This is a genomic window from Streptomyces reniochalinae, from assembly GCF_003323735.1.
Taxonomy (GTDB): Bacteria; Actinomycetota; Actinomycetes; order Streptomycetales; family Streptomycetaceae; genus Streptomyces; species Streptomyces reniochalinae.
This window is the reverse complement of the sequence record NZ_QOIM01000057.1, coordinates 57672-115342: the sequence shown is the minus strand read 5'-3', so window position 1 is coordinate 115342 and position 57671 is coordinate 57672. Positions and strand designations below refer to the sequence as shown.

Sequence of the window (57671 nt, the reverse complement as noted above, 5' to 3'; positions counted from 1 at the left end):
TCTGCGTCAGGGCCTTCCTGCCCCAGGGCCCCGGCTGTTCCACCAGCAGCCAGGTGCGGGCCGTGGCCGCCGTCCCCGCCAGGGGTTCGGGCAGGATCCGGGAAGCCGTCGCACAGGTGCTCACACAGGGGACCCTAACCTGCCCTCCACCGTCGCGCCCGGCACCGCCGCCCACCCGTGGGGCACGGTCGCGCTCGCTTCTACGAAGTCGGCGCACCGTGCCGCTCGGCTACGATCGGCACCCGTTTCCACTGCGACGACAGGAGGGGAGCAGGCGGCGTGGGCAGCACGGAGGACAGCCGGGAGCGGGGTGCGGGAGACGTTCTCACGCCCACGGATCGGGGCACGGCCGCTGTTCGGACGTCAGCGGGCCGGGACGCGGCCGGTGCCTGGACGTCAGCGGGCCGGGACGCGGGGGAGGCCCGGGCGTCAGCGGAGCAGGAGGCGGTCGGTGCCCGGGTGCCGGCGGGGCGGGGCGCGGTGGGCGGCCGGATTCCGGTCGTGGTGCTGGCCGGGTTCCTCGGCTCGGGGAAGACGACCCTGCTCAACCACGTGCTGCGCCGGGCACGGGGCACCCGCATCGGGGCGCTCGTCAACGACTTCGGCAGCATCGAGATCGACGCCATGGCGGTCTCGGGACAGGTCGACTCCATGGTCGCCCTCGGCGACGGCTGTCTGTGCTGCGCCGTGGACACGAGCGACATGGACGAGGCCCTGGAGAGGCTCGCGCGTCCCTCGGTCGGTATGGACGTCATCGTGATCGAGGCGAGCGGACTGGCCGAGCCCGAGACGCTCATCCGGATGCTGCTGGCCGGAGGGAGCCCGCACACCGTCTACGGCGGGCTCGTCGAGGTCGTGGACGCCGCCGAGTTCGAGACGGTACGTGCCCGCCACCCCGAGTTGGAGCGGCATGTCGGCGCCGCCGACCTGCTCGTCCTGAACAAGGCCGACCGCGTGCCCGAAGAGCGGCACGGGGCGCTGCGCACGGAACTCGAACGGCTCGCCCCGGGGACGCCCGTCGTCCCCGCCTCCTTCGGGCGCGTCGACCCGCAACTCCTGTTCGACCGCGTGCACCGCCCCCGGCCACCCGTCGAGCAGCTGTCGTTCGACTCCCTGCTGTACGGCGAGGACGAGGGTGCGGGCGAGGAGAGCTGCGGGGAGCACGGCGCACACGGCGCGAACGGCGCACACCGTGAGCACCTGCACGCGGCCTATGAAGCCGTGGAGTTCACAGCCGAGGAGCCCATGGACCCGCGCCGTTTTCTGGAGTTCCTGGACAGCAGGCCGGAGAAGCTCTACCGGATCAAGGGATATGTCGACTTCGGCTCCGCCGATCCCGACAACCTGTACGAGTTGCACGCCGTCGGCGGGTTCCTCCGCTTCGCGCCCCAGCGGCTGCCGCGCGACGCCGAACGGCGCACGGAACTGGTGATGATCGGAGCAGGCGTGGACGCCGAAGCGCTCCGGGCGGGGCTCCGCGACTGCGCCGCGGGAGCCGAACCCCACGACGAGCGCGCCCTGTGGGGCGTGCTCCGCTACGTGGATCACGGCCCCTCGGAGGACGACGACGCGGACGTGCACACCGACGAAGCGGACGTGCACGCCCCCGAAGCGGCCGAGCACGACGGACCGGCCGACGACGCGGCCGGCCGGGCCCACGGGATGGGCGAAGCCGGGTTCGACGCCGAGCCCGACGAGACCGCGGAAGAGCCCGGGGGTTACGGGGCCCGTACCCCGTAACCCGGTACGCCCCTTATGGGCCGCACAGGGCGTATGCCCGGACGTCCGGAACAGCAGCCGGACCGCTGCTCGGGACCGCACAACGGCCCGGCCCCGCGGCTCCACCCCACGCGTGCCGTCACAACAGCCCGCATCCTTCCCCCGGCCTCACCCCCCCCCGGGCACCGTCACACCGGCCCTGCCACGGCTGCGACCTGCTTCGCCAGGGGGAGCCCCGAGCCGTCCCGGCGCGGGTCGGGCTCGGGCAGCTCGACCGGGGCGCCGGCCTTCGTCGCGGCCCTCGCCGGGGTGGATCCCGCCCAGGCCAGCCGTAGCCGGTCCTCGCCCTTGAGGAAGCGCTGGCAGCGCACGCCACCCGTGGCCCGCCCCTTGCGCGGGTACTGGTCGAAGGGGGTGAGCTTGGCGGTGCTCAGCGAGTCGTCGAGGGTGCCCTCCGCTCCCGCGGCGGTGAAGACGGCTCCCTCGGACGCGGGGTCGACGGCGCCGAAGAAGAGCACCTGTGCGCCGTCGGTCAGCTTGACGCCCGCCATGCCGCCCGCGGGGCGGCCCTGGGGGCGGACCTGGCCCGCCTGGTAGCGCAGCAGGTGGGCGTTGTCGGTGATGAAGACCAGGTCCTCCTCGCCGGTGCGCAGTTCGGCGCCGCCGACGATGCGGTCACCGTCCTTGAGGGTGATGACCTCCAACTCGCTCCGGTTGGTGGGGTAGTCGGGCACCACGCGTTTGACGACGCCCTGCTGGGTGCCGATCGCCAGGCCGGGCGAGGACTCGTCCAGGGTGGTGAGGCAGACCAGCGTCTCGTCACCCTCCAGGGTGAGGAACTCCGAGATCTGCGCCCCGCCCGCCAGGTTCGGCGCTGTTGCCGAGTCGGGGAGCTGGGGCAGGTCGACGACGGAGATCCGCAGCAGCCGTCCGCCGGAGGTCACAGCGCCGATCTCTCCGCGGGTGGTGGCGGGCACGGCGGAGACGATCACGTCGTGCTTGGCGCGTCTTGCGGGCTCGGCGAAGTCCGTGCCGCCGCTGGCGGTGCGGGCGAGCAGTCCGGTGGAGGAGAGCATCACCCGGCAGGGGTCGTCGGCGACCTCCAGCGGTACGGCGGCCACGGGCGTCTCGTTCGCGTCGAGGATCTCGGTGCGGCGCGGGGTGCTGTACTTCTTGGCGATGCCGGACAGCTCGGAGGAGACGAGTTTGCGCAGCTCCGCGTCTGATTCCAGGATGCGGGTCAGCGCCTCGATGTCCGCCTTGAGCTTGTCGCGCTCGTCCTCGAGTTCGATGCGGTCGAACCTGGTGAGCCGGCGCAGCGGGGTGTCGAGGATGTACTGGGTCTGGATCTCGCTGAGCTCGAAGCGGGAGATCAGGGAGGTCTTCGCGTCGGCGGCGTTGTCACTCGACCGGATGATTCTGATGACCTCGTCGATGTCGACGAGCGCCACCAGCAGCCCCTCGACGAGGTGGAGCCGGTCGCGCCGCTTGCCCCGGCGGAACTCGCTGCGGCGGCGCACCACGTCGAACCGGTGGTCGACGTAGACCTCCAGCAGCTCCTTGAGGCCGAGCGTCAGCGGCTGCCCGTCCACCAGCGCGACGTTGTTGATGCCGAAGGACTCCTCCATCGGCGTCAGCTTGTAGAGCTGGCTGAGGACGGCCTCGGGGTTGAAACCGTTCTTGATCTCGATGACCAGCCGCAGTCCGTGCTCGCGGTCGGTCAGGTCCTTCACGTCCGCGATGCCCTGGAGCTTCTTCGCGTTGACCAGGTCCTTGATCTTGGAGATGACCTTCTCGGGGCCGACGGCGAACGGCAGCTCGGTGACCACGACGCCCTTGCGCCGCGCTGTGACCTGCTCGACCGTCGCCGTGGCGCGGATCTTGAAGGTCCCGCGGCCCGAGCGGTAGGCGTCCTGGATGCCCTCGCGGCCGACGATCTTGCCGCCCGTCGGCAGGTCGGGCCCGGGGATGAACCCCATCAGGGTCTCCAGGTCGGCGCCCGGGTGCTTGATCAGGTGGCGGGCCGCGGCGATGACCTCGGTCAGGTTGTGCGGCGGCATGTTGGTCGCCATGCCGACCGCGATCCCGGAGGAGCCGTTCACCAGCAGGTTCGGATAGGCGGCCGGGAGTGTGACGGGCTCCTGCTCGCTGCCGTCGTAGTTGGCGCCGAAGTCGACCGTGTCCTCGTCGATCGAGTCGACCATCAGACCGGCGGCCGGGGCGGCCCTGCACTCGGTGTACCGCATCGCGGCCGGCGGGTCGTCGTTGCCCAGCGAGCCGAAGTTGCCGTGCCCGTCCACCAGCGGCAGTCGCATGGAGAAGTCCTGCGCCATGCGGACCAGCGCGTCGTAGATCGCGCTGTCACCGTGGGGGTGGAGCTTTCCCATCACCTCGCCCACGACGCGGGCGCACTTGACGTGGGCCCGCTCGGGGCGCAGCCCCATCTCGTGCATCTGGTAGAGGATCCGGCGCTGTACGGGCTTCATTCCGTCGCGGGCGTCAGGGAGCGCGCGCGAGTAGATGACCGAATACGCGTACTCCAGGTAGGAGCTCTGCATCTCGTCGACGACGTCGATGTCGAGGATGCGCTCTTCGAAGTCCTCTCCGGGCTCCGGTGCCGGTGTACGGCTCTTACTGCGGCGGGCCATCGCGGCTGCGGCTCCTTCGCTGCTTCGTGCTGTCGCTCTTGTGTGCGGGCGCTGCTTCACGGCGCCTGCTCTCGGGTACGCGCTTGTGCTGCGCGCGCTCGTACTGGATGCGCTGCTGTGCTCGGGTCCGGGCTTGCGCTCGGCTTCGCGCGACCATTGTGGACCGCCCCACTGACAGCTGGCCGCTCGGTAGACCGTACGGGAACTTCGCACGTTGTCGGCGTGGTTGCATACAGTGACACCACCGCCGGTCGCGTGAGACGCACGGGCGGTCGGCAGTTCCCGGCGTCCGGCCGGGAAACCTCCGCGAGCGGAAGGGACTCCCCGCCCATGGGTCACACGGCCACGCCCCCGCCGGCCACCGGTGGGCTGACAGCGACGGAGCACCGGCTGGCCAACGGCCTGCGTGTGGTGCTCTCCGAGGATCATCTGACCCCCGTCGCCGCTGTCTGCCTCTGGTACGACGTCGGTTCCCGTCACGAGGTGAAGGGCCGCACGGGCCTGGCACACCTCTTCGAGCACCTGATGTTCCAGGGCTCGGCCCAGGTCGAGGGCAACGGGCACTTCGAGCTGGTGCAGGGCGCGGGCGGCTCCCTGAACGGCACCACGAGCTTCGAGCGCACCAACTACTTCGAGACGATGCCCGCGCACGAGCTCGAGCTCGCCCTGTGGCTGGAGGCCGACCGCATGGGGTCGCTGCTGGCCGCGCTGGACGAGGAGTCGCTGGAGAACCAGCGGGACGTGGTGAAGAACGAGCGCCGTCAGCGGTACGACAACGTGCCCTACGGCACCGCGTTCGAGCGCATGACGGCCATGGTCTTCCCCGAGGACCACCCCTACCACCACACCCCGATCGGTTCCATGGCCGATCTGGACGCCGCCTCGCTCCAGGACGCGCAGGAGTTCTTCCGCACGAACTACGCGCCGAACAACGCCGTGCTGGCGGTCGTCGGCGACATCGACCCGGAGCAGACGCTGGCCTGGATCGAGAAGTACTTCGGCTCCATCCCGGGGCACGAGGGCAAGCAGCCGCCGCGGGACGGTTCGCTGCCCGAGGTGCGGGGCGAGGAGACGCGTGAGGTCGTGGAGGAGGAGGTGCCCTCCCGCGCGCTGATGGCGGCCTACCGGCTGCCGCACGACGGCACGCGTGAGGCGGACGCCGCCGACCTGGCGCTCACCGTGCTCGGCGGTGGCGAGTCCTCCCGTCTCTACGCCCGGCTGGTGCGGCACGACCGCTCGGCGGTGGCCGCGGGATTCGGCATGCTGCGCCTGGCGGGCGCCCCCTCCCTGGGCTGGCTGGACGTGAAGGCGTCCAGCGGCGCCGAGGTGGCCGACATCGAGGCCGCGGTCGACGACGAGCTGCGGCGTTTCGCGCAGGAGGGTCCCAGCGCGGAGGAGATGGAGCGCGCCCAGGCCCAGCTGGAGCGCGAGTGGCTGGACCGGCTGGCCACGGTCGGCGACCGCGCGGACGAACTGTGCCGGTACGCGGTCCTCTTCGGCGACCCGCAGCTCGCGCTGACGGCGGTGGGCCGGGTTCTCGAGGTCACGCGCGAGGAGGTGCGCGAGATCGCCGCGCAGCGGCTGCGCCCCGACAACCGGGCCGTGCTGGTCTACGAGCCGCTGGCGAACGAGGCCGAGGAGAACGAGGAGAGCGGGCAGTGAGCGAGACCCCTAAGACGCCGGCGGCCGCGGCCCCGGCGGGCACCGCGCCGGGCGCGGGCACGAGCATGGACTTCCACCCCCAGCCGGCCGGCGGCACGCCGAAGCCGTGGGCCTTTCCCACGCCCCGGCGCGATGTGCTGCCCAACGGGCTGACGGTGCTGCGCTGCCACCGTCCGGGCCAGCAGGTCGTGGCCGTTGAGGTGAACCTGATGGCGCCGCTGGACGCGGAGCCCGAGGGGCTCGACGGTGTCGCCACCTTGATGGCCCGCGCGCTGAGCGAGGGCACCGACAAGCACACGGCCGAGGAGTTCGCCGCCGAGCTGGAGCGCTGCGGTGCCACGCTCGACGCGCACGCCGACCACCCGGGCGTGCGGGTCTCCCTCGAGGTTCCGGTCTCGCGGCTGCGTAAGGCGCTGGGGCTGCTGGCGGACGCACTGCGCGCCCCCGCCTTCCCCGACGGCGAGGTGGAGCGGCTGGTCGCCAACCGGCTGGACGAGATCCCGCACGAGCTGGCCAACCCGGCCCGCCGCGCCGCCAAGGAGCTGTCGAAGGAGCTCTTCCCCGCGACGTCGCGGATGTCGCGGCCCCGGCAGGGCACCGAGGAGACGGTGAGCCGTATCGACGCGGCGGCCGTCCGCGCCTTCTACGAGGCCCATGTGCGTCCCGTGACGGCGACGGTCGTGGTCGTCGGCGATCTGGAGGGCGTGGATCTGGACGAGGCGCTGGCCGAGACGCTCGGCGCGTGGACCGGTACGGCAGCCGAGGCCCGCGCGATGCCGCCGATCTCCGCGGACGACACCGGCCGCGTCGTCATCGTGGACCGGCCGGGTGCGGTGCAGACGCAGCTGCTGATCGGGCGCGTCGGTCCGGACCGGCACGACCGGGTGTGGCCGGCGCAGCTGCTGGGCGTCTACTGCCTGGGCGGCACCCTCACCTCCCGGCTCGACCGGGTGCTGCGTGAGGAGAAGGGCTACACCTACGGAGTGCGGGCCTTCGGGCAGGTGCTGCGGTCGGCCGAGGACGGCAGCGGGGCCGCCATGCTGGCCATCAGCGGTTCGGTGGCCACGGATGTCACGGGGCCTGCTCTGGCCGATCTGTGGCAGGTGTTGCGGGTGCTGGCGGCCGAGGGGCTGACGGACGAGGAGCGGGACGTGGCGGTGCGCAACCTGGTGGGTGTCGCCCCGCTGCGCTACGAGACGGCGGCCGCGGTGGCCGGAACCCTCGCCGACCAGGTGGAGCAGTACCTGCCGGACGACTACCAGGCGCGGGTGTACGCGCAGCTGGCCGAGACGGGCACGGTGGAGGCCACGGCCGCCGCGGTCAGCGCGCTGCCGGCGGACCGGCTGGTGACGGTGCTCGTCGGTGACGCGGCCCAGATCGCCGACCCGGTAAGGGAGTTGGGGATCGGGGAGGTCAAGGTGGTCTCCGGCTCCTGACGTCACCGTTTCGGGGGCGCGGCAGCAGGGGAAAGTGGGGCCCGGGAGGAGGAATCGCTCCTTCCGGGCCCTTCGTGATGTCCGTTTCTGTTGCGGTTGTGGCGAGTTGGAGTGTGGCGAAGATGACAAAGCCAGGGATTCGTTTGCTGCTCGGAGTTGGCGCCGTCTAGCGTCGTTGCCGCTGTCCGTCAGAAGTGACCGCACCCGCGGCCGACGGATGGTGATCGCCGAATCCCCGAGGGAACCGCCCGAGGGGGACCGGGGACCCACCTTGTCCCATGGGGTGAATCGGACGGCCTCGGAAAGAGGCGGCCCGTAGGAGACCTTCCTGCTCCGAACCCGTCAGCTAACCCGGTAGGCGAGAAGGAAGGAAAGGAGTACGCCTCCGTATGGCGTTCACCCGTGCCACCGGGAAGCACAGGCGCCCGAGTAAGACCCGCAGGGCCACGGCGGGAGCGGCGGGCATCGCCGGCCTCGCCACCGTGGGTGTCGTGGGCTCCATCGCCTCTCCCGCGTTCGCCGCAGGCGGCGGGCAGGGCCAGAACAATCTGCAGCAGAGCCCCCAGCTGCGCGAGGCTCTCGCCGCTCCCATCTCGGACACCCTGGATGAGCAGGCGTACGACCAGGCGCTGAGGGCCGAGCAGGCGAAGGCCGAGTCCGAGGCCAAGGAGGAGGCCGCCAAGGCGAAGGCCGAGGCGAAGCGGAAGGCCGACGAGGCCAAGCGCGAGGCCGCCGCCGAGAAGGCGGAGAAGGAGCACGAGGCCAAGGTCAGGGCCGCGCGGGCCGCGGAGCGCGCGAAGCTCAACGCCTACGTGCTGCCGGTCGAGGGCTCCTACGTCTCCACGGGCTACAAGCAGGGCGGCGGCATGTGGTCGTCCGGCAGCCACACCGGTATCGACTTCCACGCCGGTATGAACACCCCGGTCCACTCCGTGGCCGCCGGCGAGGTCGTGGAGGCCGGCAACGGCGGTGCCTACGGCAACAACATCGTCATCAAGCACAAGGACGGCACGTACACGCAGTACGGCCATCTGAACTCGATCGGGGTCTCGGTCGGCCAGAGCGTGAAGTCGGGCCAGCAGATCGCCCTGTCGGGTTCGACCGGCAACTCCTCGGGTCCGCACCTGCACTTCGAGGCCCGTTCGGGCCCGGAGTACGGCTCGGACATCGACCCGGTCGCCTACCTGCGCCAGCACGGCGTCAAGGTCTGACGCTCTTCCGGCGCACTCGCGGGCATGCGACGAGCCCCCGGCCTGCTGGGCCGGGGGCTCGTGCGCGTCGCGTTCCGCGTCCGTGGGCCCCCACCGACCGCGGACGCGCGGCGGGGGTCCTCAGACCGTCTCCGGAAGCTCCTCCAGCCCCTCGGAGACCAGCTTCGCGAGCCGGTCGAGGGCCGCCTCGGCGTCGTCCGCCTCGGAGGCCAGGACGATCTCCTCGCCGCCCTCGGCGCCCAGGCCGAGCACGCCGAGCATGGAGGCCGCGTTGACGGGGTTGCCCTCGGCCTTCCGCACGGTGACCGGAACGCCGGCGGCCGAGGCGGCACGGACGAAGATGGAGGCGGGGCGGGCGTGCAGCCCCTCGGCCCAGCCGACGGTGACGCGGCGCTCAACCATGGTGTTGCCCTTCGAGTCGGTGAGGTTGTCTAGACCAGTCTCGCACGGCGGCCCTCGGGCACCGCACGGTCGTCTGTGTAGTACCGCGACCATACGACGCACCGCGCGACAGCTCCGTGAGCCCGCTCACCGCCGTACGCTGAGCGCATGCCGAGTCCCGAGGAGCGCGCCTACCCGACCCACTGGGAAGCGGACATCGTCCTGCGTGACGGCGGTACGGCGCAGGTACGCCCCATCACCCCCGACGACGCGGAACGCCTGGTCAGCTTCTACGAGCAGGTCTCCGACGAGTCGAAGTACTACCGGTTCTTCGCTCCCTACCCGCGGCTGTCCGACCGTGACGTGCGCCGCTTCACGCACCACGACTACGTCGACCGGGTCGGCCTCGCGGCGACGATCCGCGGGGAGTTCATCGCCACCGTCCGCTACGACCGCATCGACCCGCTCGGCCGCCCCGCGAGCGAACCCGCCGACGAGGCCGAGGTCGCCTTCCTGGTCCGCGACGACCAGCAGGGCAGGGGAGTGGCCTCCGCGCTCCTCGAACACATCGGGGCCGTCGCCAGGGAGCGCGGCATCCGCCGCTTCGCCGCCGAGGTGCTGCCCGCCAACAACAAGATGATCAAGGTGTTCACGGACGCCGGATACTCCCAGAAGCGCAGCTTCGAGGACGGCTCCGTCCACCTCACCCTCGACCTGGAGCCCACCGAGCGCTCCTTGGCCGTGATGCAGGCCCGCGAACAGCGCGCCGAGGCCCGCTCCGTCGCCCGGCTGCTGGCCCCCGGCGCGGTCGTCGTCATCGGCGCCAGCCGCAGCCCCGGCGGCGCCGGGCGCGCGGCACTGGGCAGCCTGAGCACCGGCGGTTTCACCGGACGCCTGTACGCCGTCAACCACGCGCTCGACCCCGAAGGGCCGGCGGAACTGGCCGGAGTGCCCGCCTACAGCTCCGTGCGGCACCTGCCCGAGCGCGTCGACCTGGCCGTCCTCGCCGTCCCCGCCGAGCAGCTCGAACGCGCGGTCAGGGAGTGCGGCCAAGCGGCGCTCCAGGGGCTCGTCGTGCTCTCCGAGGGCGTCGGACGCGACGAGCAGCGCGCCCTGGTGCGGCTCGCCCGCTCCTACGGCATGCGGCTCATCGGCCCCGGCGCCCTCGGTCTCATCAACACCTCCCCCGAGGTAGCGCTGAACGCGACGCCCTCCATCCGGATGCCCGCGCGGGGCCGCATCGGCGTCTTCACCCAGTCGGGAGCCATCGGCATCGCCCTCCTCGACGGGCTCGACCGGCGCGGAATCGGCCCCTCCTCCTTCGTCTCCGCCGGCAACCGCGCCGACGTCTCCGGCAACGACCTGCTCCAGCACTGGGACGAGGATCCCGACACCGACGTCGTCCTGATGTACCTGGAGTCGATCGGCAACCCGCGCAAGTTCACCCGCCTCGCCCGGCGCACCGCGGCCCGCAAACCCCTCGTCGTCGTCAAGGGCGCCAGGCAGCGCGGCAGTGCGCCCCCGCCGGGACACGCCGTGCCCGCCTCCCGTACCCCCGACGCGACCGTCCAGGCCCTGCTGCGCCAGGCAGGCGTGCTGATGGTCGACAGCTTCACCGAGCTGATCGACACCGGAGTGCTCCTCGCCGACCAGCCGCCGCCCGCGGGCCCGCACGTCGGCATCCTCGGCAACACCGACGCGATGAGCCTGCTGACCTACGACGCCTGCCTCAACGACGGCCTCCGCCCCCGCCCCGTGGTGGCGCTGCCGGGCGGCGCGGGACCCGGCGACTTCGGCCGGGCGCTGCGCGAGGCGCTCGCGGACGCGGCCACCGACGCGGTGCTGCTCACCGTCGTGCCCACCGTCCCCGCCGAACTGCCGGGCCGCACCGGAACCCGCCAGGCGGACGCCCCGCCCGACGGCCACATCGAGGCCCTCGCCGACGCGCTGCGGGAGGCGGCGGACGCGGTGGCCGCGCACGAGGGTGCCTGGCGCAAGCCGGTCGCCGTCGTGCACCTGGCGATGGAAGGGCTGCAGAAAGCTCTGGCCGCGCGCGGCCTGCCCTCCTACCCGACGCCGGAACGCGCGTCCCGCGCCCTGGCCGAGGCGGTGCGCCACTCCCGGTGGCGGGCCGAGTCGGGGGCGCCGGGCAAGGTTCCCGACCTCGACGCCGACGAGGCCGCCGCCGCGCAGCTGCTGGACCGCGCGACGCCGCGGGCCCCCGACCGCGGGCGCGCCCTGACCGACGAGGAGACCTCCCGGCTGCTCGACTGCTACGGGATCCACGTACGGCCCGCGCTCCCCGCGCCCGACGCCGACGCGGCTGCCCTGGCGGCCGACCGCCTCGGCTACCCGGTCGCCCTCAAGACCACGGCCCCGCACCTGCGGCACCGCGCCGACCTGGGAGGGGTACGGCTGGACATCGCGGGAGAGGCCGGGCTGCGGCGCGCCTACGCGGAGCTGACCGACGCGCTGGGCACCCCCGACCAGCTGCGCCCGGTCGTCCAGGCGATGGCCCCCCGCGGCGTCGGCACCGTCATCCGGGGGACCCTCGATCCGGCCATCGGCGCCGTACTCTCCTTCGGGCTGGCGGGTACCGCCTCCGACCTGCTGGAGGACACCGCGCACCGGCTGGTACCCGTCACGGACAAGGAGGCCGCCGCCCTGGTGCGCGGCATCCGCTCCGCGCCGCTGCTGTTCGGCTGGCGCGGCGCCGAACCCTCGGACACCGCCGCGCTGGAGGAGGTGCTGCTGCGGGTCTCCCTGCTGATGGACGACCATCCCCAGGTGCTGGCCGTGGAACTCGATCCGGTGGTGGTCGCCCCGCGGGGCGTGACGGTGCTGGGCGCCGCGGTCCGCGTCGCCGACCCGGGGCTGCGTCCCGACCTGGGGGCGCGCAGGCTCCCGGCGTACTGACCCGCCCCGGGGGTGTGCGTACGGGGGGAACGGGCGGGTCTGCGCCGCCGTACGGCCCCGTAGGATGGCTGTCATGGCGAAGACCGGTACGACGACCCAGGGGCTGCGCGAGGCGATCGAGCGCAGCGGTTACTACCCGGCTCTCGTGGCCGAGGCCGTCGAGGCGGCGGTGGGCGGAGAGCCCGTGGCCTCCTATCTTGTGCATCAGGAGACCACGTTCGACTCCAACGAGGTGCGCCGTCACGTCACGGTGCTGGTGCTCACCCGCACCCGCTTCCTCGTCAGTCACACCGACGAGCAGGCCGCGGACGGCACGTCTCCGTCGCCCTACGCGACGACGTCGACCGAGTCGGTGAAACTGGAGCGGATCTCCTCCGTCGTGCTCTCCCGCGTCGTGGCCAACCCCGAGTCCTACACCCCCGGCACCCTGCCCCGCGAGGTGGTGCTGACCATCGGCTGGGGCGCCGTCTCCCGTCTCGATATGGAGCCCGCCACCTGTGGCGACCCCAACTGCGAGGCGGACCACGGCTACACGGGCTCGGCCACGGCCGACGACCTCTCGCTGCGGGTCAGCGAGGCGGGAGACGGACCCGACACCGTCCGTCAGACCCTCGCCTTCGCGCAGGCGCTGTCCGAGGCCACCGCCGGTAGCGCGGGCACCCGGGTCGGACCCTCGCAGTGACCCCGGAGAGCACCCCCCACGCCTACCCCGCGGCACCGCACGACGCCGTGCCGGCGGACGCACCGCTGGACCCGCGCACGGCCCCCGTGCCCCGCTACGGCGCCGGCTCCCTCGCCGACCTGCTGCCCTCCGTCGCGGCAGGGCTCGGCGTCCCCGGCATGAGCGCGGGGCTGCCGCTGGAGCCCGCCGACCGTGCCTGCGTCTTCCTGGTGGACGGCATGGGCTGGGAGGCGCTCAGAGCCCATCCCGAGCAGGCCCCCTTCCTCACCTCCCTGCTGCCAAGATCGGCGAACGGCACCGGTGGGCCGATCACCTCGGGCTTCCCCTCCACCACGGCGACCTCCCTCGCCTCGGTGGGCACCGGACGCGTCCCCGGCGAGCACGGGCTGCCCGGCTACACGGCGCTCGACCCGGCCACGGGACAGCTCATGAACCAGCTGCGCTGGCAGCCGTGGACCGACCCGCACCTGTGGCAGCCCTACCCCACCGTCTTCCAGCAGGCCGAGGCCGCCGGAGTGGCCTCCTGCCAGGTGACGGCCCCGCACTTCGAGCACACCCCGCTCACCAAGGTCGCCCTGTCAGGCGGAACCTTCCTCGGCCGGCTGGCCGCCGAGGACCGCATGGACCTGGCCGCCGCACGCCTCGCCGCGTCCGACCGCGCACTCGTCTACACCTACTACGCGGAGCTGGACGGCAACGGACACCGCTACGGCATGGACTCGGACGCCTGGCGCGGCCAGCTCTCCCACGTGGACCGCCTCGCCAGACGCCTCGCCGAACAGTTGCCGCCCCGCTCGGCGCTCTACATCACCGCCGACCACGGCATGGTGGACATCCCGCAACGCCCCGAGGCGCGCCTCGACTTCGACGAGGACTGGGAGCTCGGCGCCGGCGTCCGCCAGCTGGGCGGCGAGGGCCGGATGCGCCATGTCTACGCCGTCCCCGGCGCGGCGGGCGACGTCCACGCCGTGTGGCGTGAAGTGCTCGCCGAGCAGGCGTGGGTGGCGACCAGGCAGGAGGCCGTCGAGCTCGGCTGGTTCGGCCCTGTGGTCGAGCCGCGCGTCAGCGGCAGGATCGGCGACGTCGTCGCGGCGATGCGCGACGACATCGCCATCGTCGCCACCCGCCGGGAACCCAAGGAGTCCGAGCTGATCGGCATGCACGGCTCGGCGACCCCCGCCGAGCAGCTCGTCCCGCTCCTCGAGGTCCGCACCTGAGGGTGTGCCCCACGTAGCCCGCGCGGCACCCGCCTGCGAGAATCCGCCCGCGAGGGCCGCTGCCCGCCCCCGAGCCGTTGCCCGCCCCGAGGAAAGGCCGTACCCCCCATGCCAGAGCTGGTGTTCTTCTCCGGAACGATGGACTGCGGGAAGAGCACGCTCGCCCTCCAGATCGAGCACAACCGCTCGGCGCGCGGGCTCAACGGCATGATCTTCACACGGGACGACCGCGCGGGCGAGGGCAAGCTCTCCTCCCGCCTCGGCCTGGTCGCCGAGGCCGTCGAGGTGGCCGAGGACCTCAACTTCCAGCAGCACCTGGTCAGGCACCTCACCGCGGGCGGACGCACCGACTACGTGATCGTCGACGAGGCCCAGTTCCTCGCGCCCGAGCAGGTCGAACAGCTCGCCCGCGTGGTCGACGAACTGGGCATCGACGTCTACGCCTTCGGCATCGCCACCGACTTCCGCACCCACCTCTTCCCCGGCTCCAGGCGGCTGATGGAGCTCGCCGACCGGCTCGAGACGCTCCAGGTGGAGGCGCTGTGCTGGTGCGGGGCGCGCGCCACGCACAACGCGCGCACGGTCGGCGGCCGCATGGTGGTCGAGGGTGCCCAGGTCGTCGTCGGCGACGTGGGCGAACTCAGCGGAGAGGTCGGCTACGAGGTGCTGTGCAGGCGCCACCACCGCAGGCGGCTGACGGCGGCCTCGGCGGGGGCCGGGACGCTCTCGCCCGACGTGCTGCCCGTGGACGAGGCCGCGACGCCACCGGCACCGCCACCACGGCGCTGAGCAGGCCCCCGCCGCCTGGATCAGCCCTCCATCGCCACGGGCCTGATGACGCTGAAGTGCGCGCCCTCCGGGTCCGCGAGCGTCGCCAGCCGTCCGTACGGGGAGTCGTCAGGACCGCGCACCACCCGTCCGCCCAGCTCGCCCGCGTGCCGTGCCACGGCGTCCGGGTCCTCCACCGCGAAGTACGTGCGCCAGTGCGGCCCCCGGTCCCTGGGCAGCGCGTCGCCCACCCCGTGGATTCCGGCCACCGGCTGCCCGTCCGCGTAGAGCGTCAGATAGTCGAAGCCCGGTGCCTCGACGGCCTTCGCCTCGTAACCGAACACCGCCTGGTAGAACTTGACCACCGGGCTCGTCTCCCGGGTGACCAGCTCGAACCAGACGGGTGCCCCCAACGTGCCCAGCGGGGCCGTGCCCAGGCCCGGGTAGTGCGCGTCCCGCCACACGCCGAAGGGGGCGCCGAGGGGGTCGGAGGCGATGGCCATCCGCCCGGCCGTCTCCGCGTCCAGCGGCCCCACCGCCACCGTCCCGCCGTACGAACGCACGGCGGCCGCCGTCTCGTCGGCGTCGGTGCTCGCCAGATACGGCAGCCACGCGACCGGCACCTGCCGCCCGTCCGCCTTCTTCCCCAGCCCCGCCACCTCGTGGCCACCCGCGACCGCGCGCACGTACGGGCCGAGCTGCTGGGGCCCCGTGCGGAACTCCCAGCCGAACAACCCCTGGTAGAACTCTTTGCCGACGTCCAGCCCGTCCACCATGAGGCTCGCCCACGCGGGCGCCCCAGGGGTGTGACGTAGCCGAGTCGCTGCCTCGGTCATCTGCTTCGCTCCTTGACCATCATCGATGCGGTCGTACGGGTGGAAGTGCTGCCCCGGCGTCCTTGCCGGGGCTTCGTGACTACTCGCTCAGTGCAGATGCTGTCACCACCTGTCGCGCCGCGCTCCCCGGCCGCGCCGCTTTTCTCCGCTTCGGGGCGAGAATCCCCGATCCGTGTGCCGTCCCGGAACCCGCCGGGCCGCAGTCCATCCGGTGCGCGAAGATGGCGCCATGACAGCCATCATCTCCGCAGCCACGCTCGCGAGCGATCTCGCCGCCGGGTCCGCACCCGTGCTGCTCGACGTGCGGTACAAGCCGGGCGACCCCCCAGGGCTGCCGCTGTACCAGCAGGGCCACCTTCCCGGTGCCGTCTACATCGACCTGGAGAGCGAGCTGGCCGCCAAGCCCGCCGCGGGCACCGGACGCCATCCGCTGCCCTCCCTCGACGTCTTCGGCGCCGCCATGCGCCGTGCGGGCGTCAGCAGCGGCCGCCCCGTCGTGGTCTACGACGCCGGAGGCCTGGGCGGCGGCTGGGCGGCGGCGCGCTGCTGGTGGCTGCTGCGCTGGGCCGGGCACCCCGACGTCCGCGTCCTGGACGGCGGCCTCGCCGCCTGGGAGGCCGCGGGAAACCCGCTGAGCACCGGCACGCCCGACCCGGATCCCGGCGACTTCACGCCCTCGCCCGGCGGCATGCCCACGCTGGACGCCGACGAGGCGGCGGCGCTGGCCCGCCACGGGATCCTCATGGACGCCCGCGCCGCGGAGCGCTACCGCGGCGAGGTCGAGCCCCTGGACCCGGTCGCGGGGCACATCCCGGGCGCCGTCTCGGCCCCCACCACGGAGAACCTCACCGACGCGGGCACCTTCCGCTCCCCGCACGCCCTCACCGAACGCTTCGAGGCGCTGGGCGCCACCCCGGGAGCCGAGGTCGGTGTCTACTGCGGCTCCGGTGTCTCCGCCGCCCAGGAGGTCCTCGCCCTCCACCTCGCCGGCATCGACGCGGCCCTCTACGTCGGCTCCTGGAGCGAGTGGACGGCGGAGTCCCGCAGGCCGGTGGCGACGGGCCCCGAACGCGGCTGAGGCCCGCGCACCGCTCGCGCCCGGGCAAAGGACGGCACCCGCGCATCCGAGCACGGCGCGCGGCAGCGATGCGGGGGCGCCGGACGGCCGGGTCCGGCGCCCCCGCACCGGCAAGTGCGGGCGGGGGCCGCGGCGACGAGAGGCGGCGGCGCTACTCCTTCTTGCGGCGCGTGCCGAAGACGATCTCGTCCCAGCTGGGCACGGCGGCCCGGCGCCCCGGCCGGACGCCGTCCGCTTCCGCCTGGCGGTCGGTGGTGCCCTTGAGCCGGTCGCGGTGGGCGCCCACCGACCGCGGCATCAGCACGTCCGCGTAGGCCGACCCGGCGCTGGCGGCGGGAGCCGGCGGCTCGACCACCTCGGGCTCCTCGGCCTGCTCGCTCTCCGTCTCCTCTTCCGCGTCCGGGACCGTCGAGGCAGCGGACGCCGCCGCGTCCTCGTGGCCCGGGGACTGCTCGGGGACGACCAGGTCGCCCCGGAAGCTGGGCACCGCCTCCAGCAGGCTGGTCAGCGAGTCCGGGCCGACGGCGGGCTCGTCCGCTGCGGACGGCTGGTCGTCCTCGTCGCCCGGCGCGGGGGAGAGAGAGGCGGGCTCCAGCTCGGGCCGCCCGAACCGCTCTCCGCGCTCGGTGCGCTCCGAACGGTCGGTCCGCTCCCTGGGCAGCCTGGCGATGCGCGGCACGAACGGGAAGCTGGGCTCCGGTGTGTCGTCCGTCTCGCCGATCAGCGCCCGCGCCTCGTCGTCGGCGGCCTGTACGAGGCGGCGCGGCGGGTCATAGGTCCAGGTCGCGGAGTGGGGCTGGCCCGCGACGCGGTAGGCGAGCAGGACCTCCCAGGTGCCGTCGTCGCGTCGCCAGGAGTCCCAGTGGACGGACTCCTTGTCGGCGCCGCGCAGCAGCAGGCGCTCGCTGACGGCCTCGCCGAGCTGGGGTCCGGCGTTCTCGCCGGGACGGCGCACGGGTGTCTTGCGGGCGCGCTCGGCCATGAACGCGCGCTCGGCGAGCACGGGGCCCTCGAACCGGCGCACGCGGTCGACCGGGATGCCCGCGAGGGACGCGACCTCCTCAGCGGAGGCACCGGCTCGTATACGCGCCTGGATGTCGCGCGGCCGCAGGTGGCTCTCGACCTCGATCTCGATCTGGCCGAGCCGCGCGCGGTCGTTTCTGACGGCGGCTCTCAGCCGCTCGTCGATCGGAAGCGTGTATTCCGTGCTGTCGGCAGCCTTGAGCACCAGTCGTGTGCCGTCGTTGCTGACGGCCACGACACGCAGTTCGGGCATGGGAACCTCCCGGGTGGTGCCTGCCGACGTCACGTGCGTCGCTGCTCCCGCTAGACGAGTGTGGCCTGCCCGGGTGCAGCCTGCCACAACCTTGCCGACTTCCTCGGGGTCCGAGGCAGTGTTCAGATCGCTGTTCGATCCTACGGAACCACCCGGAACCGCCGCTACGGCACGGTTACCTCCTCACAACGCACGGTGGCCGAGGTGGTCACCGTGTGCATTCGGCGCCGGGTCAGAACCGAGACCAGGGCTCGTCACACTACTCCATTAGTGCCATCCGGGTGGACCGCCGCGCCACCGAAGTTGCTCGCGAGTAAGGGAGTTGACGCCCAAAGAATCCATTTGGCCTGGATACGGGGGTGGGAAGCGTCACAGAACCACCCGAAATGGAACCTCTGGCCTCCCCTGAAAGTCCCCTATTCGTGCACAGTGGTTGGAGTGTGCGATCAAGGGCGGTAAATGGACAAGAAGGACAACCACCCCATGACCGGCTACCGGGATCACGGACGTGTTCCGGAACGGCCTGATCCGGAACGGGAAGAGAGCAAGGGTGACAGCAAGCTCAATCTGAGCCTGGCGCAGGTGCTGGGCAGCGCCGTGGCCGCGGTCGTCGCCGCGTTCGCCGCGGGCCAGCTGGGCGTCTACGGCACCTTCCTGGGCGCCGGGGTGATGAGCCTCGTCGCCACCAGCGGCGGCCCGATCTTCCAGCACTTCTTCAGCAGGACCGGCAAGCAGATCAAGGACGTCACGGTCCCGCCGAAGGCCCGCCAGGTGCCCGTACGGGACCCGGCGCCCGACTGGAAGGACGACGAGGGCCACCACACCGCTCAGGCCGTCCACAACGCGGAGGCGCTCCAGGAGTCCGGGGCCACTCGGCTGCTTCCGGCCGCGCCGGGCGAGAGCGGTTCCGCAGCCGGCACAGTCGGGGCCGGGCGCGGCAGCGACGACGCCACGCACGCCCTCAGCGTCGATCAGGTCACGCGTGCCCTGCGGACCGGCAGGCCGGCCGAGGGCGAGCGGCCCGACGAGGCGACGCGCGCGCTGCGTCGCCAGTACGGTGCCGGTGCCGCGGACGCGGACGCGACCCGGGCGCTGCCCCGCCAGTACGGATCCGGGGACGCCACCCGCGCGCTGCCGGGCGACGACGCGACGCGGGTGCTGGGCGCCGCCGAGCGGCCGTCCCGCGCATCGGGCCCCGACGGGCCGCCCGCGAACGGGGAGTTCACCGACGCGACGACCCACGGCACCAAGTGGCGCGGCTGGCGGCGCACGCTGATGCCCGCCGTGGTGGTGTTCGTGATCGCGATCGGCGGCATCACGCTGTACGAGGCGATCTCGGGGCACTCGGTCTCCGGTGACAAGGGCACCTCCATCAGCGACGTCTTCCGTCATGGACACGGCTCATCCGGTGACGGCAGCCCGGACGCGCCGCCCGCCACTCCGGAGCCCGACCAGTCGGAGAACGGCGAGAGCCCGACTCCGACGCCCGAGGACTCCCAGCCCTCCACCGACCCCGGTGACCGTGGCGACGAGCACAGCGAAGCGCCCGGCCCGCAGGACACCGACAAGTCGACGCCGACCTCCGACCCTTCCGAGCCCCGGCCGAGCCAGACGGACGGCTCCGGAAACGGCGACGGTGACACCGAGACCACGCCCGGTGACTCCGGTGGCTCCGACAGCCAGGACGGCGGTGAAGGCGGTGCGGACTCCGGCAACGGTTCGGACGGCTCCGGCGCGGGCCGGCTGCCCCAGGGCGCACAGCCGGGAGCCGGCGGTCAGGGCTGAACAAGGGCCTCCGCTCCGAGGGCTGTTCCGAGACGGCCCCCAAGGAAGAACGGGCCGTGCACCCCTCGACGGAAGGGGGCACGGCCCGTTGGCAGGCCGACGGCCGTGCGCGGTCGGCGCTCACGGCCCGGTCCTCACTCGCCCAGTACCCGCCGCAGGTAGGGGTTGGCGAAGACGCGGTCGGGGTCGAGCCGGTCGCGCAGGGCGGTGAACTCGGTGAACCTCGGGTACACGCCCGCGAGGTACGCGGCGTCCCTGCTGTGCAGCTTTCCCCAGTGCGGCCGCCCTGCGTGCGCGGTCATGATGCGCTCGACGGCGCTGAAGTACGCCTCGTGGGGCGTGCCCCGGTACATGTGCACGGCCACGTACGCCGTGTCGCGCCCGCCCGCGGTCGACAGCGGGATGTCGTCCGCCGGCGCCGTGCGCACCTCCACGGGAAAGCTCACCCGGAAGCCGGACCGTTCCACCAGCGACTTGAGCTCCCGCAGCGCGCCGGTGAGCGCGGCCCTCGGGACGGCGTACTCCATCTCCACGAACCGCACGCGGCGCGGGCTGGTGAAGACCCGGTAGGGGATGTCGGTGTACGTACGGGCCGACAGGGCGCGGCTGGAGACGCGCGCGATGCCGGGCACGGTGGCGGGCACCGCCTTGCCGAGCGCGCAGACGGCCTGGAAGACGCCGTTGGAGAGCAGTTCGTCGTCGACCCAGCCGCGCATCCGAGGAAGGGGAGCCGCCGGACCCGTGCTGCGGTTGTTGCGCTTGGTGTTGCAGCTGTCGGTGTGGGGGAACCAGTAGAACTCGAAGTGCTCGTTCTCGGCCACCAGCTGGTCGAACTCGGTGATCACCCGGTCGAACGGCATCGGTTCCTCGCGCGCCGTGAGCAGGAACTCCGGCTCCACCCCGAAGGTCACCTCGGTGATCACCCCGAGCGCTCCGAGACCCACGCGGGCGGCGTCGAAGAGCGCGCGCTCCTGTCCGGTCCCCTCGGCCGAGCAGCGCGTGACCGAGCCGTCCGCCAGCACCAGCTCCAGCTCCCTGATCTGGGCCGCGACAGAGGCCGAGTCGCGCCCCGTGCCGTGTGTTCCGGTGCTGACGGCCCCCGAGACGGTCTGCTCCATGACGTCGCCCATGTTCGTCAGCGACAGACCCCGTGCGGCCAGCGCCGCGTTCAGCGCTTTGAGGGGGGTGCCCGCCGCGACGGTGACCGTGCCCGCCTCCCGGTCGATCCGCCGTATCCCGGTCAGTCGTTCGGGACGTATCAGCACCCCGTCCGTGGCGGCGGCGGCCGTGAACGAGTGGCCTGTACCGGCCGCCTTGACCCGCAGGCCGTCGTCGGCGGCCCGGCGCACCACCTCGGCGAGGGCCTCCGTCGACGAGGGGGAGACCGTCCGCTGGGGCGAGGCGGTCACGTTGCCCGCCCAGTTCCGCCAGGTGGCCGCTCGGCTGTTCGCTGACCGCACGCTCGTCACTGCCCGTCCCCTCTCGCCGCGGCACCGGCCGGTTGCCCGGCCGGCGGTAGCCGGGTCACACGCCCCGGCCGCCCCACAAGTTGGAGTGGGATCATACTCACGGCTCTCGTGCGCTCCTCGGGGCAGTGGAGGCCGCGGGCGCCGGCTGCCGGGTGGACGGGGGCGCCCGCGTCGCGGACGGGAGGGCGCCCGCCCGCTCGGTGCGCAGGATGGCAGGATCGAGACATGTCCGACGCGCTGCCCACCGCATCACCCGCCCCAGAGCGGGACGCCTCCCCGGCCCCTTACGACGCACTTCTGCTGCTCTCCTTCGGCGGTCCCGAAGGGGTCGACGACGTCGTTCCGTTCCTGGAGAACGTCACCCGGGGGCGCGGAATCCCCCGCGAGCGCCTCGAAGAGGTGGGCCGCCACTACTACCTCTTCGACGGGGTCAGCCCGATCAACGCGCAGAACCGCGCGCTGCTCCAGGCGCTCCGCGAGGACTTCGCCGGGCACGGTCTCGACCTGCCGGTCTACTGGGGCAACCGGAACTGGGCGCCGTATCTGACCGACGCGCTGCGTCAGATCGTCCGCGACGGGCACCGGCGCGTCCTGACGCTGACGACCAGCGCCTACGCCTCCTACTCGGGGTGCCGCCAGTACCGCGAGAACCTCGCCGAGTCGCTGGCCACCCTGCGCGCCGAGGGCCTGGAGGTACCCCGCGTGGACAAGCTGCGCCACTACTTCAACCACCCCGGCTTCGTCGAACCCGTGGCCGACGGGGTGGTGGCTGCGCTCGCCGAGCTCCCCGAGGACGTCCGCTCCGGCGCCCACCTGGCCTTTTGCACCCACTCCATCCCCACAGCCGCCGCCGACACCTCGGGCCCTCCCGAGGCTCACGGCGACGGCGGCGCCTACGTGGCGGAACACCTCGACGTCGCCGCCGTGATCACGGAGGCGGTGCGGGAGCGCACCGGTACGGCGCACCCCCGCAGCCTCGTCTACCAGTCGCGCAGCGGCCCGCCGTCCGTGCCGTGGCTGGAGCCCGACATCTGCGACCACCTCGAAGAGCTGCATGGCGAGGGTGTGCCCGCCGCCGTGATGGTGCCCATCGGCTTCGTCTCCGACCACATGGAGGTCCTCTACGACCTGGACACCGAGGCCATGGCCAAGGCGGCGGAGTTGGGCCTGCCGGCTCGCCGCTCGCCCACCGTCGGCGCGGACCCGCGCTTCGCCGCCGCCGTCCGCGACCTGGTGCTGGAACGGGCCGCGACCGAGCGGGGTCAGGCTCCCGTGCGGTGCGCGCTGGGCGCGCTCGGCCCGAGCCACGACCTGTGCCCCGTCGGCTGCTGCCCGGCCCGCACGCCCAAGCCGGCCGCGGCCGGCGCCGACGCGCCCGCGTTCTGACCCGCCGGGCGGGCCCGCACGGCCCGCCCGGCCGGTGCGCACGAGGGAAGACCGCGCGTCCGACGGAGCCCGTACGCCGGACGGGAGCCCGTGCGTCGGACGGGAGCCCGTACGTCGGACGGGAACCCGTGCGTCCGGCAGACCCGTGCGTCCGGCAGAAAAGCGTACGGACCGACCACCCGAGACCGTACTCACGTACGACAGGAGCGGAAGAACACGTGACTGAGACGCCGCAGTCCGCCCCCGAGGCCGCTGACGACGCGCTGAAGGCCCAGCTGCTCGCCCTCGCCCGGGAGGCCGCCGAGCGCGCGGGGGCCCTCCTGCGGGACGGCCGCCCCGCCGACCTGGGGGTGGCCGCGACCAAGACGAGCCCCATCGACGTGGTCACCGAGATGGACCTCGCCTCCGAGAAGCTGATCACCGGATACCTGTCCGAGCACCGGCCGCAGGACGGTTTCCTCGGCGAGGAGGGTGCCTCCAGTGCGGGCACCTCCGGGGTTCGCTGGGTGATCGACCCGGTGGACGGCACCGTCAACTATCTCTACGGGAGGCCCGACTGGTCCGTCTCCATCGCCGCCGAGTACCGGGGCGAGCGGGTCGTGGGCGTCGTGGCGGCCCCCGTCAGGGGTGAGACCTGGCACGCCGTCCTGGGGGAGGGCGCCTTTTTGAACGGCCGCCCGGTGCGCTGCCGTCCCTCCCCGCCGCTGGACCAGGCCCTGGTCGGCACCGGCTTCGGCTACATCGCCGAGCGGCGCGCCGCCCAGGCGGCCGTCGTCAGGGAACTGGTGCCGCAGGTGCGCGACATCCGTCGTGGCGGCTCCGCCGCCATCGACCTGTGCGACGTGGCGACAGGCCGGCTGGACGGCTACTACGAGCGCGGCCTCAACCCCTGGGACCTGGCGGCGGGCGACCTCGTCGCACGGGAGGCGGGCGCCCTGACGGGCGGCCGCCCCGGCCGGCCGGCCGACGGCGATTTGACCCTCGCCGCCTCTCCGGGCGTCTTCGAGGTCCTGCAACCCCTGCTGGAGCGCCTGGGCGCCTGGCACGACTGAGGCTGCGCCTTCGTCCGGCGCCTGGCACGAGCGGGCTCCTCCGGCTCGTCGCCCGGCACGGCCGAGGCTTTCGGCCCGGTCCCGGCACACGAAAGGTGCGGCCCCCGAGGGGGCCGCACCCTGTGCTGTGGGGCGTGTGGGTCGTCAGGCGACCTGCACGCCGTGTTCGGCGGCGAGTCGGTGGAGGTCTTCCAGCTCCGACTGCTCGACGTCCACGAGGAAGTCGTCGCCCGATTCACGTGCGCGGTGCAGGTCGGACTCCGTGGTCCTTATGCGCTGCAGGATGCCTGCGGTGAACGCGTCCATGATGTGCCCCCTCGTCGCGGGTCGGTGGCACGGGTGTGCCGAGGGTTTGTGGTGCCGGGCCCGGTCACGGCGTGGTCCCCGGGCTGCGTCAGCGGCGGCTTGTGGCACGCTGCGCACGGGGCGTGATCGCGGGTGGTGCTCACGTCCTCCCCAACGAGAACCTCAGAGAAACCTCAACCGGGGCGAAAAAAATCGCACGGGCCCTCCGTCCGGCTCCGCGCCCGGCCGGGCGCGAAGCTCAGCGGCCCGCTCCCTTCCTGCCCCTCGGTGCGCCCCCCACCTCGCCTCTTACCGCCGGTTTACCGGCATCCGAGGCAGGATGGGAGGCACCATCGCCCCGCTCCGTCCGGGGACACCCCCGCACCACCACAGGGAAGGAAAAGCGCTGTGCGCGTACTCGTCGTCGAGGACGAGCAGCTGCTCGCCGATGCCGTGGCGACGGGCCTCCGCAGGGAGGCCATGGCCGTCGATGTGGTCTACGACGGCGCCGCGGCGCAGGAGCGCATCGACATCAACGACTACGACGTCGTCGTCCTCGACCGTGACCTGCCGCTGGTGCACGGCGACGACGTCTGCCGCCGCGTCGTGGAGCTGGGCCTGCCCACCCGGGTGCTGATGCTCACCGCGTCCGGCGACGTCAGCGACCGCGTGGAGGGCCTGGAGCTGGGTGCGGACGACTATCTCCCCAAGCCGTTCGCGTTCTCCGAGCTGACGGCCCGCGTCCGGGCGCTGGGGCGGCGTACGACAGCGGCGCTGCCGCCCGTCCTGGAGCGGTCCGGGATCAAGCTCGACCCCGGGCGGCGCGAGGTCTCACGGGACGGCGAGGAGGTGCAGCTGGCGCCCAAGGAGTTCGCGGTGCTGGAGGTGCTGATGCGCGCGGAGGGAACGGTGGTCTCAGCCGAACAGTTGCTCGAAAAGGCGTGGGACGAGAACACCGACCCGTTCACCAACGTGGTGCGGGTGACGGTGATGACGCTGCGCCGCAAACTCGGCGAACCGCCGGTGATCGTCACCGTGCCGGGCGCGGGGTACCGGATCTGATCGTCGATGGCTACCTCCCCTACCCCGACGGGGTCCGACTGGGGCGGCGGCGCCCCCTCGGCGCCCCGCACGCCGCCCAAACCGAACTGGGACCCGCGCGAGACGCCCCGCCCGTCGCCCTGGCTGCGGCCGACCATCCGGATACGGCTCACCCTGCTGTACGGCGGCATGTTCCTGATCGCCGGCATGCTGCTGCTGGCGATCATCTACCTGCTGGCGGCGCAGGCCATGGACAACCTCAGCGAGCTGCCCTTCCGCATCCTCAGCGGGAAGACCCAGCCCACCTCCGACCGGTGCCCGGGGCTGACCGGGACGCTGCCCAGCGACGCCTTCATGGACCGTCTCTCCGCCTGCCTGGACGCCCAGCGCAGAATCGCCCTGGACGGGCTGCTGCGGCGCTCCCTGCTGGCCCTGCTGGGTCTCGCGGTGGCCGCGTTCGCCTTCGGGTACGTGATGGCGGGCCGGGTGCTCTCGCCGCTGGGCCGCATCACGCGTACGGCCCGCCAGGTGGCGGGGTCCGACCTGCACAAGCGGATCGAGCTGGAGGGCCCGGACGACGAGCTCAAGGAGCTGGCCGACACCTTCGACGAGATGCTGGACCGGCTCAACCGGGCCTTCACGGCGCAGCAGCGGTTCGTGGCCAACGCCTCGCACGAGCTGCGCACCCCGCTGGCGATCAACCGGACGCTCCTGGAGGTGCAGCTCGCCGACCCCGACGGGTCCCCGGAGCTCCAGCAGCTCGCCAAGACGCTGCTGGCCACCAACGAGCGCAGCGAGCAGCTGGTGGAGGGCCTGCTGCTGCTCGCGCGGAGCGAGAACGAGCTGGTGGACCGGAAGCCCGTGGATCTCGCGGAGGTCGCCTCGCAGGCCGTGGAGCAGGCCCGCGGGGAGGCGGACACCAAGGGGGTGGAGCTGCGCGGGGTGCGTCAGCCCACATACGTGCAGGGCAACGGGGTACTGCTGGAGCGGGTCGCCCTGAATCTGGTGCAGAATGCCGTGCGCTACAACCTGCGTGACGGTGGATGGGTCTCGGTCGGTACGGAGGCCCAGCCGGGGTGGGCGGTCCTGGTGGTCGAGAACACCGGCCCCGTCGTCCCGGCCTACGAGGTGGACAACCTCTTCGAGCCGTTCCGGCGTCTGCGTACGGAGCGGACGGGCAGCGACAAGGGGGTCGGGCTCGGGTTGTCGATCGTGCGTTCGGTGGCGCGGGCGCACGGCGGCACGGTCTCGGCCGTGCCGCGCGAGGAGGGCGGCCTCGTCATGCGGGTGACGCTGCCGCTGTGAGGCTCACGAAGAGCCGGTGAGGCTGTCACGAAGAGAGGACCGTGGGGGTGACGAACGTGACGGAGCGGGACTGAGGGCGACCGAGGCGGGGCTCGTCCCTCGCGGAAACCGGCGGCTTCCGCTCCGGTTGCGGAGGCGCTGTGATCGATCACACACGCGAATTTCCGGGGGTGTGCACACTGTGTCCTCCAGGCGGGAAGAAATCCGGGAAAGTCCAGGTTTCCGCAGGTGGAGATCGTGGGCAGTACCCGGGATGGCGTGTGCGGAGCGCTACCGGGGACCGTTTATGGTCCTCCTCGACAGCCGACGTGATCACCTCTTCAGGGGTGCGGTTGGGTGTCGATTGAGTAACAGACCTTGATGTGAGGCAAAATCTCCGCCTCGGGCCGGGCACAAGTCCGGCCTCTCACGCGTTACGTGCGCTGGAGACACCAAAGACACCCAGAGGGGGAGAGCGAAATGGCTACGGATTACGACACTCCACGCAAGACCGACGACGATGTCAACGAAGACAGCATCGAGGAGCTGAAGGCCCGGCGGAACGACAAGTCCGCGACCAATGTCGACGTGGACGAGTTCGAGCAGGCCGAGGGTCTCGAGCTTCCCGGCGCGGACCTCTCCAACGAGGAGCTGTCCGTCCGCGTGCTGCCCCGCCAGGCCGACGAGTTCACGTGCATGGAGTGCTTCCTCGTGCACCACCGCTCGCAGCTCGCGGCGGAGAAGAACGGCCAGCCGATCTGCCGCGACTGCGCGGCCTGACCGGGCGGACTGCTGCTCGTGGCGGTCGACGACGCACGTGACGACGAGCGGGGCCCTCATGACCGGTCGGCCTCGCTCGTGCCGTACGGGGACGGCACGGCGGACGGCGCAGCGCTGTCCGAGAGCAACGAGCACCACAAGCGGTCGCGGCGCGCGCCGGGGCGCCGTACACGCGCCTTCCTGCGCGTCGTCGCGGACCGCGTCATCGAGACCGCGCCGCGTGTGCCGGTGCGGAATCTGGACACCCTGCGCACACAGTTTCCCGGCCTGGGCACCGAGGAGCTGGCCGACAAGCTGGTCGCCGGAGCCACCAAGAGCTCGGCCACCGTCGGCGCCGGCGTCGGTGCCGCGGCCATGATGCCCGTACCGCCGGCCATGCCCGCCGAGCTGGCTGCCGAGATCGTCGGTGTCGCCGGTGTCGAGCTCAAGCTCATCGCCGAGCTGCACGAGGTCTACGGACGGCGCGCCCCGGGCGGCAGGCGCGAGCGGGCGATGGCGTATCTGAGCGCCTGGACCGGCGAGCGCGGCATCGATCTGGCCAGGCCCGCCACCGTGGACGCGGCCATGGGCGGGCAGCTCCGCCGCCGGCTGCGGCAGCAGGTCATGAAGCGCACGCTGCGCAACCTGCCGAACCTGACCCCGTTCCTGGTCGGTGCGGCCGTCGGCGCCCACCTGAACCGACAGGACACCGCGAAGCTCGCCGCCCGCGTCCGCGCGGACCTGCGCCGCGGTCCCGCGGCCTGACTCCTCGGTGCGGATCCCAACGGACCGTGCCGCTCCCCGAACGCCTCCGCAGTGTCCTCAGAGCGCTCTGTCAGGGCCGCGCGGCCTCCCTGGCGGCACGCACCGCTGCGGCCAGCTCCCGAGGGTGACGCGTGGAGACGTACACGTACGGTGTCGGATCCTCCGGGTCGGTGACCTCGATCCGCACCGCCGTGGGCACGTAACCCCGCAGCACCATGTGGGCGCGGGTGTCCGCCTTGTACGTGCGCCAGGCGCGGGTCTCCTCCTCGTCGAGCGGCTCGGCCTCGCCCAGCGCCGTGACCGGGATCTTCGCCTCGCCCGCGACCAGGGACCCCGCCACCACCCGCACCCGCACGCCGCCGTAGGCGCTCACGCACACGGCGGCCAGGGCGGCGCCGCCCACCAGTGCGCACAGCAGCGGCAGCACGCCGAACGGGAAGAGCATCAGGGCGCAGCCCACGCCGACTCCGGCGGCGATCAGCCACCAGGAACGGGGAGCTGTCAGGCGTTCGTCGTAGGGCGCGGGCGCGGGAGGCATGTCTCCAGCTTGGCACGGCGTCCCGGCGTCCCCCGCGCGGCGGTAGGGTCTGCACCCGTGAGTGCAGTCAATCCCCCCGGTTCGCCGAAGACCTCGCTGGTGCCCCCGCCCGACGCCGTGGCACCGGTCCGTCATGCCGAGGCCCCCGCCCCGGGCACCGCGCTGGGTGCCCACTACGACATGTGCTTCGGCTGCGGCGCGGGTCAGCCGCACGGCCTGCACCTGGAGGCCCGCGCCGGGGAGGGCGTGAGCGTCACCGCTGAGTTCACCGTCAAACCCGCGCACCAGGGCGCTCCCGGCCTCGCCCACGGCGGGGTGCTGACGAGCGCGCTGGACGAGACGCTCGGCTCGCTGAACTGGCTGATGCACGTGATCGCCGTGACGGGACGGCTGGAGACCGATTTCCTGCTGCCCGTCCCGGTCGACACCGTGCTGCACCTCGACGCGCAGGTCACGGCGGTGCACGGGCGCAAGATCTATTGCAGCGCGACCGGCCGGACAGGCGGCCCCGACGGGCCGGTGGCCGTACGCGCCGACGCCGTCTTCATCGAGGTGAAGGTCGAGCACTTCATCGACAACGGCCGCAGCGAGGAGATCCAGGCGGCCATGGACGACCCCGACCAGGTCAGGCGCGCCCGCGCCTTCGAGGTGAACCCGTGACAGACGAAGATCCCCCGCGGGACGAGACGTACGTGGCTCATGGGGCGCCCGGGACTGACGAGGTGCCCGGGGCCGATGGCGCGCTGGGGGCTGACGAGATGCCCGGAGGCGTGCGGCGGCCGGTCGAGGTGCTGCTCCGGCGTACGGACCCCGACGTGCCCCTGCCCGCCTACCAGCACCCCGGCGACGCCGGGTGCGATCTGGTGACCACCGAGGCCGCCGAGTTGGCGCCGGGGGAGCGGACCGTGCTGCCCACGGGCGTCTCCCTCGCCCTCCCGGACGGCTACGCCGCCTTCGTCCACCCGCGGTCCGGCCTCGCGGCCCGCTGCGGCGTCGCGTTGGTGAATGCGCCGGGAACGGTGGATGCCGGGTACCGTGGGGAGATCAAGGTGATCGTGGCCAATCTGGATCCGCGGGAGTCCGTGCGGTTCGAGCGGTTCGACCGTATCGCCCAACTCGTTGTCCAGCAGGTGGAGAAGGTGCGTTTCCGCGAGGTCGACCAGTTGCCCGGTTCAGCGCGCGCCGCGGGCGGCTTCGGCTCGACGGGCGGCCACGCGGCCCGTCCCGCCGAGCGGGCCGCCGCCGTGCCCGAGGAACCGCGCGACACCCCGCAGACAGCCGCACAGCAGAAGGATTACGTTGCGGTCGGTGCTGATCGAGCTTCCGACCTGAGAGGACAGTGACGTGTTCGGACGTCGTCGCAAGAAGAGCGAAGAGCCTGAGGGCACCTCGGACGAGTTCGAGACGGAACAGGAGCAGGACGCCCGTGACGAACCGGCCGACGCCGCGGAGTCCGAAGAGGCCGCGTCGGAGGAGAGCAGGGTCAAGCTGCCCCCGGCACCCCGCCCCGACGGCCCCTGGGACATCGACGAGGTCAGCGACCCCGGCTCCGGCAGGGTGGACCTCGGCGGCCTGTACATCCCCGGGGTCGAGGGCATGGAGCTGCGGGTGGAGGTCGCGGGTGACGCGATCGTCGCCGCGACCGTCGTCCTCCAGGACAGCGCCGTGCAGCTCCAGGCCTTCGCCGCGCCCAAGCGTGAGGGCATCTGGGACGAGGTGCGTGAGGAGATCGCTTCGGGCATCACCCAGCAGGGCGGTGTCATCGACGCGGTCGACGGCCCGCTGGGCTGGGAGCTGCGGGCGCAGGTACCGGTGCAGCTGCCCGACGGCACGGGCGGGGTGCAGGTCGTGCGCTTCGTCGGCGTGGACGGCCCGCGCTGGTTCCTGCGCGGTGTGATCTCCGGCCAGGGCGCGGTGCAGCCGGAGGCCGCCGGCGTGCTGGAGCAGATCTTCCGCGACGCCGTGGTGGTGCGCGGTGAGGGCCCGATGGCGCCGCGTGACCCGATCGTCCTGAAGCTGCCGCAGGACGCGCAGATGGTGCCTGACGGGGTGCAGCAGGAGACGGTCGAGGAGGGCTCCCGGTTCGCGGGTGGCCTCGACAAGCTGCAGCGCGGTCCGGAGATCTCCGAGGTTCGCTGACCTCCCTCCACCTGTCGTCCGACGGCGGCCGGCCCCCGAAAGGGCGCCGGCCGCCGTCGTGTGCGGGGTTCTCCCGCGCGGCGCTCGGCGCGGCCGAGGCCGCGGCCCCGCAAGACGGTGGCAGGGCGGGCCCCTGGCCGCGCCCATTGCCACACGCCTCCGAGCCCCCGCATACTGACGCGCGACCCGCCGACCCGCACCCCCGAACTCACACGCACAGGTGACGCGTTGACACACCCCATGGTCGAGCTCACAGATGTGCACCGCACCTACGGGCGCGGTCCGGCCGCCGTGCACGCGCTGCGCGGCGTCTCCCTCACCGTCGCGCGCGGTGAACTGGTCGCCGTCAAGGGGCGTTCGGGCTCGGGCAAGACGACGCTGCTCAACCTGGTGGGCGGCCTGGACGCGCCCGACGCGGGGCGGATCGCCCTCGACGGCACCGACCTGGCGACGCTCGGCGAGAGCGACAGCCTGGCGCTGCGCCGCGACCGTATCGGTTTCGTCTTCCAGTCCTTCGCCCTGCTGCCCGTCCTCACCGCAGCGGAGAACGTCGGCGTTCCGATGCGGATGCGCAGGCTGCCTGCGGCCGAACGGGAGGAGCGGGTCGCGCTGCTGCTCGCCATGGTCGGGCTCGGCGACCACGCCCGGCAGCGCCCCGAAGAGCTGTCGGGAGGCCAGCAGCAGCGGGTGGCCATCGCCCGTGCGCTGGCGAACCGCCCTGCGCTGCTGCTGGCCGACGAGCCCACGGGCCAGCTCGACGCCGAGACCGGGCACGCCGTGATGGAGCTGCTGCGCGCCGTCGTCCGCGGCGAGGGTGAGGACAGCGAACCCGTCACCGCCCTGGTGGCCACCCACGACGCGACCCTGCTGGACCTCGCCGACCGGGTGGTCGAGCTGGCCGACGGCACCCTGAGGGACCCGGCCCGTGCGGCGGCGTCCGGCCCGCGGCCCGCCGTACCGGGACCCGGTGGTGAGGACCAGGGCCCCACGATCCTTACGGAACCCTGACGCGGTAGCCGACGCGCGGAGGAGGGGAAGACGGCGGCAGCGGCGACAATGGGGGCATGTCGTCTGGAGCCCAGCCGCACCGGGGTCAGCTGCGGGTTTTTCTCGGGGCGGCGCCCGGGGTCGGCAAGACCTACGCCGTGCTGGCCGAGGCGCACCGCCGTACGGAGCGGGGAACCGACGTGGTGGTCGGATTCGCCGAGCACCACGACAGGCCGCGTACCGAGGCGCTGCTGCACGGCCTCGAACAGGTGCCGCACCAGATTCTGACCCACCGTGACGCCCAGCTCACCGAGATGGACACGGACGCGGTGCTGGCCCGCCGCCCCGCCGTGGCCGTGGTGGACGAGCTGGCGCACACCAACGTGCCCGGGTCGCGCAACGCGAAGCGCTGGCAGGACATCGAGGAACTGCTGGCCGCGGGCATCGACGTGGTCTCCACCGTCAACATCCAGCACCTGGAGTCCCTCGGCGACGTCGTGGAGTCGATCACCGGGGTCCGGCAGCGCGAGACCGTGCCGGACGAGGTGGTGCGGCGCGCCGACCAGATCGAGCTGGTCGACATGTCGCCGCAGGCCCTGCGGCGCCGGATGGCGCACGGCAACATCTACGCGCCGGACAAGGTCGACGCCGCGCTCTCCAACTACTTCCGCCCCGGCAACCTGACCGCGCTGCGCGAACTGGCGCTGCTGTGGACCGCCGACCGGGTCGACGAGTACCTCCAGCAGTACCGCTCCGAGCACCGCATACGCTCCACCTGGCAGGCCCGCGAACGCATCGTCGTCGGCCTCACCGGGGGCCCCGAGGGCCGCACCCTCATCCGGCGTGCCGCCCGCATGGCGGCCAAGGGCTCGGGCAGCGAGATCCTGGCCGTGCACATCTCTCGCGCCGACGGCCTCACCTCCGCCTCGCCCAAGGAACTGGCCGTCCAGCGCTCGCTCGTCGAGGACCTGGGCGGCACCTACCACCACGTCATAGGGGACGACATCCCCCCGGCGCTGCTGGAGTTCGCGCGGGGTGTCAACGCCACGCAGATCGTGCTCGGCTCCTCGCGCCGCAAGACCTGGCAGTACGTCTTCGGACCCGGCGTGGGCGCGACCGTGGCGCGGGACTCGGGCCCTGACCTGGACGTGCACATCGTCACCCACGAGGAGGTCGCCAGGGGCCGGGGGCTGCCCGTGTCGCGGGCGGCACGGCTGGGCCGGGCCCGGGTCGTCGCAGGATGGCTGACCGCGTTCGGCGCCCCCGCGCTGCTGGCTCTCCTCATGCTGGCCTTCGAACCGGACGTCGGCTTCGCCAACGACGTTCTGCTCTTCTTGGTGCTGACGGTGACCGCGGGGATGGTGGGCGGGCTGTTGCCCGCGCTGGTCTCGGCCGCCGTCTGCTCGGCGCTGCTCAACTACTTCTTCACCGATCCGGTCCACACCTGGACCATCAGCAGCGGACGCAACATCGTCTCGCTGGCCGTCTTCTTCGGCGTGGCCGCCGCCGTCGCCTCCGTGGTGGACCTGGCGGCCCGCCGCACCCAGCAGGCCGCCAGGCTGCGCGCCGAGTCCGAGATCCTCTCCGTGCTGGCAGGCAGCGTCCTGCGCGGCGAGGCGCAGCAGGAGCACGGCGGCCCCGGGCCGAGCCTGGACGCGCTGCTGGAGAGGGTGCGCGAGACGTTCGCCATGGACTGCGTGGCCCTGTTGGAGCGTGCCGACGAACGGGCACCGTGGACGTGCGCGGGCAGCGTGGGCGCGGTCGCCGGCGGCGAGCCGCCGGCCGGCCCCGAGGACGGCGACACGGACATGCCGGTCGGCGACCACATGATGCTCGTGCTCTCAGGGCGGGTGCTGCCGGCCGAGGACCGCAGGGTGCTCGCCGCCTTCGCCGCGCAGGCCGTCGGCGTCCTCGACCGGCAGCGGCTGCTGGGCGAGGCGGAACAGGCGCGGGAGCTGGCGGAGGGCAACCGCATCCGCACCGCGCTGCTGGCCGCCGTCAGCCACGACCTGCGCACCCCGCTGGCCGCCATCAAGGCGTCCGTCTCCTCACTGCGCTCCGACGACGTGCAGTGGTCGAAGGAGGACGAGGCGGAACTGCTGGGCGCCATCGAGGAGGGCGCCGACAAGCTGGACAACCTCGTCGGCAACCTGCTGGACATGTCTCGCCTGCACACCGGCACGGTGCGGCCCCTCATCAAGGACATCAGCCTCGAAGAGGTCGTCCCCAAGGCGCTGGGCGGCGTCCCGGAGGGCAGCGTCAGACTGGCCGTGGCCGAGGCCCTGCCGCTGGTCGCCGTCGACCCGGGCCTGCTGGAGCGGACCGTGGCCAACCTGGTGGAGAACGCGGTCAAGTACAGCCCCGACGGCAAGAAGGTGCTGATCAAGGCGAGCGCGCTGGCCGACCGGGTGGAGGTACGGGTCACCGACCGGGGGCCCGGAGTGCCCGACAGCGACAAGGACCGCATCTTCGAGCCGTTCCAGCGCTACGGGGACGCGCCGGGCGGCGCCGGAGTGGGCCTCGGACTCGCCGTCGCCCGCGGCTTCGCCGAGGCGATGGGCGGCAGCCTGGAGGCCGAGGACACCCCGGGCGGAGGGATGACCATGGTGCTCACGCTCCGCGCGGCACACGGCCGCGGTCCCACACGCCCCCGCACGCCCGCGTACGCCGCGCCTGGCCACCCCGCACAGCGCACCGGTGCGCCGCTCCAGCCGCCGCGCTCCGGCACAGCGCCCCACCACCCGCGCTCCGGGGCACGCCAGCAGCAGCGCTCCGGATTCTGAGCGCCACAACGGAAAACCGAGAGGAAGCAAGCATGCACCGGGTGCTCGTGGTCGACGACGAGCCGCAGATCGTCCGCGCCCTCGTGATCAACCTCAAGGCACGCAAGTACGAGGTGGACGCCGCACACGACGCCGCGACCGCGCTGCGTATGGCCGCCGACCGCCACCCCGACGTCGTCATCCTCGACCTGGGCCTGCCCGACATGGACGGCGTGGACGTCATCCGCGGCATCCGCGGCTGGACCCGCATACCGATCCTGGTCCTCTCCGCCCGCCAGACCAGCGACGAGAAGGTCGAGGCGCTCGACGCGGGCGCCGACGACTACGTCACCAAGCCGTTCGGCATGGACGAGCTGCTGGCCCGGCTGCGGGCCGCCGTGCGCAGGTCCGAGCCGCCCGCCGGGATGCCCGAGGGCTCGGGCGTCATCGAGACCGAGACCTTCACGGTGGACCTGGCCGCGAAGAAGGTGCGGCGCGACGGCGGCGACGTGCGGCTCACGCCCACCGAATGGCACCTGCTGGAGGCCCTGGTCCGCAACCCGGGCCGGCTGGTGAGCCAGAAGCAGCTGCTGCGGGAGGTCTGGGGCCCCTCCTACGGCACCGAGACCAACTACCTGCGCGTCTACATGGCACAGCTGCGCCGCAAACTGGAGACCGACCCCGCGCACCCGCGGCACTTCGTGACAGAGGCGGGGATGGGGTACAGGTTCGAGAAATAGCGGGGGTTCCCGGCGGGTACCCTGGCGGTTATGACTGGCGCCACCCGAGAGCAGCGGGGCACGGGAAGCGGGCGCTTCCGACGCTTCCTGGAACGGCTCTCCTCCTCCGAGGAGGACCTGCGCTCCGCCGAGCTGCGTGAGGAAGCCGAGGACACCGGCTGCACGCGGATTGCCGAGTGCAGCGACCGCGACATGGTGCGGGTGACGGGTACGCTGCGCACCGTGACTCTGCGGCCGCGCGCCGGGGTGCCCACGTTGGAGGCCGAGCTGTTCGACGGCTCGGCGCCACTGGACGTCGTCTGGCTGGGCCGCCGCTCCATCGCGGGCATCGAGCCGGGCCGCAAGCTGATCGTCTGGGGACGGATCACCACCAGCCACGGCCGTCCCGCGATGTTCAACCCCAAGTACGAGCTGCGACCACTCGGACAGGAGTAGCGGGTGACCCCTCCCGACAAGCAGACGGACCCGGCCCGGCCGGCCGTCGAGCCCGGCGCGACCGGCACCGACGACGAGCGGCCGGCCGACACGGGCGCCTCGCAGGCCGAGGGCGGCTCGCAGGCCGTGACGGAGGCCGCGCTGTTCGAGGCGTTCGGCGGGGTGCGCGGGCTGATCGAGACGACCGTCCCCGGCCTGGTGTTCATCGCGATGTTCACGGTGAACAAGGACCTCCACACCGCCGCCATCACCGCGTTGGTGATCTCCGGAGTGATGGTCGTCGTCCGGCTGCTGCGCAAGGACACGGTCAAGCACGCGTTCAGCGGGATCTTCGGCGTCGGCTTCGGCGTGCTGTTCGCGATGATGACCGGCAACGCCAAGGACTTCTACCTGCCGGGCATGCTCTACACGCTCGGCCTGGCGCTCGGCTACATCGTCACGTCACTGGCGGGCGTGCCCCTGCTCGGGCTGGTGCTCGGTCCCGTGTTCAAGGAGAACCTCTCCTGGCGCAAGCGCAACCCCGGCCGCAAGAAGGCCTACACGAAGGCCAGCTACGCCTGGGGCTTCATCCTGCTCGGCAAGTCGGCCGTGCTCTTCCCGCTCTACTTCTGGGGCGACACCACCCAGTTCGGCTGGGTCACGGTCGTGCTGAAGATCCCGCCGTTCCTGCTGGCCGTCTACCTCACGTGGATCTTCCTGGCGAAGGCGCCCCCGCCGATCAACGTCATCGCCGAGATGGAAGCCGAGGACGAGGCCGCCAAGGCCGAGAAGGCCGCGGCGAAGGCCGCCACGGCCGAGGCCGGCACCCCGGGCCGCCACCGCCGCTGACCCGCCGCTCCCCGCCCCGCCCGCGGTCCGTCCGCCGGACCCGTCTGCCGTCCGCCTCCCGGCTCCGTAACGGCCCCTGGAGCGCCCGGGGACCCCGGGGGAGGAGCGACGGCCACGAGCGGGACGGGGCCGCCGGTAGTCGGCGTGGACGCCCGAGAGCCGACGCCGGGGCCCGGGAGCGGAGTGCCCGACGCGGGCGCGCGAGAGCCGATGTGGGCGCACGCCTGGGCGCCGACGCGGGCGCGCGCCGGACATGGCGAGCGCCCTCGCGTCGTACGGGCAGAGGCGCGCGCCCTCGCGCCGTACGGGCACCGGCGCGCTACGAGCGGGCCGAGAGCAGTTCCTCCAGCTGTTCCTCGCGCGCGGGCGCGGCCACGAAGAGGAGTTCGTCGCCCACCTCCAGCGCGTCGTCCCGGTCGGGGGTGAGCACTCGGTTGCCCCTGATGATGGTGACCAGCGAGGTGTCCTCCGGCCAGTTGACGTCACCGACCCGCACGCCTGCCAGTGTCGACTCCGGCGGCAGCGTCAGCTCGACCAGGTTGGCGTCGCCCTGCGAGAACCGCATCAGCCGCACCAGATCGCCGACGCTGACGGCCTCCTCGACGAGCGCCGACATCAGGCGCGGCGTCGAGACGGCGACGTCCACGCCCCACGACTCGTTGAACAGCCACTCGTTCTTCGGGTTGTTGACGCGGGCCACGACGCGCGGGACGCCGTACTCCGTCTTGGCCAGCAGGGAGACGACCAGGTTGACCTTGTCGTCGCCGGTCGCGGCGATCACCGTGTGGCAGCGCTCCAGGGCGGCCTCGTCGAGCGAGGTGATCTCACACGCGTCCGCCAGCAGCCACTCGGCCTGGGGCACCCGCTCGACCGAGATCGCCGTCGGCGCCTTGTCGATCAGCAGGACCTCGTGCCCGTTCTCCAGCAGCTCACCCGCGATGGACCGGCCGACAGCGCCCGCCCCCGCAATAGCGACCCTCATGCCGCTTTCCCCTTGTTCGCTTCGCTCACGATTCCGGTCCTACGGCAAAGACTTCTTCGACCCGGGCCATGTCCCCGCAGCGCATCATCACATGCACGAGGTCGCCCTCTTGCAGCACCGTCTGGGAGGTGGGCAGCACGGCCTCACCCAGGCGGGTGAGGAAGGCGATACGCACCCCGGCCTCGTCCTGGAGCTTGCTCACCCGCTGGCCGACCCAGGCGGGCGAGGTGTGCACCTCGGCGAGCTGCACCGCACCGCTGGGGTCCCGCCACAGCGGCTCGGCCCCCGAGGGCAGCAGCCGGCGCAGCATCTGGTCGGCGGTCCACCGCACGGTCGCCACCGTCGGGATGCCCAGGCGCTGGTAGACCTCCGCGCGCCGGGGGTCGTAGATGCGGGCGGCCACATGGTCTGTGCCGAACATCTCACGTGCGACGCGGGCGGCGATGATGTTGGAGTTGTCGCCGCTGCTGACCGCGGCGAAGGCCCCGGCCTCCTCTATCCCGGCCTCCCGCAGGGTGTCCTGGTCGAAGCCGATGCCGGTGACCCTGCGGCCGCCGAAGCCCGAGCCGAGGCGCCGGAAGGCGGTGGGGTCCCGGTCGATGACCGCCACCGTGTGGCCCTGTTGCTCCAGGGTCTGCGCGAGTTCCGCTCCCACTCGTCCGCAGCCCATGATCACAATGTGCAACGCCCGTCCCTTCATCCCGTACAGCGGGCCGTCTCAGCATCGCACGACTGACCGCATACGATCCTCTGCGTGTCCAGGATGACCGACGTACCGAAACGACTTCTCCTCGGGAGGGCGCTCCGCAGCGACAGGCTCGGCGAGACGCTGCTTCCCAAGCGTGTCGCCCTCCCCGTCTTCGCTTCGGACCCGCTCTCCTCGGTCGCCTATGCCCCGGGCGAGGTACTGCTGGTCCTCTCCGTCGCGGGAGTGTCCGCCTACAACTTCAGCCCGTGGATCGCCGTGGCGGTCGTCGTCTTGATGTTCACGGTGGTGGCCTCCTACCGGCAGAACGTCCGCGCCTACCCGAGCGGCGGCGGCGACTACGAGGTGGCGACCACCAACCTCGGACGCAGAGCAGGTCTGACCGTCGCCAGCGCGCTGCTGGTCGACTACGTGCTGACCGTCGCCGTCTCCATCTCCTCCGGCGTGGAGAACCTCGGCTCGGCCATCCCCTTCGTCGTCGAACACAAGACCTTCTGCGCGGTCGCGGTCATCGTGCTGCTGACCCTGATGAACCTGCGCGGCGTCCGCGAGTCCGGCAAGCTGTTCGCCGTCCCCACCTACTGCTTCGTCGTCGGTGTCTTCGCCCTGATCATCTGGGGCCTGGTGCGGGGCGTCCTGCTGGGCGACGACATGCACGCCCCCACGGCGGACTACGAGATCCACACCGAGCAGCACGGCATCGCCGGGTTCGCACTGGCGTTCCTGCTGCTGCGCGCTTTCTCCTCCGGCTGCGCGGCGCTCACCGGCGTCGAGGCCATCAGCAACGGCGTGCCCGCCTTCCGCAAGCCCAAACCGCGGAACGCGGCGACCACCCTCGCCCTGATGGGCGGGCTCGCCGTCACCATGTTCTGCGGCATCATCGCGTTCGCCATGGTCACCGGCGTGAAGATGGCGGAGAACCCCGCCAAGGACCTGCTGATCAACGGGCACCCCGCGGGGGAGGGCTACACCCAGAATCCGGTGATCTCCCAGGTCGCGGCCGCGGTCTTCGGCGACGGCACGGCCCCCTTCGTCTTCCTCGCCGCCGCCACCGCGCTGGTGTTGTTCCTGGCGGCCAACACCGCCTACAACGGCTTCCCGCTGCTCGGCTCGATCCTCGCCCAGGACCGCTACCTGCCGCGCCAGCTGCACACCAGGGGCGACCGGCTCGCCTTCTCCAACGGGATCGTGCTGCTGGCCGGAGCCGCCGCGATACTCGTGGTGGTCTACGAGGCCGACTCCACCCGGCTGATCCAGCTCTACATCGTGGGCGTCTTCGTCTCCTTCACCCTCAGCCAGACCGGCATGGTCCGGCACTGGAACCGGCTGCTGACCACCGAGAGCGACCCGGCCCGCCGCCGCCACATGCACCGCTCCCGCGCCATCAACGCCTTCGGCGCGTTCCTGACAGGGCTGGTGCTCGTGGTGGTGCTGGTGACCAAGTTCAGCCACGGTGCCTGGGTCTCCCTGGTGGGCATGGCCCTCTTCTTCGCCGTGATGACCGCCATCCGCCGCCACTACGACCGGATCTCGGAGGAACTGGCGGCCGACGAGACGGCCGAACCGCAGCTGCGCCCCGCGCGCGTTCACTCGTTCGTACTCGTCTCCAAGATCCACCGGCCCACGCTGCGCGCCCTGCGCTACGCCAAGCTGATGCGCTCCGACACCCTCGAAGCCGTCACCGTCAACGTCGACCACGACGAGACGGAACTGCTGCGCCGCGAGTGGGAGGAGAGCGACATCGACATCCCCCTCACCATCCTCGACTCGCCCTACCGCGAGATCTCGCGCCCCGTCATCGACTACGTCAAACGACTCCGCCAGGAACAGCCCCGCGACGTCGTCAGCGTCTTCATCCCCGAGTACGTGGTCGGCCACTGGTACGAACACCTGCTCCACAACCAGAGCGCACTGCGGCTCAAGGGCAGGCTGCTGTTCACCCCAGGCGTGATGGTGACCTCGGTGCCCTACCAGCTGGAGTCCTCCGAGGTCGCGAAGAAGCGGGCCCGCAGGCGCGAGCAGTGGAACGCCCCGGGTTCGGTGCGGCGCGGCCCGGTGATCCCGCCCAGGAAGTCCGGCAGGGACGGCGGCGGCCCCGGGGGGAGTGCGGGGAGCCTGACCCGCCAGCGCGGCAAGTAGACTCGGCGGTCGCGGCGCAGGCGGCGTGCCTCCCGCTCACCTCGCCCGCCAGCGGCGAACCCGACGTCTGTGGAGTCACCCCCTCATGCCCGAAACCAGCGCGTCCGACAGCGCGTCCGCGCACGTAGCTCCCTCCCTGGTGGGGGAGGAGTACGAGGTCGAGGTCGGCCCGGTCGCACACGGCGGCCACTGCGTCGCCCGCACGGAGAGCGGCCAGGTGCTCTTCGTACGGCACACGCTGCCGGGCGAGCGGGTCGTCGCGCAGGTGACCGAGGGCCGCGCCGACTCCCGTTTCCTGCGGGCGGACGCGGTACGGATCCTCGACCCGGCCAAGGACCGCATCGAAGCCCCCTGCCCCTTCTCCGGCCCGGGACGCTGCGGCGGCTGCGACTGGCAGCACGTCAAGCCGGGCGCGCAGCGGCGCCTCAAGGCCGACGTGCTGACCGAACAACTCCAGCGGCTGGCCGGCCTGACACCCGAGGACGTCTCCTGGGACGGCACCGTCGAACCGGCCCCCGGCGACAAGGTCGCCCCCGGCGAGGTCCCCGCCTGGCGCACCCGCGTCCACTACACCATCGACGCCGAGGGCCACCCGGGACTGCTCAAACACCGCTCGCACGAAGTGCAGCGCATCGACCACTGCCTGATCGCCGCCCCCGGCGTAGACGAACTCGGCATCGAGGCCCGCGAGTGGCCCGCCATCGCCTCCGTCGACGCCATCGCCGCCACCGGCTCCGCCGACCGCCAGGTCGTCCTCACCCCGCGCCCCGGCGGACGCCTCCCGCTGGTCGAACTCGACCGCGAGGTCTCCGTCCTCCGCGTCGGCGAGAAGGACCGCGCCGTCCACCGCGTACACGGCCGCGACTTCGTCCGCGAACGCGCCGACGACCGCACCTGGCGCGTCGGCGAGGGCGGCTTCTGGCAGGTGCACCCGCAGGCCGCCGACCTCCTCGTCGACGCCGTGATGCGCGGTCTCACCCCCCGCAGGGGCGAGATGGCCCTCGACCTGTACTGCGGCGTCGGCCTGTTCGCCGGCGCGCTCGCCGACCGCGTCGGCGAGCGCGGGGCCGTACTCGGCATCGAGTCCGGCAAACGCGCGGTCGCGGACGCCCGCAAGAACCTCGCCGACTTCCCGCGCGTCCGCGTCGAGCACGGCAAGGTCGACAAGGTCCTGCCCCGCACGGGCATCACCGAGGCCGACCTCGTCGTCCTCGACCCACCCCGCGCCGGCGCCGGCAAATCCCTCGTCGAACGCATCGCCTCCCTCACCCCCCGCCGCATCGCCTACGTCGCCTGCGACCCGGCCGCCCTGGCCCGCGACCTCTCCTACTTCTCCACCACGGGCTACCGCCCCCGCTTCCTGAGGGCGTTCGACCTCTTCCCGATGACGCAGCACGTGGAGTGCGTGGCGATTCTGGAGCCTGCCGAGAAGGGTTCCTGACCTGCGGTTTTGTCCGTGCGCATTATGTGCGGTGTGGGCGTTACGGGCGATATCTTGACGCCGAAATGACGCTCGTGACGCTCATTTGACGCTCGTTCTGATGGTGTGTCAGGCACTCCGTTGGGCAGGTCAGGGCCTGTCAGGGTGGCGTATATCAATGAGGTGCCGAGGGTGGGTGACGCCCTGCGCGGAGCTGCTGGCCCCCAGGTGGCCAGTCGTCCCGGAAAAGGACCAGCGGGCGGGGTGGTGACGGGTGGTGACCTCTGAGCAGTGCGAATGGTTCGCGCTCGTGTTTCTTCGGCTGCTTGATCGCTGGGCGCTGGCGGCCTGTCCCCGAGTGCGCGGGTGAGGGTTTGCTGAGCCGGTGAGAGCTCACCGGCTGGTGGTCGGCCGATCGGGTTGGTGACCCATGGCCCCTGCGTCGATGTGGGAACGGTCAGCGACGATCACCCGGGGGCGAGCGTGATGGTCAGGGTGACCGCGTTGTGCACGTGGAGCTGGTCGGCTCCGTTCTGCTGAGTGATCGATCCGGCGTCAATGGCGAGCTGCGCGTAGACGCGGGGTGCGGGGTTCTCGTCGAGGGCGAGGGCGGGCGATCTCCCGGGCGATCCATCCGAGGAAGACGCCATGGTGCTGGACCTGGATGGCGTTCGGGTCGGCCTCATTGCTGGGCGCGCGGACGAGGCCGAGGAGGGTGCCGGCCGGCAGCTGCGCGAGGTAGAAGTCGTTGCCGCTATGGCGGACACCGCACAGGGAGCAGGTAAAGGTTCCGTTACCGCTGAGGATTGCGGCCTGGGCGGCGCGGGGGCTACGGCGTTCGGTGCTGCGGATGAGGAGGCGGGCGGTCTCGGGGTCAGTGAGCGTGGTGATCTCGTCGGTGGTGAGCTGGCTGAGCCAGTCGAGGAACTGCCGGAAGGTCGGTGCCGGGTAGGGGCAGTTGCCGGCGAGGGCGGTCGCGGTGGCGCGGTTGCGGATGCCGATGCTGGAGGCGTAGCAGGCGGCGGGGCCGCCTACCCCGTATTTGATCATGGCCGGGAGTGCGCCCAGGTGGCCCGCGGCGGGGACGCCGCGCCGGAGTTCGAGAAGCTGCAGCAGCGCGGAGACGACCCAGGCGAGGTCCTGGACGATGATTTTGTCGATCGCGCTGGTCGTCGTGGTGATGTCGGGGGTGAGTAGGTGGCCGTGGTGCGTCCGCGGCGATGGCAGGCCGCCGCTACCGGCTCGGCGTCCTTCTGGCCCTGTGTACCATCGCGGTTGTGGGCGGAGCCTGCAGTTTGATCGCGATCGCCCGGTTCACGAGTGGTATACGGTCCGATCTCCGCCACCGACTCGGCCTGGGAACGACCGTCCCACGCGCCGGCACGCTTTGAGAAGACTCACTCCTCGTTGAGGTCAACAGCGTCGGTGACGTGCTGTTCGATGAGTTCCCTGGTTTCCGCCAGCCATCCATGCGGCAGTAGCTCACTCGGCATGTCGTCTTCCAGCCCCCAGCTAGTGTTGAAGGTAATCCCGGCGCCAGACGGGGTCACCTTGTCCCGGAGCCAGTGTGCGAACTCGGCGGCGAGGGCTGGGGTGGCGTCCTTGAGGGCGACGCCGGTTGGCGTGTGTGCAGCGAAGCCATCGAGTTCCTCATCCGCGATGGTGATGCCGAACCAGAGCTCTGGCGGGCCGGGCCGAATGGGGTCGTCGGCGTTGTCCACGGATCGGATGAAGGTGTTCGGGTCCCGTTCCCTGAGCGCGTCCGCCAGGCACTCGAAGAGGTTCGGCCAGTCCTCTCCTTCCTCCGGGAAGAACGTATACATGGTGCGAGAGTTGGCAACGGTGAATTCCATTACGCAGTGGTCCTCATGTGCTGTGATGGGTCCTCATCAGGGGGCGTAACGTGCGTATCCTTTGACTCCATAGGCTGCCATCATGACACGCCAGTAGGCAACCGAATCGCGGTTGTTGGTGACTGTTTCCACCCCTCGCATCTCTTTGTTGCGGGGGTCTTGGAGGGCGGCGGCGTACTTCTTCATCTCCAGGCGGTCGTCTTTGTAGAGGAAGTTGCGCTGACCTGTCTGATGGTTGTCTCGCAGGGCGTCCAGACTGCGGTAACAGGGCTGGTCAGGCTTCTTCACATACTTCGCCTCTACGGCCATCCCGTCGCTGCGGCGGAAACCATCCACCATCAGCGTGTCGTTCGCCCCGTAGCCCTTAGGTATTGGCACCTCATATTCTGGGTACCCGGATATCCGTTTCTGATAGGCGATTTCAGGTGGCCTGCCGCCGGAGATGTCCCCTTCCCGGAGGGAGTTGATCCACGTGCTGAAGTTGCCGCTTTCCGCCGGAGTCAGAGGCGGAAAGCGGGGGTCGGGTGGATTTGGGGGTGCGATGGGCGGGAGGTTGGGGGAGTGCGGGTCGCGGGGTCGGTAGGCGACGGGTATGGCTATGGGTGCACGAAGTGGCGCCCGGAGCAGCGGCGGGAGCCAGCCGGGGACGCCGGGGATTCCTCCTCTGCCCTCTGGCTGCGGGACCTTGACGCGCTCCTTCGCTACGCCGAGCGCTTCGGCGATCTTGCCCGCGTGGGCGATGGCGGGATCGGAGGCGACCTTGTCGCGCAGGCCGCCGTCGAGGCCGTTGCCGCCGAAGCGGGGATTCTCCCAGGGCCATTGGCCCTTGCCGGTGAGGGGATCGCGGTCCTTGATCTCCTGTTCGCGGGACGAGTCGATGTGGTCGGCGTACGCGTCACATGCCTTGCCGAGTACGAAGCAGGCGGCCGGGAGGGTAGGGAGCAGCGCCTCGTCTTCGGAGACCTGGTCGGGCGGGTCCATGCCCTTGCCGACGAAGCGTGCGAAGAACTTCTCCACCGCGTCGGCAGAGAGGCCCTTGGCATCGAGGTTCGCCTCGCGCCAACAGTCGCGGGCGCCGTAGAAGGCGTCGGCCAGCAGCCCTCGGGCGGTGTACCACTTGCCCGCGATGTCGCGCAGCTTGCCCGCGTCGCCGCGGAAGCGGTCCGAGAAGAGGAACTGATCAACGCTGCCGGTCTCGCCGATCACCTCGGGCAGTTCCTCGCCGCCACGCGCCGGGCGTGGGGAGCAGTCGGGGCGAGCAGGCTGTGGGGCCACGCCGTTGTAGGGGCTATCGGTTGCCTTGAGCAGTTCAGCGGCGATCTTGTTCTCGGTCTTGAGGAACTCCTCGGCCGTCTCCAGCAATGCTCCGCCCCCGTTGCTCACCACGAGGGAGGCGAAGTCGAGTTTGTCGACGATCGCGCCTACAGCCGATTTGTAGACCTTCGCGAAGGCGGCACCCGCCTCGTCGTCGCCGACCATGCCTGCTTGGCCCTGCAGATCGGTGACCAGTGCGTCGAGGGCGTCGTAGACGAAGTCGCGAAGCTGGACCATCTTCCAGGAGGAGTTGAGGAGCTTGACTGTCTGGATCTGGATGGCTTCCTTGCCAGTGGGGGCGGCAGGCTCAGGCTTGAGCCTGCCGGGGTGGTAGCTGCCGTCCGGAGCTTGGTTAAGTTGCATACGGGTCGACTCCCGCTCGGCGGCACCCGTCTTGAGTTCGCCCCACTCCTGCTCGAAGGACACGAGGACGCTCCTCTCAGTCCCGGACGACGGACTGAATTTCCTTGACCGTGACGGCCTGCTCGTAGGTGGACTTGCCATCGGGCAGGGCAGGCTCAGCGACCGGCTGACCGGCCGGATCAGCGGAGTCGGTCCAGGTAACGTCCCACACCACCGAGGCGGAAAAGGGGTAGGTGCCACCCTTGCCGGAGGAACGCTTGTAGGTGATGTTGCAGTCCGCGTCCTTCGAGTCAACCTGGTAGCCGCCGTTGGCCTTGGACAGGTCGTATGTGCACGACTTCGGCTCGGCGTGGTCCGTGCCCGCCTTCACCGTGAGCGCCTTGGGGGTGGCCATCGTGGTTGCTACAATCCTCACCCCGAGGTAGTCGATGCTCGCGCTCACCCACACCCGGTCCAAGGGCGCTTTGAAGGCGACCTGGGTGTCCAGGTTCACCACTTGGCGGCCCGCGCCGGGGCTCAGCTTCACTGGGGGCGCCGGGAGCCTCGCGATCTCGGAGAGCAGCTGCGGATCGATGGCCGCCGGGTCTTCTGGGGGCTTGCCCTTGGGCACCCAGATTTCGCGTTCCTTGTCCAGGCATTGCGCGTCGTCCCGGCCTGCCTCATGGTGCAAGGACCACCACAGACCCTTCTTGCCAAGATTGTAGTTCTGCTTCTCGCGTTTCTTCTGATACGCCCGGTATTCTTCCGCGTAGTCGCCCAGCACCTGCGGGGTGGGGCTCTCCGCTTGCAGTGCCTTCTTGTATGCCTTCGGCTTCCACATCGGTTCGTACCAGCACCCGGGAGGCTCCCAGTTCGCCGTGCGTGCCGGCGTCATCGGCGTGCCGGATCCGGGAGCGTTGCCGCGCACAACGATGTGCATGCCAACGGTATCGCTGCCATCGCTCTTCGGAGTGGGCTTCTCCTCCACTACCGTGCCGCCCTGTCCGTCTCCCACACCTGCACGCGCCGGAGGCGCCACGGCCAGCAGAAAGACTGCGGTTTGCGCTGCCGCTATCCACATGCGTCCTTTCTGGCTGCTCACGGCTGGCACTCCGTGGCCCCCTTGGTCGCTTGCGTCTGCGTTACCTGCCACTGCTTGTCACTGCCCTTGACCAGCCCGGCCTTCCAGGCAACGAAGTCGTCCTTGCTGTGCTTCGTCTTGAGCGTCTTGCCTGACTTCCTGTCCTTGGCGAAGGCGTTGCGCTGCGACTCGCAATACCGAACCCATGCGGCCTTCTTCGTCAGGTCGGTGACCTCGAAGTCGTAGTAGCGGAGGGAACCGGTGTAGGTCTTGCCGTCCTTGGCGAACCTCGTGATGTCCTTGCCCCAGAACTGAAGCGCGGGATGCTTCCAGTACCTGACCATGTTCTTCGTCGCCGGATCTGCCTTGGTGTACGCCTCAACACGCGCCTTCGCGGCATACTCCGTGACACGCAGGATCTCGTCCTTCCCGGCGTCTCCCGTTCGCGCATCCTCGAAGCTCAGCTTGAGATCGTCGGGAAAGACGAACTTTGGCGCCCCGGTGCCCGGTGACTCCTTTGCGGGCGAAGACTCCGCCCCTCGGCTTCCGTCGTCCGCACCCGCGATCTTCTCATCCTCGCTCGCGCGCCCTCCATCGTCGCTACCGCAACCGGTCATGAGGAACGCACACGCGAACGCCAAAGCAGCCATCGACCTCGTGGTGTGGTGGGTCAGATTGCGATGGTGGTGCACGATGTGCTCCCTGCGGAAGGTGTGGGGACGGGTACAGCCCGCGATCGTAACAGCGTTCGTCACTCGATCATTATGACTAGCTGCTCACGCATTATGACTAGCTGCTCACGGTGACCCACCACGTGGAGTGTGTCGCAATCCTTGAGGCTGCCGAAAAGGGCCGTTGACCTGTGGCTTTATCGGGTGTGCGCGATGTGCGCTATGCGCGTTACGGGCGATATCTTGACGCTGAAATGACGCTCGGAGAGGCATCTTGACGCTCGTCCTGATGGGGCGTCAGGCATGCTGGAGGGCTGGTCAGATGGTTTGCTGAGTTAGTCAGTGAGGCAAGGTCGCTTGGAACTTGCGACTCCAAGGCGCCGATCCGGTGTGGGAAGTACTTGAGTCCAGGGGCTGGCAGCTTGAGCCCTGGCTCTTGCGCTGGTCGCTCGAACGGCTCGTGCTCTTGATGCGTTTGGGGCCGAGGTTGATTGGCAGCTCGACACCCCAGCCCCGACTCCGTGACGGAGCTTCTGCGGACAGGCGGTCGGCGGGCTCAGTCCAGCCCGTGCACCAGACGGGCGGTGTCGTGGACTTTGTAGGCACGTCTTTCCAGGCCGGTCGCGTACTGCTGCGCCTCGTTACTGCCCTGGGACAGCAATAGGCCGGATATGCCGAGCAGGCGCGCGCTGCCCAGGCAGGCCACGTCCAGGGCGAGAGAAAGCATCTCGGGGGAGATGTCGTGGGCAGACAGGACGCCTTCGCGATAGCGGGTCATGTGGACGATGCCGACAGGAGTGCTGTGCGTCACCTGACTGAGGAGGGAGTAGGCCACGGGAAGCCAGCCCGGCTCAGGATAGGGCTTCCCCATGAGTAGGAGCATCTTGTCGATCGACGGCAGCGGCTGGCGTCCCTTGGTGATCGTCTCTGGTCCGTCGACAACGTGATCGGGCGTCTCCAGCAACCTTGTGGCTGCGGTGAGGGCAACACCGTTCCCGGCGAACGCGGCGATCGCGTTCTTTTTCTTCACCCGGAACTCGTCGAAGTACTGGGTGGACCGCTGCACGAACCCATCCTCGTCGTGCAGGTCCTGGGTCAGGAAGGTGAAACGGGCCGCTTCCTCCAGAAGCATCCGCGCGGCGAACACTGTTGTGACTGTTGCGTGATCGTCGATGGTGTTCATCACGGTGGAGAATGCGGAATGGGCGCCACCGTAGGCCAGAACACTGGCCAGCTTGGGATCGCCGTGAGCCCATGGGTTGACGGTCCAGCTGCCGGCGAACTCCTCGTACTGGCGGACCGCGCGGATGACCGGACCGGCATGCAAAATGTCCGGCAGCACCTCGTGATGCGCCACCAGGGTCTCGGGCCGTAGACGTCACGTCTGCACCTTAGTCCTGACCTTCGGATTGACGACCGCCAGGGGTTTCGGGTTGCCCAGGCCGTGTACCGCGCTTGCCGCGGTGACGACATTTTCGGTCAGCCGCATCAGTGTGCCCAGGAAGCCTGCCTGCTCGATCTCCGGCGGCCAGCTCTCTGGTGCTGCCACGCATACGCCGAGAAGCGTAAGGGTGACGCCGACGGCAGCCACATGCATGAACAGCGCCTCGTGGTCAGCTCGCAGATCATGCCCGGCGGCACCGCCAGCGGCCAGGCTGCTCTGTAGGCCCAACAGATTGCCGTGACCGGCGTGCGCCAGCACCATTACCGCCCCACGCAGACCGGACACGGCTAGCAAGCCCAGGGCGGCATCCAACAGGTCCGTGATGCTTCCGCCGAGCAGTGAGGTAGGCGCGGGGCGTGTGGGGGAGGAGGAGAGGAACAGGTCCAAGAGCTCTGTGACATCCGGAAGCGACGGCGCCGCAAGCGCTTCCAGGGACGACCCCGTCAGGTCGGTGACGCCGTGCAGTGGAACGAACCATCTTGCCAAGTTGGGGCAGGTCGCATCATGGGTGGCCAAATATTCGCAGATCCGGTTGCGTTCCTGAAGCATGCTGCCCAGCAGACCCGGCCGCCTCTCAGCTGGCGATTGGGCAATCCACTGCCACAGCAGACCGTCATCGAACAGGCTGCGGGCCATGGCCCCCACGACGGTGCCGCCGATCCCCGAACCCAGCAGCTCTACGAAGTCCAGCACCTCCTCGGCCACGAGAGCTTCCAGACCACCCAGCGCTATGCCCACCTCCAGCCGGACGCCCACAAGGCCGTGCTCGGAGCGTGGGAACGCATGGAAACCCCGCTCACCATCGCCGCATGAATGTTCCTTCGCCCTGTCCTCCACGGACAGGGCAAAGGCGTTTCCCGGTTGAGCCGGCCGGGTCACGTTCGCGGGTCGGTTGGCCGGTCGTCGGGAAGTGCCCAGCGGCCGTCTGCGTCGAACGGCCACGCGTAGGCGTAGGCATCGATCTTCGCCAGCTCACGCAGCGCCTCCCGCCCGGCAGGCGGATCCCCAGGAGTGCGCAAGGGCTCCCTCAAGGGGCTGAGTTGCAGCGCGTACGCCTCAGCCCATTCCAGCCAGTCCGCCTCGTCCGTCGCGACCGGCGCCTCGCCTGCTCGGACGCGGGCTGCCTGGCAGAAGGCGCGGATCTCTTCGGCCTGCCGCCAGGCCCGAATCTGCCCGGTAAGAGTCGCCCTGTGCTGCTCGATCTGCTGCTCGCGAGCCCGCGCGACGGCCGCGTACCAGCGGCGCCGCTGTTCGGCCTCACGCAGCTCCTTCTCCCGCTCCCGGCGGTCGGCTTCCGCCGCAAGGCGTTTGAGATCTTGCAGTAGGTGTCCCAGCCGTGACTCCAATGTCCACCGGACGCTGTCGCTGTACGAGTACGAGTGCTGGTACCAGCTCCCCGAGGGCGCGCCGAGAGCGAGGCGACCGTTGAACTCTTCGTCGTACTTGGGCAGGCGCGTCCAGGGATTGCGCTCCTGCTGATGGCGCTCCTGCGGGGTCGAGTGAGTGACTCGATCTTTGTAGCTCGCTCACCGGCGTATTCGCGAGCGAGGCGCCCGCATGAGCGACGCCTTCAGAGGGTCGTTCGGAGATTCTTGACGCTCGGATGACGCTCGAAGCGGAAGCCTCTGCTGCGCCGCCGAAGGCGGTGCGAGTGACCATCCCGGCCTCACGTTCCTTGGGGGCGAGAGCGCGACCCGACGAACGCGGTGACGGATTCGATCGTCGTGGGCCGTCGCAAAGTGATGAAAGCGCTACAAGAAACCCAAGGATGGGCATACTCTGCGGGAATCACCGCAGGTGGGCCGGGGCGACCTGTAGTGCGGCGGAGGTGTCATGGGTGGGGACCCGCATGTATCAGCACAAGGGGTCGGAGAACGTGAGCGGACGGGGGTGCCGGATCCATACGGTGACCGGGCTCTTCTGACCTCTGCCATGACGGAGGGCTACGCCGCCGTCCCCGACGAGGAACGCAGCCGGCTGGGGAGCTACCTCGAGGCGGTTGTCGCGGCCCGTCCGGCGCCGGTGCACACCACCGTTGCCTTCAACGCCGTGTACTTCGGATATGACCTCGACGGCGACGGTTATGGCGGAAGCCCGCTGTGCCTCGACGACTTCCCCGTGATCACCTCCGGCGAGTGCGCTCCCGTGCTCCCGGTCGGTGCCATGGTGTGTGTTGCCACCGGGTCGGACCCGCTCTACGCCGAGATCGTCTACCGGGAGGGCGCGCACCCGGAGGCGGGCGCGCTCGGGGACGTGCCGGCCTGGGTGTCGGGTGCGCCCGCGGGTGCCGAGGGCCCCGGGAGGCCGGGTGCGGACGCCGCGCCACGGCGCAGAGAGCTGCTGGTCCCGGACCTTCGAGCCTTCGGTCCGGCCCTGGGCCTGTCACCCGCCCAGCTCCATCGCTTACGCACGCGTGGGCGCTGGATCAATGAGGACGGGCATGTCGTCGTCGACGTGTGCTATCCGTCCTCGGAAGCAGCCCGGCGCGACGATCTGACGGCCTACGCGGACCACCTTCTGACGACGGCACGGCAGCAGCTGCTCAGCCCCTTCGTCCCCGTGTCCCTCGCCGCCCTGGTGGGCGGCACGCACGACGAAGACCTGCGGGCGGGGCTGCTCGGTCTCCTCGACACGGTGCGGGGTGTCCTCGACTCCAGTGCCGCGTTGCGCACCTGGGGTCATTACGCCATGACCCGTGCCTCCCTCGCGGATTGCTGGCGGGACACCGGGCCGCTGGGAGGTGACGATGTCAGATCTCTCGTGGCCGAGGTGGAGCGCGCGGCTACTCCGGTGAGGCGGCGATACGGCCTCGTGGCTCCGGTCACTGTGTACACAGCGGTCGGACCACGGCTGCGCGGCTTTCCTGGGGCGGCGGAACGGCTCAGGGGCGTGGGGTACGCCGCTGCGGTGTGCCGGGTGAACCTGGCGCTCGCCGACGTGGTCAGGGGGGACAGCGACCAGGGTCTGTTCGGGAACGGCTCCCGGATCACCCTCGACGACGCGTTCGAGGGGGGAGGGGTGTGGCGGTCCCATCATCCCGGTGACGCGGAGGCCCCCGGAATCCCCCTGGTCCCGGCCGGACGCGGCTGGGCCTCCACGCTGCCCGCACCGCTGGAGCCGGAGGCGGAGGAGGAGCTGGAACCGGTAGATCTGCCCCTCGCCGACGACGACCTCCTCGGCACCGGTGAACTCCTGAGGAGCGACGCGCAGGAGATCGTCTGGCGGGCGCCCCTGCGGCTGGCCCATCTCATCGACGGCTGGTTCCCCCTGCACCCGTTCGTCGCGGAGGAGCTTTGCGAGTCGCACGGCGCGCACCCCACGCTGCGCCTCGAACTCGACCACGCCGGTGAAGCGTTGGACGAGAAGGAGGCGGTTCAGGACGTCACGGTCGAACTCGGCGACGACTCGGGTCGGTTGACGGGAATCGTCTGGCCCGGTGACTTCTTCCCCGGCCTGATGCTGGAGCTGCGCAGGCGTCGTGGCGACACAGTGATCCGCCTCGCCACGACGCGACTGAAGGAGGGCGTGCAGATCGGTGACCGTGGGGCGGGGCACTGTTACGACCCTCGCGTGCTCACGAGGGAGGACGTGCCGGGCAGTAGCCGCCATGGTGACAGCGCGGTCGGGCTCGGTCCCCGGCAGCTGGTGATGCGCACCGTGCGCCGTTGCGGTCTGCTGACCCTGGACGGCCATGCCCTGATGGATCGAACGGTCCTGCCGAGCGCGGTCTATGGGCGTCTCCCGGCCCGGTCGCAGGCCGCCGCCCTCGACGCGGCCGTCGCGGAACTGCTCGCGGAACGTCTTCTGGAGCCGGCCCTCGGCAGCAGGGACGCCCGGGGGCAGCCGCACTTCCCGCCGCGTGACGGACAGCGGATCATCCCTCTGATCGGCTACCGCCCCGCCAGGCCACGGGTGATACGTCCCTGGGGCGGTGGCGAACCGGGCGGTGAGGGACTGCGCGGCGTGCAGTTCGTCCCAGGTCATCTGCGCCGCCTGCGGCCGGGGTGTTCGCCCAGCGACGTTCAGCGCGCGGCTTTTCGCGAGCACTGCCGCAGGCTCGGCAAGGCGGACGGCTGGGAACTGCCGTACGGCTACACGTTCGTGACCGAGCACACGCGTGGCGGCTGATCCTTCACCGCTTTCACGCGTCCATGGCTTCGGCCGCCCTTTCCTCCATCCGTCGCCCACAGAAACGGAGTGCGTGTACATGCAGGACCGCTACCGCGTCGTCATAGGGCCGCCATGGTCCCCGCCGAGCGTCTCGGCCGAGGACCTTGAAGGTCTCGCCGCCGCGCTCAACGCCTTGGAATCTCCGGCCGCCGCCGCCCTGAACGACCTCACTGCGGACATGGTGGAGCTCGCTTTCAACTCCCTGCGGCCCAAACACCGCCAGGAGTTGCTCACCAGTCTGGGCATCCGCATGTCGGCCCCTCGACGGGTGAGCAATGCCCTGTGTCGGGATGTGCTCGCCAGACTGCGGCGCGAGTCACGACAGCACGCGTGCTCATGCGGGCTCAGGGGACTCACGGTCACCGTGATGAACCAGGTCGGGGAATTCGTCCTGGCGCAAGACGGTGAGGCGGTCCGCGACCCTGTTGCCCGGTGGGGCGCCACGCTGGTTCGGGCCACCGTGTTCGCGTGGTGCAACGCCACCGTCACCGGCGCCCATATCCTTGCGTGGGCGGCGGACCAGGACTGGCTCGGGGTGACGGTCGGTGACGAGGAGTCGGCTCGGCTCGCCGCCGTAGCTGCCGCTGCGCGGTCCCTCGTGGAGGCGTACCCCGACTTCGCCTCCGGAGCGGCAACAGACGACGAGCCGGCGCTCGCGAAGGACGGGAAACCGGAGCGCGCTGCCGTCGCCGACCGGCCGGGCACCAGTGCCTCCGCACCGGAGACCACGGCAGCGGACCCCAGCGCCTCGCACGAGGAGACCGCTGTGGCGTCCGAGGGCACCAGGAGCAAGGAGGGAACGACTCCGGAGGAGACCTGTCGGCAGCTGGAGTCCGCCCTCGCAGAGGCCCGCCAGACCGCGGAGAAGGTCACCGACGCGGTCATGGACGGCCGCCCTCCGCAGGACGAGGACATGGCTTCGCTCGCCGCGCTGAGCACTGCCTTCGATGACGTGGAAGCGGTGTTCCGGGCCGCCGGGATCGAGGGGGTGCCTCGTCGCCTGGCGGACGTGACGCGCGCCGCACGCGCGCACCGGACAGCGCGGGAGCGTGATCTCCAGGCCCGCGAGCCGCTGCGGGAGCTGCTGAATGTCGCCTGCCGTCCGGACAGCTCCGTCGCTGCCGTGGCTGCCGCCGAGGCCGTGTGCGGCGCGGCCCGCCGCCTGCTGGACGTGCCGGTGTGGGAGGAGCCGCAACGCGAGGAGAGCGTCGCGCTCGCCGCTCTGGCCCGCCTCATCAGGCTGGGGCGGCAGGCGGACGCCGCGACGGAGATCCTGGCACTGCAGGCGCAGGTCGTACGGGTCCTGCCCACGTGCGCCATGGCAGTGCTGATCGCTCCCGAGCTGACGCTGGACCAGCCGGTGGACGGTGACCCGCGCCCCGCCGGGGCCGCCGAGGCGTATGGCACCGCCCAGCCCGCCGACGCCGAGACGACCGCGGAACACGGAACCGTCCAGTCGGCCGCACCGACCGAGGCGAACGCGCCCCAGTCCACCGCCATGCCGGAAGTCACGACGACCGCCGAGCCAGTCCACACCCCAGACGCAGACGCAGACGCAGACGCCGCGCCGGCCGCCGACTGCGAACCGGCGCCCCCCACGTCCGCCGCCGCGCCTGTCGAGGCGCCCGCCGCTCCCACGGTCTCTCCCGCCGAGGACACGCCCGTCCGGGAAGCGGCCCCGGTGGCGGACGGAGCTACCGATGAGGCCGCGGCCGCGGGGGTCCTGGCGCGGCTGGTCGTGGAGCGGCGCTTCGGACTCGCCCACCACGTGGCGAGGGCCGCCGGCCAAGTCGAGCCCCAGGTGGCAGCGCTCCGCCTGGCCGGTGCCGCCGCGCTACTCACCTCCGGGGACAGCCAGAGTGCCCGGCTGACGGCGGACCTGCTCCAGGAGTACGGCGGATACGCGGGCCAGGACACCGAAGGCAGCGAACTCCTCCTCTTGCCCGCCTTGCTGCGCACCGCGCTGATCACCGGCGACCATGCTGCCGGCGCTCAGCTCAAGGCGCTGGTGCCCCGGCTCCCGGACCGGCTCGGAGAGGCGGCGACCGCCGTCGCCGACCGTGCTCTCAGCGGCGCCCTGCTGATCGCCTCGCCGCTGGTCGCGGACGTCTCCGAGACGGAGACCCGGCTCCGGGAGCTGCGCGAGCAGAGCCGCGACTTGCTCGCGCCGCAGCGGCTGCGGTTCGCACGGGCCACGGAGATCGCCAAGCGCTGGCTCGCCCCCGGCGACGGAATGCTCGGATCGCTGCTCACGTCCGTCGTCGGCGACGACCGCGACGCGCTGCAGCAGGTGCGGGAGCAGGCCGACCGACTGTCGAAACTGACCGAGGTCAACAGCGAGATCGACCGCATGGACCGCAAGTACCGCTCGTCCAGCAGCAAACCGCTCCAGGGCTCCGGGCGGCAGGATCTGGTGCATCTCGTGGAGCGGGCCGTCAGCCTGGTCAAGGAGTGGTGCATGGCGGTCGACGGCACCCGTCGTGACCGTTCCGACGGCAGCCGTGCGGTCAGGGAGATCTCTTCCCTGCGTCAGTCCCTGCTGGACGGCAGGGAAGCGGCGCTGGGTGAACTGGAGCGGTTGGCGCGGCGTCCGGACGCCCTCTCGGGTGCGATGGCCTGGGCGGCCCACGCCTCGATGGAGGAGTTGTTCGCTCTGCTGGCCGGCGACAGCGTGACCACGCGTCACGGCGGCCCGGTCGACCCGGAACTCGCACTCAACGCAGAGTTGTTGAAGGTGCAGGACACTCACGACGGTCAACCGTCGCTGGGCGAGCTGCTGACCGCGGTCGACCGGAGCTGGCAGGACGCCCTCGACGAGCGGCTCTCGTACGACGCCTTCACCGCGGCCCGCGACATCGTCGACCTCGCCGGACGAGGGCTGCTGCCTGCCGCCGGGGCAGGGGAGTTCGTCCCGCCCGCGGAAGCCGAGATCGACGAAAGGGAGACCGCCCGGCGTGCGCAGCTGCGGAAGGCACACAGCGACCTCGTCGCCGAACTGCACCGCGCTCAGGCCGACGGCGCCGTGACCGAGGACCAGGACCTGGGCCTTCAGGAGTTGCTCGCCGACGCCCGTGACCGTCTCGGAGGCACCGGCCGGCACGATCTGCTGGACGTGCGGCGGGCGCTCGAGAAGGTACGAAGTGGCCTGCCGGCCTTCCGGAAGCAGGCGGCGGACCGGATCCGGGCCCGGCTCGACGCCCTTGACCCCTCCATGGAGGAGCGGGCCCAGGTCCTGCGGCGCCTGGAGACGAACGACCTGGCCACCGCCGCCGATCTCGTCTACTTTCTGGAGATCGGCGAACCCGTCCCGGAGATCGAGGGCGGCGAATCCCATCTGACCGAGTTCTTCCCGGCCGTGCCCGACGGCCTGCCTGGAGGCATCGACCACGACCTCGTCGAGCTGGTCAGGTCAGGCGGCAAGCATCCGATGGTCCCCGTCCTGGACTACGGCGGCCTCTCCACCGACGAGGCGGCGCTCGCGGCCGACGCCCTCGACGAGTGGCGTGCGCTTGCGGCCACCGAACGGAAGGACAGGCTCCAGGTGGCTCCGACGCGGCAGGTGCCGCCTCTCCTCAAGCTCCTCGGCTACGACGCCAAGAGCTCCAGGCCGCTCGACGACCGGTCCCAGCACCGGCGGGAGTACCGTCTCTTCGAAGCGACCGGCGTGGAGATCAACGGCAGGGCGAAGGCACCCGCGTTCGGCTCGGAGATCACGGAGCAGGGCGGCAACCTGCGGGTGATGATGGTCTGGGGCAGACCGCCCGCCAAGGTCGTCATGAGCTGGGCGGAGCGCGACACCAGCGGAGCGAGTCTTCTCGTCGCCTACTTCGGCACGCTGAGCCGTGAGGCCCGAGTCGAACTCGCGGCCGGCTCCGACCGGCTGCAGCCGCTGCTGGTGGTGGACGACGCCGCCCTCGCCTATCTCGCGGCCCGCGGCAACCGCCAGGTCAGCGCCGCCACGCAGACCCTGCTGCCCTTCTCCGGCGTCAACCCGTACATCAGGGAGAAGCGCGGCCGGATCGGCGGCGAGATGTTCTACGGCCGCGATGCCGAACGCAAGAGCATCCTCGACCCGCGCGGCACCCAGGTCATCTACGGCGGCCGGGGCCTGGGCAAGTCGGCATTGCTCGCCGACGCCGGGGAACGGTTCACGGAGCGGCGCCCCGGCTACCACCAGACGGTGTACGTCAACCTCGACCAGGAGAACATCGGCAAGGGCAGCTCGCGCGGGCCGGAGGCGCTGTGGAGCGTCCTGCTGAGGGAGCTGACCGTGGCACAGGTGCTCGAAGACCGGCCACAGGGGCGCGGGAAAAGGCAGGAGATCTCCGAGCGTGTGCGCGCCGGCATCCGGACCTGGCTGGACGGGGACTCCCGGCGTCGACTGCTGATCCTGCTCGACGAGTGCGACCAGTTCTTCGAGGCCGACGCCTCGCGCTTCGACCAGACCAAGAAGCTCAAGGGCCTCGGGTCCGACACCAAGGACGCGGCAAAGGTCGTCTTCGCAGGGCTTCACTCCGTCCAGCGCTTCTCCAAGCTCGCGAGCAACGGGCCGTTCGGCCACCTCGCCCAGACCCCGAAGGTGATCGGCCCGCTGGCTCCCCAGTCGGCTGCGGAACTGCTGGTCGAGCCGATGCGGGCGCTCGGGTTTGAGTTCAAGGACCTGGATCTCGTCAACCGTGTACTCGGCTACTGCTCGTACCAGCCGTTCCTGCTGCAGATGTTCGGGCACCGGCTGGTCGAGCTGATGCACCGCAAGCGGACGCGGCGCGGCGCCGGGGAACCCCCCTACGAGGTGGAGGTGGCCGACATCGAGATCGTGGAGTCGGACGCCGCGCTCCGGGACGGCATCTCGGCGGCCTTCAAGGACACGCTGAGCCTCGACCACCGCTACGACGTGATCGCCAACGTGCTGGCGTACCACGCCCGCCATCACGGCCTGGAGGTGCGGCTGAGCGACACCGAGCTCCGCGAGGAGTGCGAGACATACTGGCGCAAGGGCTTCGAACAGCTCGACACCGAGGGTTTCCGCGCCTACCTCTCCGAGATGGTCGGTCTCGGCATCCTCGCGCCCAACCACGACGGCCTGGGCTGGCATCTGCGCGGTCCCAACGCCCTGCGCATGATCGGTACCTCCCACGAGGTGGAGGCACGTCTGCTCAGGGCCGAACAGGATTGTGAACTCCAGGAGAGCATCGTGAAGGAGGGCCGCCCCGAGCTGCCCGACGGCCGGCCGGCTCCGCTGACCAACACCCAGCTCGACGACCTCCTGGGCGAGCGCTCCAACCGGACCCGGGTCGTCCTCGGCACCACCGCCTCCGGAGTCGCCGACGTCGCCCGGACCCTGCGCACGATCGCCGGATCGATCGACGGCTGGACGCTGCCGCCCGTCGGCAAGCCCAGCGTCTACAAGCAGGAACTCACCGGCGGTCGTCCCCGCGAACGTCGGGTCGTCATCAGCGACTTC

Annotated in this window: 46 protein-coding genes and 1 riboswitch (2 of these 47 cut by a window edge); of the genes, 28 read left to right on the top strand and 18 right to left on the bottom strand. The window is 71.2% G+C overall.

Going from position 1 to position 57671, the window contains the following annotated elements; translation table 11 throughout:
- Window positions 1-124: the 5' portion of a ferredoxin family protein gene (locus DQ392_RS33255; protein ID WP_114019419.1), read on the bottom strand. It extends 884 nt beyond the left edge of the window; 124 of the gene's 1008 nt are visible here — the first part of the coding sequence; it begins with the start codon at window positions 122-124; its stop codon lies beyond the left edge, outside the window.
- A 335-nt stretch (window positions 125-459) separates the two neighbouring features.
- Between DQ392_RS33255 and DQ392_RS33250 the strand changes: the two genes are divergently transcribed.
- Complete coding sequence (locus DQ392_RS33250; protein ID WP_425470692.1) at window positions 460-1740, top strand: CobW family GTP-binding protein; 1281 nt, start codon at window positions 460-462, stop codon at window positions 1738-1740.
- A 167-nt stretch (window positions 1741-1907) separates the two neighbouring features.
- Here DQ392_RS33250 and DQ392_RS33245 read toward each other — a convergent pair whose 3' ends face one another.
- Window positions 1908-4367 carry a DNA gyrase/topoisomerase IV subunit A gene (locus tag DQ392_RS33245; RefSeq protein WP_114019418.1) on the bottom strand — a complete coding sequence of 820 codons (2460 nt, stop codon included), beginning with the start codon at window positions 4365-4367 and terminating at the stop codon, window positions 1908-1910.
- A 330-nt stretch (window positions 4368-4697) separates the two neighbouring features.
- Here DQ392_RS33245 and DQ392_RS33240 point away from each other — a divergent pair, with 330 nt between their 5' ends.
- The 3 genes from DQ392_RS33240 to DQ392_RS33230 all read left to right on the top strand — a co-directional run bounded on the left by DQ392_RS33240 (window position 4698) and on the right by DQ392_RS33230 (window position 8676).
- Entirely contained in the window at window positions 4698-6029 is a 1332-nt protein-coding gene (locus DQ392_RS33240; RefSeq protein ID WP_114019417.1) for a M16 family metallopeptidase, read from the top strand.
- A gap of 65 nt (window positions 6030-6094) precedes the next feature.
- Entirely contained in the window at window positions 6095-7465 is a 1371-nt protein-coding gene (locus tag DQ392_RS33235; protein WP_114019487.1) for a M16 family metallopeptidase, read from the top strand.
- 215 nt (window positions 7466-7680) lie between these two features.
- A riboswitch (cyclic di-AMP (ydaO/yuaA leader) is annotated at window positions 7681-7840 on the top strand.
- A 14-nt stretch (window positions 7841-7854) separates the two neighbouring features.
- Window positions 7855-8676, top strand: a complete 822-nt coding sequence (locus tag DQ392_RS33230; RefSeq protein ID WP_114019416.1) for a M23 family metallopeptidase — start codon at window positions 7855-7857, stop codon at window positions 8674-8676.
- A gap of 120 nt (window positions 8677-8796) precedes the next feature.
- Here the strand turns inward: DQ392_RS33230 and DQ392_RS33225 are convergent, their stop codons facing one another.
- Window positions 8797-9078, bottom strand: a complete 282-nt coding sequence (locus tag DQ392_RS33225) for an HPr family phosphocarrier protein (protein WP_114019415.1) — start codon at window positions 9076-9078, stop codon at window positions 8797-8799.
- 147 nt (window positions 9079-9225) lie between these two features.
- On the opposite strand from DQ392_RS33225, the gene DQ392_RS33220 reads away from it, so the two are divergent.
- The 4 genes from DQ392_RS33220 (at window position 9226) to DQ392_RS33205 (ending at window position 14661) form a co-directional block, all read left to right on the top strand.
- Window positions 9226-11973, top strand: a complete 2748-nt coding sequence (locus DQ392_RS33220; RefSeq protein WP_114019414.1) for a bifunctional acetate--CoA ligase family protein/GNAT family N-acetyltransferase — start codon at window positions 9226-9228, stop codon at window positions 11971-11973.
- A gap of 73 nt (window positions 11974-12046) precedes the next feature.
- On the top strand, window positions 12047-12655 hold the full coding sequence (locus tag DQ392_RS33215; protein ID WP_114019413.1) for a DUF5998 family protein: 609 nt from the start codon (window positions 12047-12049) through the stop codon (window positions 12653-12655).
- Entirely contained in the window at window positions 12652-13872 is a 1221-nt protein-coding gene (locus DQ392_RS33210; RefSeq protein ID WP_425470689.1) for an alkaline phosphatase family protein, read from the top strand. Before DQ392_RS33215 ends, DQ392_RS33210 begins: the two co-directional genes overlap by 4 nt.
- Window positions 13873-13980: 108 nt before the next feature.
- Window positions 13981-14661, top strand: a complete 681-nt coding sequence (locus DQ392_RS33205; protein ID WP_114019412.1) for a thymidine kinase — start codon at window positions 13981-13983, stop codon at window positions 14659-14661.
- Window positions 14662-14681: 20 nt separating this feature from the next.
- On the opposite strand, the gene DQ392_RS33200 is transcribed toward DQ392_RS33205, so the two are convergent.
- Entirely contained in the window at window positions 14682-15476 is a 795-nt protein-coding gene (locus DQ392_RS33200) for a VOC family protein (protein ID WP_114019411.1), read from the bottom strand.
- A 229-nt stretch (window positions 15477-15705) separates the two neighbouring features.
- Here DQ392_RS33200 and DQ392_RS33195 point away from each other — a divergent pair, with 229 nt between their 5' ends.
- Entirely contained in the window at window positions 15706-16554 is an 849-nt protein-coding gene (locus DQ392_RS33195; RefSeq protein ID WP_114019410.1) for a sulfurtransferase, read from the top strand.
- A 151-nt stretch (window positions 16555-16705) separates the two neighbouring features.
- Here the strand turns inward: DQ392_RS33195 and sepH are convergent, their stop codons facing one another.
- Entirely contained in the window at window positions 16706-17830 is a 1125-nt protein-coding gene (gene sepH / locus DQ392_RS33190) for a septation protein SepH (protein WP_114019409.1), read from the bottom strand.
- Window positions 17831-18289: 459 nt separating this feature from the next.
- Between sepH and DQ392_RS33185 the strand changes: the two genes are divergently transcribed.
- Entirely contained in the window at window positions 18290-19615 is a 1326-nt protein-coding gene (locus DQ392_RS33185) for a hypothetical protein (RefSeq protein WP_181856678.1), read from the top strand.
- 134 nt (window positions 19616-19749) lie between these two features.
- Here the strand turns inward: DQ392_RS33185 and DQ392_RS33180 are convergent, their stop codons facing one another.
- Entirely contained in the window at window positions 19750-21075 is a 1326-nt protein-coding gene (locus DQ392_RS33180; protein WP_181856677.1) for a D-arabinono-1,4-lactone oxidase, read from the bottom strand.
- 234 nt (window positions 21076-21309) lie between these two features.
- Here DQ392_RS33180 and DQ392_RS33175 point away from each other — a divergent pair, with 234 nt between their 5' ends.
- Both DQ392_RS33175 and DQ392_RS33170 read left to right on the top strand, forming a co-directional pair.
- Window positions 21310-22470 (top strand): ferrochelatase, encoded by a 1161-nt coding sequence (locus DQ392_RS33175; RefSeq protein WP_114019407.1) that lies wholly within the window; start codon window positions 21310-21312, stop codon window positions 22468-22470.
- A 218-nt stretch (window positions 22471-22688) separates the two neighbouring features.
- On the top strand, window positions 22689-23522 hold the full coding sequence (locus tag DQ392_RS33170) for an inositol monophosphatase family protein (protein WP_114019406.1): 834 nt from the start codon (window positions 22689-22691) through the stop codon (window positions 23520-23522).
- A 144-nt stretch (window positions 23523-23666) separates the two neighbouring features.
- Here the strand turns inward: DQ392_RS33170 and DQ392_RS34705 are convergent, their stop codons facing one another.
- Window positions 23667-23828 (bottom strand): hypothetical protein, encoded by a 162-nt coding sequence (locus DQ392_RS34705; RefSeq protein ID WP_181856676.1) that lies wholly within the window; start codon window positions 23826-23828, stop codon window positions 23667-23669.
- Window positions 23829-24215: 387 nt separating this feature from the next.
- Between DQ392_RS34705 and DQ392_RS33165 the strand changes: the two genes are divergently transcribed.
- From DQ392_RS33165 to DQ392_RS33150, 4 genes are all read left to right on the top strand, one after another.
- The gene (locus tag DQ392_RS33165) at window positions 24216-24869 is read left to right on the top strand and encodes a response regulator transcription factor (RefSeq protein ID WP_114019405.1); all 654 of its coding nucleotides are present in this window, start codon (window positions 24216-24218) and stop codon (window positions 24867-24869) included.
- Between the two features lie 6 nt (window positions 24870-24875).
- The gene (locus DQ392_RS33160; protein WP_114019404.1) at window positions 24876-26153 is read left to right on the top strand and encodes a sensor histidine kinase; all 1278 of its coding nucleotides are present in this window, start codon (window positions 24876-24878) and stop codon (window positions 26151-26153) included.
- Between the two features lie 459 nt (window positions 26154-26612).
- Window positions 26613-26912: a DUF4193 domain-containing protein gene (locus DQ392_RS33155; protein WP_114019403.1), complete on the top strand. Its 300-nt coding sequence runs from the start codon at window positions 26613-26615 to the stop codon at window positions 26910-26912.
- A gap of 18 nt (window positions 26913-26930) precedes the next feature.
- Window positions 26931-27656: a hypothetical protein gene (locus DQ392_RS33150; RefSeq protein WP_114019402.1), complete on the top strand. Its 726-nt coding sequence runs from the start codon at window positions 26931-26933 to the stop codon at window positions 27654-27656.
- A 70-nt stretch (window positions 27657-27726) separates the two neighbouring features.
- Here DQ392_RS33150 and DQ392_RS33145 read toward each other — a convergent pair whose 3' ends face one another.
- Window positions 27727-28194 carry a DUF3093 domain-containing protein gene (locus DQ392_RS33145; RefSeq protein ID WP_114019401.1) on the bottom strand — a complete coding sequence of 156 codons (468 nt, stop codon included), beginning with the start codon at window positions 28192-28194 and terminating at the stop codon, window positions 27727-27729.
- A 57-nt stretch (window positions 28195-28251) separates the two neighbouring features.
- Between DQ392_RS33145 and DQ392_RS33140 the strand changes: the two genes are divergently transcribed.
- From DQ392_RS33140 to DQ392_RS33105, 8 genes are all read left to right on the top strand, one after another.
- Complete coding sequence (locus DQ392_RS33140; RefSeq protein WP_114019400.1) at window positions 28252-28854, top strand: PaaI family thioesterase; 603 nt, start codon at window positions 28252-28254, stop codon at window positions 28852-28854.
- A gap of 98 nt (window positions 28855-28952) precedes the next feature.
- The gene (dut, locus tag DQ392_RS33135) at window positions 28953-29537 is read left to right on the top strand and encodes a dUTP diphosphatase (protein ID WP_425470691.1); all 585 of its coding nucleotides are present in this window, start codon (window positions 28953-28955) and stop codon (window positions 29535-29537) included.
- 1 nt (window position 29538) lies between these two features.
- The gene (locus DQ392_RS33130) at window positions 29539-30333 is read left to right on the top strand and encodes a DUF3710 domain-containing protein (RefSeq protein ID WP_114019399.1); all 795 of its coding nucleotides are present in this window, start codon (window positions 29539-29541) and stop codon (window positions 30331-30333) included.
- Between the two features lie 240 nt (window positions 30334-30573).
- Entirely contained in the window at window positions 30574-31341 is a 768-nt protein-coding gene (locus tag DQ392_RS33125; protein WP_114019398.1) for an ABC transporter ATP-binding protein, read from the top strand.
- Between the two features lie 56 nt (window positions 31342-31397).
- On the top strand, window positions 31398-34103 hold the full coding sequence (locus DQ392_RS33120; RefSeq protein WP_245982287.1) for an ATP-binding protein: 2706 nt from the start codon (window positions 31398-31400) through the stop codon (window positions 34101-34103).
- A 32-nt stretch (window positions 34104-34135) separates the two neighbouring features.
- Window positions 34136-34822 carry a response regulator gene (locus DQ392_RS33115; protein WP_114019397.1) on the top strand — a complete coding sequence of 229 codons (687 nt, stop codon included), beginning with the start codon at window positions 34136-34138 and terminating at the stop codon, window positions 34820-34822.
- A 30-nt stretch (window positions 34823-34852) separates the two neighbouring features.
- A complete protein-coding gene (locus tag DQ392_RS33110) occupies window positions 34853-35257 on the top strand; it encodes an OB-fold nucleic acid binding domain-containing protein (protein WP_114019396.1) in 405 nt (134 codons plus the stop codon).
- Between the two features lie 3 nt (window positions 35258-35260).
- Window positions 35261-36085: a DUF3159 domain-containing protein gene (locus DQ392_RS33105; RefSeq protein WP_114019395.1), complete on the top strand. Its 825-nt coding sequence runs from the start codon at window positions 35261-35263 to the stop codon at window positions 36083-36085.
- Between the two features lie 319 nt (window positions 36086-36404).
- On the opposite strand, the gene DQ392_RS33100 is transcribed toward DQ392_RS33105, so the two are convergent.
- Both DQ392_RS33100 and DQ392_RS33095 read right to left on the bottom strand, forming a co-directional pair.
- Window positions 36405-37067 (bottom strand): potassium channel family protein, encoded by a 663-nt coding sequence (locus DQ392_RS33100; RefSeq protein WP_114019394.1) that lies wholly within the window; start codon window positions 37065-37067, stop codon window positions 36405-36407.
- Window positions 37068-37092: 25 nt separating this feature from the next.
- Window positions 37093-37752: a potassium channel family protein gene (locus tag DQ392_RS33095; protein ID WP_114019484.1), complete on the bottom strand. Its 660-nt coding sequence runs from the start codon at window positions 37750-37752 to the stop codon at window positions 37093-37095.
- A 69-nt stretch (window positions 37753-37821) separates the two neighbouring features.
- Between DQ392_RS33095 and DQ392_RS33090 the strand changes: the two genes are divergently transcribed.
- Both DQ392_RS33090 and DQ392_RS33085 read left to right on the top strand, forming a co-directional pair.
- On the top strand, window positions 37822-39912 hold the full coding sequence (locus tag DQ392_RS33090) for an APC family permease (RefSeq protein WP_181856675.1): 2091 nt from the start codon (window positions 37822-37824) through the stop codon (window positions 39910-39912).
- 85 nt (window positions 39913-39997) lie between these two features.
- Complete coding sequence (locus DQ392_RS33085; protein ID WP_114019392.1) at window positions 39998-41353, top strand: class I SAM-dependent RNA methyltransferase; 1356 nt, start codon at window positions 39998-40000, stop codon at window positions 41351-41353.
- Between the two features lie 534 nt (window positions 41354-41887).
- Here DQ392_RS33085 and DQ392_RS33080 read toward each other — a convergent pair.
- From DQ392_RS33080 to DQ392_RS33040, 8 genes are all read right to left on the bottom strand, one after another.
- The gene (locus tag DQ392_RS33080) at window positions 41888-42382 is read right to left on the bottom strand and encodes an HIRAN domain-containing protein (protein WP_114019391.1); all 495 of its coding nucleotides are present in this window, start codon (window positions 42380-42382) and stop codon (window positions 41888-41890) included.
- Window positions 42383-42729: 347 nt separating this feature from the next.
- Window positions 42730-43155: a hypothetical protein gene (locus DQ392_RS33075; protein WP_147266621.1), complete on the bottom strand. Its 426-nt coding sequence runs from the start codon at window positions 43153-43155 to the stop codon at window positions 42730-42732.
- A 66-nt stretch (window positions 43156-43221) separates the two neighbouring features.
- Window positions 43222-44925 (bottom strand): restriction endonuclease fold toxin-2 domain-containing protein, encoded by a 1704-nt coding sequence (locus tag DQ392_RS33070; protein ID WP_245982285.1) that lies wholly within the window; start codon window positions 44923-44925, stop codon window positions 43222-43224.
- 13 nt (window positions 44926-44938) lie between these two features.
- Window positions 44939-45943 (bottom strand): hypothetical protein, encoded by a 1005-nt coding sequence (locus DQ392_RS33065; protein WP_147266620.1) that lies wholly within the window; start codon window positions 45941-45943, stop codon window positions 44939-44941.
- Window positions 45940-46677 carry a hypothetical protein gene (locus DQ392_RS33060; RefSeq protein WP_114019388.1) on the bottom strand — a complete coding sequence of 246 codons (738 nt, stop codon included), beginning with the start codon at window positions 46675-46677 and terminating at the stop codon, window positions 45940-45942. The genes DQ392_RS33065 and DQ392_RS33060 overlap by 4 nt, the downstream gene beginning before the upstream one ends.
- 472 nt (window positions 46678-47149) lie before the next feature.
- A complete protein-coding gene (locus DQ392_RS33055) occupies window positions 47150-47950 on the bottom strand; it encodes a hypothetical protein (protein WP_114019387.1) in 801 nt (266 codons plus the stop codon).
- Window positions 47951-47971: 21 nt separating this feature from the next.
- Window positions 47972-48742 carry a hypothetical protein gene (locus DQ392_RS33050; protein WP_181856674.1) on the bottom strand — a complete coding sequence of 257 codons (771 nt, stop codon included), beginning with the start codon at window positions 48740-48742 and terminating at the stop codon, window positions 47972-47974.
- A 170-nt stretch (window positions 48743-48912) separates the two neighbouring features.
- Window positions 48913-49383, bottom strand: coding sequence for a hypothetical protein (locus DQ392_RS33040; protein WP_114019385.1), 471 nt, complete (start codon window positions 49381-49383; stop codon window positions 48913-48915).
- Window positions 49384-49969: 586 nt separating this feature from the next.
- Here DQ392_RS33040 and DQ392_RS33035 point away from each other — a divergent pair.
- Both DQ392_RS33035 and DQ392_RS33030 read left to right on the top strand, forming a co-directional pair.
- Window positions 49970-52165, top strand: a complete 2196-nt coding sequence (locus DQ392_RS33035; RefSeq protein WP_245982283.1) for a hypothetical protein — start codon at window positions 49970-49972, stop codon at window positions 52163-52165.
- Between the two features lie 79 nt (window positions 52166-52244).
- A protein-coding gene (locus DQ392_RS33030) for a hypothetical protein (protein ID WP_114019383.1) crosses the window boundary here: on the top strand, window positions 52245-57671 show its 5' portion. The gene runs 645 nt beyond the window's last position; 5427 of the gene's 6072 nt are visible here — the first part of the coding sequence; its start codon is at window positions 52245-52247; the stop codon falls past the right edge of the window.

Coding starts and splice junctions, on each gene's coding strand:
- DQ392_RS33245 (WP_114019418.1), bottom strand. CDS start 4,367: ATGGCCCGCCGCAGTAAGAGCCGTACACCGGCACCGGAGCCCGGAGAG.
- DQ392_RS33240 (WP_114019417.1), top strand. CDS start 4,698: ATGGGTCACACGGCCACGCCCCCGCCGGCCACCGGTGGGCTGACAGCG.
- DQ392_RS33235 (WP_114019487.1), top strand. CDS start 6,095: ATGGACTTCCACCCCCAGCCGGCCGGCGGCACGCCGAAGCCGTGGGCC.
- DQ392_RS33230 (WP_114019416.1), top strand. CDS start 7,855: ATGGCGTTCACCCGTGCCACCGGGAAGCACAGGCGCCCGAGTAAGACC.
- DQ392_RS33225 (WP_114019415.1), bottom strand. CDS start 9,078: ATGGTTGAGCGCCGCGTCACCGTCGGCTGGGCCGAGGGGCTGCACGCC.
- DQ392_RS33220 (WP_114019414.1), top strand. CDS start 9,226: ATGCCGAGTCCCGAGGAGCGCGCCTACCCGACCCACTGGGAAGCGGAC.
- DQ392_RS33215 (WP_114019413.1), top strand. CDS start 12,047: ATGGCGAAGACCGGTACGACGACCCAGGGGCTGCGCGAGGCGATCGAG.
- DQ392_RS33205 (WP_114019412.1), top strand. CDS start 13,981: ATGCCAGAGCTGGTGTTCTTCTCCGGAACGATGGACTGCGGGAAGAGC.
- DQ392_RS33200 (WP_114019411.1), bottom strand. CDS start 15,476: ATGACCGAGGCAGCGACTCGGCTACGTCACACCCCTGGGGCGCCCGCG.
- DQ392_RS33195 (WP_114019410.1), top strand. CDS start 15,706: ATGACAGCCATCATCTCCGCAGCCACGCTCGCGAGCGATCTCGCCGCC.
- sepH (WP_114019409.1), bottom strand. CDS start 17,830: ATGCCCGAACTGCGTGTCGTGGCCGTCAGCAACGACGGCACACGACTG.
- DQ392_RS33185 (WP_181856678.1), top strand. CDS start 18,290: ATGGACAAGAAGGACAACCACCCCATGACCGGCTACCGGGATCACGGA.
- DQ392_RS33175 (WP_114019407.1), top strand. CDS start 21,310: ATGTCCGACGCGCTGCCCACCGCATCACCCGCCCCAGAGCGGGACGCC.
- DQ392_RS34705 (WP_181856676.1), bottom strand. CDS start 23,828: ATGGACGCGTTCACCGCAGGCATCCTGCAGCGCATAAGGACCACGGAG.
- DQ392_RS33160 (WP_114019404.1), top strand. CDS start 24,876: ATGGCTACCTCCCCTACCCCGACGGGGTCCGACTGGGGCGGCGGCGCC.
- DQ392_RS33155 (WP_114019403.1), top strand. CDS start 26,613: ATGGCTACGGATTACGACACTCCACGCAAGACCGACGACGATGTCAAC.
- DQ392_RS33145 (WP_114019401.1), bottom strand. CDS start 28,194: ATGCCTCCCGCGCCCGCGCCCTACGACGAACGCCTGACAGCTCCCCGT.
- dut (WP_425470691.1), top strand. CDS start 28,953: ATGCCCGGAGGCGTGCGGCGGCCGGTCGAGGTGCTGCTCCGGCGTACG.
- DQ392_RS33125 (WP_114019398.1), top strand. CDS start 30,574: ATGGTCGAGCTCACAGATGTGCACCGCACCTACGGGCGCGGTCCGGCC.
- DQ392_RS33120 (WP_245982287.1), top strand. CDS start 31,398: ATGTCGTCTGGAGCCCAGCCGCACCGGGGTCAGCTGCGGGTTTTTCTC.
- DQ392_RS33115 (WP_114019397.1), top strand. CDS start 34,136: ATGCACCGGGTGCTCGTGGTCGACGACGAGCCGCAGATCGTCCGCGCC.
- DQ392_RS33110 (WP_114019396.1), top strand. CDS start 34,853: ATGACTGGCGCCACCCGAGAGCAGCGGGGCACGGGAAGCGGGCGCTTC.
- DQ392_RS33100 (WP_114019394.1), bottom strand. CDS start 37,067: ATGAGGGTCGCTATTGCGGGGGCGGGCGCTGTCGGCCGGTCCATCGCG.
- DQ392_RS33085 (WP_114019392.1), top strand. CDS start 39,998: ATGCCCGAAACCAGCGCGTCCGACAGCGCGTCCGCGCACGTAGCTCCC.
- DQ392_RS33080 (WP_114019391.1), bottom strand. CDS start 42,382: ATGATCAAATACGGGGTAGGCGGCCCCGCCGCCTGCTACGCCTCCAGC.
- DQ392_RS33075 (WP_147266621.1), bottom strand. CDS start 43,155: ATGTATACGTTCTTCCCGGAGGAAGGAGAGGACTGGCCGAACCTCTTC.
- DQ392_RS33035 (WP_245982283.1), top strand. CDS start 49,970: ATGACGGAGGGCTACGCCGCCGTCCCCGACGAGGAACGCAGCCGGCTG.